45 protein-coding genes and 2 other annotated features are annotated in these 45,078 nt (G+C 29.7%); of the genes, 30 read left to right on the top strand and 15 right to left on the bottom strand.

Translation table 11 applies throughout. From position 1 onward, the window contains the following. Window positions 1-265: undecaprenyl-diphosphate phosphatase (locus KM800_RS11075; protein ID WP_303396676.1), on the top strand; the 265-nt coding region annotated here is incomplete at its 5' end. A gap of 214 nt (window positions 266-479) precedes the next feature. Here the strand turns inward: KM800_RS11075 and KM800_RS11070 are convergent. Together KM800_RS11070 and KM800_RS11065 are read right to left on the bottom strand one after the other, a co-directional pair. After that, on the bottom strand, window positions 480-1,247 hold the full coding sequence (locus KM800_RS11070; RefSeq protein WP_217813124.1) for an ABC transporter permease: 768 nt from the start codon (window positions 1,245-1,247) through the stop codon (window positions 480-482). Beyond that, window positions 1,244-1,900, bottom strand: coding sequence for an ABC transporter ATP-binding protein (locus KM800_RS11065; RefSeq protein ID WP_217813123.1), 657 nt, complete (start codon window positions 1,898-1,900; stop codon window positions 1,244-1,246). Before KM800_RS11065 ends, KM800_RS11070 begins: the two co-directional genes overlap by 4 nt. Before the next feature lie 321 nt (window positions 1,901-2,221). On the opposite strand from KM800_RS11065, the gene KM800_RS11060 reads away from it, so the two are divergent. The 6 genes from KM800_RS11060 to KM800_RS15530 all read left to right on the top strand — a co-directional run bounded on the left by KM800_RS11060 (window position 2,222) and on the right by KM800_RS15530 (window position 6,746). After that, a complete protein-coding gene (locus KM800_RS11060; protein WP_217813122.1) occupies window positions 2,222-3,091 on the top strand; it encodes a LysR family transcriptional regulator in 870 nt (289 codons plus the stop codon). A 30-nt stretch (window positions 3,092-3,121) separates the two neighbouring features. Further along, a complete protein-coding gene (locus KM800_RS11055; protein WP_217813121.1) occupies window positions 3,122-4,294 on the top strand; it encodes a pyridoxal phosphate-dependent aminotransferase in 1,173 nt (390 codons plus the stop codon). 11 nt (window positions 4,295-4,305) lie between these two features. Continuing rightward, the gene (locus tag KM800_RS11050) at window positions 4,306-4,845 is read left to right on the top strand and encodes an AAA family ATPase (protein ID WP_217813120.1); all 540 of its coding nucleotides are present in this window, start codon (window positions 4,306-4,308) and stop codon (window positions 4,843-4,845) included. A gap of 2 nt (window positions 4,846-4,847) precedes the next feature. Beyond that, window positions 4,848-5,282, top strand: coding sequence for a hypothetical protein (locus tag KM800_RS11045; RefSeq protein ID WP_217813119.1), 435 nt, complete (start codon window positions 4,848-4,850; stop codon window positions 5,280-5,282). A 20-nt stretch (window positions 5,283-5,302) separates the two neighbouring features. Further along, the gene (locus KM800_RS11040) at window positions 5,303-6,073 is read left to right on the top strand and encodes a DUF1648 domain-containing protein (protein WP_217813118.1); all 771 of its coding nucleotides are present in this window, start codon (window positions 5,303-5,305) and stop codon (window positions 6,071-6,073) included. Between the two features lie 79 nt (window positions 6,074-6,152). After that, entirely contained in the window at window positions 6,153-6,746 is a 594-nt protein-coding gene (locus tag KM800_RS15530; RefSeq protein ID WP_254906540.1) for a TOBE domain-containing protein, read from the top strand. A 76-nt stretch (window positions 6,747-6,822) separates the two neighbouring features. On the opposite strand, the gene KM800_RS11025 is transcribed toward KM800_RS15530, so the two are convergent. After that, complete coding sequence (locus KM800_RS11025; RefSeq protein ID WP_217813117.1) at window positions 6,823-7,029, bottom strand: TOBE domain-containing protein; 207 nt, start codon at window positions 7,027-7,029, stop codon at window positions 6,823-6,825. A gap of 564 nt (window positions 7,030-7,593) precedes the next feature. On the opposite strand from KM800_RS11025, the gene modA reads away from it, so the two are divergent. The 6 genes from modA (at window position 7,594) to KM800_RS10995 (ending at window position 12,427) form a co-directional block, all read left to right on the top strand. Next, complete coding sequence (gene modA, locus KM800_RS11020) at window positions 7,594-8,415, top strand: molybdate ABC transporter substrate-binding protein (RefSeq protein ID WP_217813116.1); 822 nt, start codon at window positions 7,594-7,596, stop codon at window positions 8,413-8,415. Between the two features lie 39 nt (window positions 8,416-8,454). Further along, window positions 8,455-9,141: a molybdate ABC transporter permease subunit gene (gene modB / locus KM800_RS11015; RefSeq protein ID WP_217813115.1), complete on the top strand. Its 687-nt coding sequence runs from the start codon at window positions 8,455-8,457 to the stop codon at window positions 9,139-9,141. 1 nt (window position 9,142) lies between these two features. After that, window positions 9,143-10,207 (top strand): sulfate/molybdate ABC transporter ATP-binding protein, encoded by a 1,065-nt coding sequence (locus KM800_RS11010; RefSeq protein ID WP_217813114.1) that lies wholly within the window; start codon window positions 9,143-9,145, stop codon window positions 10,205-10,207. 147 nt (window positions 10,208-10,354) lie between these two features. Beyond that, window positions 10,355-11,323, top strand: a complete 969-nt coding sequence (locus KM800_RS11005; RefSeq protein WP_217813113.1) for a hypothetical protein — start codon at window positions 10,355-10,357, stop codon at window positions 11,321-11,323. A gap of 179 nt (window positions 11,324-11,502) precedes the next feature. Next, on the top strand, window positions 11,503-11,706 hold the full coding sequence (locus KM800_RS11000; protein WP_217813112.1) for a cold-shock protein: 204 nt from the start codon (window positions 11,503-11,505) through the stop codon (window positions 11,704-11,706). A 151-nt stretch (window positions 11,707-11,857) separates the two neighbouring features. Further along, window positions 11,858-12,427 (top strand): hypothetical protein, encoded by a 570-nt coding sequence (locus tag KM800_RS10995; RefSeq protein WP_217813111.1) that lies wholly within the window; start codon window positions 11,858-11,860, stop codon window positions 12,425-12,427. 133 nt (window positions 12,428-12,560) lie between these two features. Here KM800_RS10995 and KM800_RS10990 read toward each other — a convergent pair whose 3' ends face one another. Further along, a complete protein-coding gene (locus KM800_RS10990) occupies window positions 12,561-13,883 on the bottom strand; it encodes a hemolysin family protein (protein ID WP_217813110.1) in 1,323 nt (440 codons plus the stop codon). Between the two features lie 267 nt (window positions 13,884-14,150). Here KM800_RS10990 and cbiM point away from each other — a divergent pair, with 267 nt between their 5' ends. Next, window positions 14,151-15,116, top strand: a complete 966-nt coding sequence (gene cbiM / locus KM800_RS10985; protein ID WP_217813109.1) for a cobalt transporter CbiM — start codon at window positions 14,151-14,153, stop codon at window positions 15,114-15,116. Between the two features lie 38 nt (window positions 15,117-15,154). Here cbiM and KM800_RS10980 read toward each other — a convergent pair whose 3' ends face one another. Continuing rightward, the gene (locus tag KM800_RS10980; RefSeq protein WP_217813108.1) at window positions 15,155-16,306 is read right to left on the bottom strand and encodes an aminotransferase class V-fold PLP-dependent enzyme; all 1,152 of its coding nucleotides are present in this window, start codon (window positions 16,304-16,306) and stop codon (window positions 15,155-15,157) included. Between the two features lie 169 nt (window positions 16,307-16,475). Between KM800_RS10980 and thrC the strand changes: the two genes are divergently transcribed. From thrC to pepT, 4 genes are all read left to right on the top strand, one after another. Then, a complete protein-coding gene (gene thrC, locus KM800_RS10975; RefSeq protein WP_419195470.1) occupies window positions 16,476-17,969 on the top strand; it encodes a threonine synthase in 1,494 nt (497 codons plus the stop codon). 294 nt (window positions 17,970-18,263) lie between these two features. Continuing rightward, window positions 18,264-19,325, top strand: coding sequence for a sensor domain-containing diguanylate cyclase (locus KM800_RS10970; protein WP_217813107.1), 1,062 nt, complete (start codon window positions 18,264-18,266; stop codon window positions 19,323-19,325). Window positions 19,326-19,344: 19 nt separating this feature from the next. Further along, window positions 19,345-23,010: a helicase-exonuclease AddAB subunit AddA gene (gene addA / locus KM800_RS10965; RefSeq protein WP_217813106.1), complete on the top strand. Its 3,666-nt coding sequence runs from the start codon at window positions 19,345-19,347 to the stop codon at window positions 23,008-23,010. 30 nt (window positions 23,011-23,040) lie between these two features. Continuing rightward, window positions 23,041-24,270 (top strand): peptidase T, encoded by a 1,230-nt coding sequence (pepT, locus tag KM800_RS10960; protein WP_217813105.1) that lies wholly within the window; start codon window positions 23,041-23,043, stop codon window positions 24,268-24,270. A 284-nt stretch (window positions 24,271-24,554) separates the two neighbouring features. On the opposite strand, the gene KM800_RS10955 is transcribed toward pepT, so the two are convergent. The 5 genes from KM800_RS10955 to thiD form a co-directional block, all read right to left on the bottom strand. Continuing rightward, window positions 24,555-25,193 carry an amino acid ABC transporter permease gene (locus KM800_RS10955; protein WP_217813104.1) on the bottom strand — a complete coding sequence of 213 codons (639 nt, stop codon included), beginning with the start codon at window positions 25,191-25,193 and terminating at the stop codon, window positions 24,555-24,557. A 39-nt stretch (window positions 25,194-25,232) separates the two neighbouring features. Beyond that, window positions 25,233-26,039: an amino acid ABC transporter substrate-binding protein gene (locus tag KM800_RS10950; RefSeq protein ID WP_217813103.1), complete on the bottom strand. Its 807-nt coding sequence runs from the start codon at window positions 26,037-26,039 to the stop codon at window positions 25,233-25,235. 139 nt (window positions 26,040-26,178) lie between these two features. Next, the gene (gene thiE / locus KM800_RS10945) at window positions 26,179-26,793 is read right to left on the bottom strand and encodes a thiamine phosphate synthase (protein WP_217813102.1); all 615 of its coding nucleotides are present in this window, start codon (window positions 26,791-26,793) and stop codon (window positions 26,179-26,181) included. Beyond that, window positions 26,784-27,593, bottom strand: a complete 810-nt coding sequence (thiM, locus tag KM800_RS10940; RefSeq protein ID WP_217813101.1) for a hydroxyethylthiazole kinase — start codon at window positions 27,591-27,593, stop codon at window positions 26,784-26,786. Before thiM ends, thiE begins: the two co-directional genes overlap by 10 nt. A gap of 20 nt (window positions 27,594-27,613) precedes the next feature. Further along, on the bottom strand, window positions 27,614-28,420 hold the full coding sequence (gene thiD, locus KM800_RS10935) for a bifunctional hydroxymethylpyrimidine kinase/phosphomethylpyrimidine kinase (RefSeq protein WP_217813100.1): 807 nt from the start codon (window positions 28,418-28,420) through the stop codon (window positions 27,614-27,616). Between the two features lie 265 nt (window positions 28,421-28,685). On the opposite strand from thiD, the gene KM800_RS10930 reads away from it, so the two are divergent. The 11 genes from KM800_RS10930 (at window position 28,686) to KM800_RS10880 (ending at window position 39,341) form a co-directional block, all read left to right on the top strand. Continuing rightward, window positions 28,686-29,723, top strand: a complete 1,038-nt coding sequence (locus KM800_RS10930; RefSeq protein ID WP_217813099.1) for an ATP-binding cassette domain-containing protein — start codon at window positions 28,686-28,688, stop codon at window positions 29,721-29,723. A gap of 19 nt (window positions 29,724-29,742) precedes the next feature. Next, window positions 29,743-30,426, top strand: a complete 684-nt coding sequence (locus KM800_RS10925; RefSeq protein ID WP_217813098.1) for a GTP-binding protein — start codon at window positions 29,743-29,745, stop codon at window positions 30,424-30,426. 48 nt (window positions 30,427-30,474) lie between these two features. Further along, window positions 30,475-30,618 (top strand) — a sequence feature (ribosomal protein L20 leader region). Window positions 30,619-30,644: 26 nt separating this feature from the next. Then, window positions 30,645-31,163 carry a translation initiation factor IF-3 gene (gene infC, locus KM800_RS10920; RefSeq protein WP_217813097.1) on the top strand — a complete coding sequence of 173 codons (519 nt, stop codon included), beginning with the start codon at window positions 30,645-30,647 and terminating at the stop codon, window positions 31,161-31,163. Window positions 31,164-31,189: 26 nt separating this feature from the next. Further along, entirely contained in the window at window positions 31,190-31,387 is a 198-nt protein-coding gene (rpmI, locus tag KM800_RS10915) for a 50S ribosomal protein L35 (protein WP_017753387.1), read from the top strand. A 28-nt stretch (window positions 31,388-31,415) separates the two neighbouring features. Further along, window positions 31,416-31,775: a 50S ribosomal protein L20 gene (gene rplT, locus KM800_RS10910; protein WP_017753388.1), complete on the top strand. Its 360-nt coding sequence runs from the start codon at window positions 31,416-31,418 to the stop codon at window positions 31,773-31,775. Window positions 31,776-31,862: 87 nt separating this feature from the next. Further along, a complete protein-coding gene (locus tag KM800_RS10905; RefSeq protein ID WP_217813096.1) occupies window positions 31,863-32,651 on the top strand; it encodes a TrmH family RNA methyltransferase in 789 nt (262 codons plus the stop codon). Between the two features lie 59 nt (window positions 32,652-32,710). Continuing rightward, window positions 32,711-32,932, top strand: a binding site (T-box leader). Window positions 32,933-33,004: 72 nt separating this feature from the next. Next, the gene (gene pheS / locus KM800_RS10900; protein WP_023625477.1) at window positions 33,005-34,024 is read left to right on the top strand and encodes a phenylalanine--tRNA ligase subunit alpha; all 1,020 of its coding nucleotides are present in this window, start codon (window positions 33,005-33,007) and stop codon (window positions 34,022-34,024) included. A 42-nt stretch (window positions 34,025-34,066) separates the two neighbouring features. Further along, window positions 34,067-36,445 (top strand): phenylalanine--tRNA ligase subunit beta, encoded by a 2,379-nt coding sequence (gene pheT / locus KM800_RS10895; RefSeq protein ID WP_217813095.1) that lies wholly within the window; start codon window positions 34,067-34,069, stop codon window positions 36,443-36,445. Between the two features lie 205 nt (window positions 36,446-36,650). Further along, window positions 36,651-37,229, top strand: coding sequence for a cell division protein ZapA (gene zapA, locus KM800_RS10890; RefSeq protein ID WP_217813094.1), 579 nt, complete (start codon window positions 36,651-36,653; stop codon window positions 37,227-37,229). A gap of 115 nt (window positions 37,230-37,344) precedes the next feature. Next, window positions 37,345-38,334, top strand: coding sequence for a glycosyltransferase family 4 protein (locus KM800_RS10885; RefSeq protein WP_217813093.1), 990 nt, complete (start codon window positions 37,345-37,347; stop codon window positions 38,332-38,334). A gap of 17 nt (window positions 38,335-38,351) precedes the next feature. Beyond that, on the top strand, window positions 38,352-39,341 hold the full coding sequence (locus KM800_RS10880; protein WP_217813092.1) for a glycosyltransferase: 990 nt from the start codon (window positions 38,352-38,354) through the stop codon (window positions 39,339-39,341). A gap of 56 nt (window positions 39,342-39,397) precedes the next feature. Here the strand turns inward: KM800_RS10880 and KM800_RS10875 are convergent, their stop codons facing one another. From KM800_RS10875 to KM800_RS10865, 3 genes are all read right to left on the bottom strand, one after another. Continuing rightward, a complete protein-coding gene (locus KM800_RS10875; RefSeq protein WP_217813125.1) occupies window positions 39,398-40,450 on the bottom strand; it encodes a glycosyltransferase family 2 protein in 1,053 nt (350 codons plus the stop codon). A gap of 102 nt (window positions 40,451-40,552) precedes the next feature. Continuing rightward, window positions 40,553-41,062 (bottom strand): DUF4489 domain-containing protein, encoded by a 510-nt coding sequence (locus KM800_RS10870; RefSeq protein ID WP_217813091.1) that lies wholly within the window; start codon window positions 41,060-41,062, stop codon window positions 40,553-40,555. 136 nt (window positions 41,063-41,198) lie between these two features. After that, window positions 41,199-41,972 carry a hypothetical protein gene (locus KM800_RS10865; protein WP_217813090.1) on the bottom strand — a complete coding sequence of 258 codons (774 nt, stop codon included), beginning with the start codon at window positions 41,970-41,972 and terminating at the stop codon, window positions 41,199-41,201. A 140-nt stretch (window positions 41,973-42,112) separates the two neighbouring features. Between KM800_RS10865 and KM800_RS10860 the strand changes: the two genes are divergently transcribed. Continuing rightward, window positions 42,113-43,582, top strand: a complete 1,470-nt coding sequence (locus tag KM800_RS10860) for a hypothetical protein (RefSeq protein WP_217813089.1) — start codon at window positions 42,113-42,115, stop codon at window positions 43,580-43,582. Window positions 43,583-43,634: 52 nt separating this feature from the next. On the opposite strand, the gene KM800_RS10855 is transcribed toward KM800_RS10860, so the two are convergent. Together KM800_RS10855 and KM800_RS10850 are read right to left on the bottom strand one after the other, a co-directional pair. After that, window positions 43,635-44,456: a hypothetical protein gene (locus tag KM800_RS10855; RefSeq protein WP_217813088.1), complete on the bottom strand. Its 822-nt coding sequence runs from the start codon at window positions 44,454-44,456 to the stop codon at window positions 43,635-43,637. A 169-nt stretch (window positions 44,457-44,625) separates the two neighbouring features. Then, window positions 44,626-45,078, bottom strand: a 453-nt coding sequence (locus KM800_RS10850) for a BclA C-terminal domain-containing protein (protein ID WP_217813087.1), incomplete at its 5' end; no start/stop codon positions are given.

Genomic DNA, 45,078 nt, shown 5'->3' with positions numbered 1-45,078 from the left:
CCTTGCAATTCCAACTATGATAGCAGCAACAGGATATTCATTGGAAAAGGCAATTTTCAAATCAAAAATAAGTATGACTTCTCCAGAGATAATAGCACTGGTAGTAGGATTTGTAGTTTCATTTATAGTTGCATTAGTTGTCGTTGACAAATTTATAAGTTTTTTAAAGCGAAAGCCTATGAAGGTTTTCGCTATATATAGAATATTTATAGGAGTACTAGTATTGATATTAGTATATGCAAATATTATAAATGTTACAAGATGAATACTATTGAAAGTAATCTTTTTACCTGTAGATTTGTACTCTAATATTTCTTAAAAAGCATACGTCAAAAAGGGGGAAGATAAACGTATATGTTACTTCTCCAAATTTGATAAAAGAGACCTATAAAGAATATAAGTCTCAACAATGTAATACTACAATAAAAGATTTTGGATTTAATTATAATAACTATAACGAAAAATTTTAAATAAAATTGTTATTTGTTAATTAGTTGTTTTCTATCATTGAAAAACTTTTTATAACTTAAATAACCAGCTGTAAAGGAAGTTATAGAAGTAGCAGAAAGCATCATAAAAGTAACTATTATCTGATATTTTACAGCGCTAACAGGTGAAGTACCTGCTAAAATAAGTCCAGTCATCATACCTGGAAGTGCTACTACTCCAAGGGTTTTGGCTGAATCAATAGTAGGAACCATACCAACTTTAATAGAATCTTTTACTATATTTGAACATGACTGATAAATGGTTGCTCCAAGGGCGAGTTTTGTTTCAATTTCATCTCTTTTATCTTTGAAGTTTAGTTTTATTTGTTTAAAAGTTAATCCTAAGCTGATCATAGAATTACTTATTATCATTCCTCCAATAGGTATTATTTGATATGGCTCATATTTTATTATTCCTGAAAATATGAGAATGATTAAAGTAACTAATGTTCCCAAGGTTATTGATAAAAAGGATATAACAAAAACATTTTTGATTTTACCACCTCTTTTAGCTGCATTATATGAGGCATTTAATATCATGAATATTAATAAAAATGTAGTAAAGAATACATTTTTCAATCCAAATATATAATTTAATATATATCCTACTATAATTAACTGTACTAAAGCCCTTGCCATGCTTATAAGTATATCCTTTTCGAGACCCAATTTCTGCCAATAGGAGAAAGCAAGAGAAATTAAAACAAGGATTAAAGAAAAAATAATAGAATAAATGCCAATATCTGCAGTTCCGTTCATTTTATAACCTCCAAAGATTTCAATTTTCCATTTTCAATTGATAAAATCTTGTTTGCATATCTTTTGCTTTGTTCCGAATTATGGGTTATCCATAAAATAGTAATACCTTCTTCATTTAAAGATTTTATTATATTTTCTACAATAAAAGTATTTTTTTCATCAAGTGCTGATGTAACTTCATCTAACAAGAGAATTTTTGGAGGAAAAATCAGAGTTCTGATTAATGAAATTCTTTGGCTTTCTCCACCTGAAAGATTATTTATGCTTCTGGGTAAATATTCAGAATCCATTTTGAAATCTTCCAATAGTTTTTTAATTATTGTTGAATCTACTCTTTTATTTCTTATAGAAAATGGAAATTTTAGATTGTCCATAACAGTGCTTTCAAAAAGAGAAGGAATTTGAAAGCAATAGGCTACTTGTCTCCTCAATTCTATAGGATCAAATTCAGTATAAGGTATTTCTTTATAAAATATATTTCCATTAGAAGGACTTATAAGTTGACAGCATAATCTAAAAAGTGTACTTTTTCCACTACCTGAAGGTCCCACTACAGATATGAAATCACCGCAGTCAATTCCTACAGAGATATCTTTTAATATAGATTTATTATTGCTGATATATGATACATTTTTGAATTCCAATAAAGACATAGAAAAATCTCCTTAAGTATAGGTATATTTATTATAATATACAATTAATATTAAAATTAGATTAAATTGAAAAACCCATTTAGAAAAGGATATAATTTATTATATTATAGTCCACTGCCATTCACTGGTTGTTAATAGAAATTTTAATAACATTAGTGACAAAATACAAATACTCTATATTGAATAAATTTTGTATTTCAAGTATTATTATAGCGAGGATATTTATATATTAAATATATTAAATATATTAAATATATTAAACCTATGTTAATGATATATAAAAATTACATATGTTTGCATAAACTTGATGAGGTGAAATATATGGATATTAAGCAGCTTAAATACTTTCTTACTATAGCAGAAGAGGGAAAAATAACAAGGGCGGCTAAAAAGCTGAATATAGCACAACCCCCTTTAAGTTATCACCTAAAACTGCTTGAAGAAGAATTGGGAATAAAACTTATGGATAGGGGAAATAGAAAAATTCATTTAACAGATGCAGGGAAAATACTTAAAAATAGGGCTGAACAAATACTTGAACTGGTGAATTCTACCGTTAAAGAACTAAAAGATTTTAATGAAGGAATCAGGGGAACGTTGTCAATTGGTACTGTGTCTTCTTCAGGGGCCACTCTTTTTCCTAAAATAATAGAAAACTTTCACTGCAAGTATCCAAATGTAAATTTTGAAGTAAGAGAAAGCAATACTTATAGAATAATGGAAATATTAAATAGTGGAGTTATAGAAATTGGTATAGTTAGGACTCCTTTTAACGAAGATGGATTGAATGCTGTATTTAGACCTAAAGAGCCAATGATAGCAGTATTTAGAGATGATATGAAAAGTTTTGATAGAAATATACCGATAGAATTAAATGAGTTGATTGATAAACCAATTATTGTATACAGAAGATTTGAAAAAATTATAATAGAAGCTTGTCAAAAATACGGATTTGTTCCAAATATAATTTGCAAGGACGATGATGCAAGAACTACTCTCTTATGGGCGGAATCCGGCATTGGAATTGCGATAGTTCCCAAATCAGCCATAGATATTATGCAAATATATAATCTTGACTATACTCTGATTAAAGAACCAAGTTTGGAAACAAGTATAGCGGCAATATGTGTAAAGGAAAGATATATGTCTTCTGTAGCTAAAAATTTTTTAGAGGTGTTTTCTACAATATAATATTGAATATTTTGAAAGGATGTGTTTTTATTGCCTGATTTAAGTAGAAAAATGAATAATTTTACTGATTCAGTTATAAGAAGAATGACAAGAATATCAAATAAATATGGAGCGGTTAATTTATCTCAGGGTTTTCCAGATTTTGATCCACCAAAAGAGATAAGAGATGCTCTTAAAATTGCGGCTGACAAGGGCCCTCATCAATATGCAATTACATGGGGAGCACCTAATTTTAGAGAAGCTTTGGCCGAAAAACAGTCTAAATTTATGGGGATAAATATTGATCCTGAAACTCAAATAGCAGTTACTTGTGGAAGTACAGAAGCAATGATGGCAGCAGTTATGACAGTGTGTAATCCAGGTGATAAAGTAATAGTATTTTCTCCTTTTTACGAAAATTATGCAGCAGATGCCATACTAAGTGGAGCTGAGCCTATTTATGTAGCTCTTAAGCCACCTGAATTTTCTTTTGACAGGGAAGAACTTGAGAATGCTTTTAAGCAGAATCCTAAAGCGCTTGTATTGTGCAATCCATCAAATCCTACAGGAAAAGTTTTTACACTTGAAGAATTAAAATATATTGCAGAATTAGCCGAAAAATATGATACATTCGTTATAACCGATGAAGTATATGAACATATTGTAATGGATCCTTATAAACATATTTATTTTGCTTCTCTTCCAGGTATGTTTGACAGAACTATAAGCTGTAGTTCTCTATCAAAGACATATTCTATAACAGGATGGAGATTGGGTTATGTCATAGCTAATGAAAGAATAATAGATAATGTAAGAAAAGTCCATGATTTTCTAACTGTAGGTGCAGCCGCTCCACTTCAGGAAGCAGCAGTAGCAGGGCTTAAATTACCAAATCAATATTATATTGAATTAAAAAATCTTTATACTAAAAAAAGAACTCTATTTCTTAAAGGATTGGATGAAGCGGGATTAAAATATTATAAACCCAATGGAGCTTATTATGTTATAGTAGATGTATCTGAATTTAATGTAAAAAATGATTTGAAATTTTGTGAATGGCTTGCGAAAGAAGTTGGAGTTGGAGCTGTACCAGGTTCAAGCTTTTTTAAGGAAGATATAAATTATCTTATAAGACTTCATTTTGCTAAGAAGGATGAAACCCTTATTAAAGCCATTGATAGATTGAAAACACTTAAGGATAAGGCTAAATTTTATACAGAATAGAGTGCTGTGTTATGAGTAAAATAATATGTATTTCAGGTGAAAGTGGAAGTGGAAAAACTACTATTGCGGAATTACTTGAAAAAAAAGGATACAATTATATAGAAAGCTATACTACACGACCTATGAGATTTGAAAATGAAGAAGGACATATATTTGTAGATATAGACAAATATAATGAAGACAAAAAAAGTGGAAATATGGTTGCAGAGACTTTTTTTAATGGCAATTACTATTGGACATTAAGAGAACAGTATGAATCAGGAGAAAAATCTGTTTGTGTACTGGATGCAAGAGGTTCAAGGGAGTTAAAGCAGAATAAATTAAATTGTATTTGTATATTTTTAAAATGTGATGAAAAAACCAGAAAAAACAGAATGTATCTTAGAAAATATGGATATAAAATTAACAACATATTGGATTTCGAAATAGAAAATAGAATAGAACATGATAGGGATAAATTTAAAATAGTGAGATGTGACTATATAGTGGACAGTAATAGAAGCATAGATGAAGTTTTTAGATGTATAAAAACTATTATAGGAGAATTTTAAATATGATATTGGAAAATAAAAATTTAAATTTTAGTTTAAAATTGGTCTGCTTTTCTGCACTGGTAATTGCATCTTATTTCTTTATAGAAAAGCTATCTTATATTACAATTATACCTGTTATTATGTGTATATATGATGGATTTAAAATATTTAAATGTATGAAGAATAGAGATGGATTAAAGATAGTTTCGTTTCTGGCAACGATTCTGGTGCTGATCTTAATATTACATTTAATAGTCGTAAGTGGAATTGGAAATCCTGTTCCAGTACTCTTGTTGTTTATAATTACAAATTTATTTTTTATATACAATATAATTATATATATATACAATAGATGCAGGAAACTTACATTACTGCTTCATATAATACTGTGGATATTATGTGACAGCATTCCAATTTTGATGATATTTATATTGTCTGCAGGACTTACATCATAATTTTAAGGTAGGTGAAATTTATGAAAAATAATGATTCAAAAATCAAAGAACAATATGTAAATGGGCGGGTATCTCCGTGGCTTTTCATAATTCCTATATTTATAATTATTATAAATATAGTTTTAGGATATGTATATTATAATTCACTACCAAATAGAGTTGCTACACATTGGGATTTCTCAGGAAACATAACGGGATTTCAACCGAAGTCCATGATTTTAATATGGGAGATGCCATTGGCACAAATAGTTATTACTGTTGTATTTTTTTTGATATATAAGGCTATAGGACGTCCCAAAAATAATACAAGTTACTCAAATTCAAAATTTGATCTGCAAAGAAATAATATATTTACAAGAACCTGGTCCATATACATGATAGTTTTCTGTTCTTTAATTAATCTTGTACTTACCATGGGAACTATACAGATATTAAATGTATTTAATATAAGTGAAAAGTTTTCTTCCATTGTAATCGGTATATTTTTGCTGATAACACTTTTAAGTGTTATTCTCCTTTCTGTAAAATTAGGACAGGGAGGCTCCAATATAAAGTTTGAAGCTGAAACTAAGGGAAACAAAATCTCTAAAACACATAGAGATGATCGAAAATATTGGAAGTTTGGCAATATTATTTACTATAATCCAGATGATCCATCTTTATTTGTTGAGAAAAAGTTTGGAATAGGTTGGGCAATAAATGCTGGAAAACCTGCTGGAATGGCAATATATATAGGCTTAATAATACTAATTGTGATTATAACTGCTCTAGCTAGACGTGCAGGTAAATGATTTGTAATTTAATAGCTGTAACTAATTTTTATTTATTGTATAGAATAATTCTGTAAACATATATTTATGGAGGATGTATATGATTAATAAAAATAATATGAAATACTGTTTTTATCCATATCCAACTGGTTGTTATCCTTTTAGATATGGATATCCACAAGGACAACCACAAACGGTACCTCAACAGGCACAGCCCCAAGGGCAATCTCCTGTATTAAGTGCTAGAAATCAGTTTAGAGGCAGAGTTGTTTCCATAAATAATGGAGATGTGGTAGGACAGGTAATTGTAGATACAGGGTGTGGTAATGTAATTTCATCTGTAATTACAAATGCATCCATAAGGCAGCTTGGTTTAAGAGTTGGATCACAAGTTGTAGCTATTATAAAGTCAACTTCTGTGATGATAATGTCCGATAAATCTTCAAACAGTAAATCATGTGAAGAATGTGATACTATGTTAAGTGCTAGAAATCAGTTCGGAGGCAGAATAGTTGAATTGAATGAAGGAGACGTAGTTGGAAGGGTAACTGTAGATATAGGTTGCAGAAATATTGCATCATCTGTTATAACATCTGCATCTATAAGCCAACTTGGACTTAAAGTTGGCTCAACAGTTAAAGTCGTAATTAAGTCAACAGATGTTATGCTCATGACACCTCAGGGACTTGCCTGATTTTATGAATTAAAAAATAGCTGAATATCTTATTCAAAAGATATTCAGCTATTTAATATTTTAAACAATATTAAAATTAAGCCATTACCATTACATTTGATGCTTTGATTACTGCGGTAGCTTCTGATCCTACCTTAAGACCAAGGCTCTTTATTGCATCCAATGTTATAATAGAACATACTTTTTTTCCGTCTCCTAAATCTATTACAACTTCTCCATTAACAGAACCTTCCTTAATTTCAACTACCTTACCTTTTAATTGATTTCTTGCACTTATTTTCATAATTGCTTCCTCCTGTATGTTAAAATTTATATTATTATAATTTACTTTACGTAATATTATTATACAAAAAATTCATTGAAAATCAAATTTTAGTTAAAATGATATTATGTGTAATATCATTTATTTATATATCGCTATATTATGTATTGATATATAAATAAGCTTATATAATAGTATAAATCTGTTTAAATATTAATAAAAAGCATATAAAAAAATTATTTTGTAATGTTATATGTATTTAAAAAATTATTTTTATATTGAAATCATGCATATATTTCTTAAAAACAATATCGCCATTAAGCAATTTACTAATTGATACTATATATTTGACAATTGTATAATAATATACCTCTAAAATTATAAAATTAATAAAAAACACTTGATTGTTTATTTTATAGAATATATAATGTATAACATAGAATTGTAAAACTTAAGTGTATAATAAGTATATTATACGTTTTATCATGTTACATTAAGTTTGGCAGTAATTAAGTTTTGTATGCTGTTATAACGTTTTCACAATAAATTTTATATAAATTTAAAAAAACTTTGGGAGGGCTATTAATGAAAAGATCTAAAAAATTTTTATCTCTAATTTTATTTGTATTTATTACCATTGTATCAGTTGGATGTGGAAATACTGTACAGAAATCTGAAACCAATGATTCCAACAGTACAAAAGAGCAGGCTAAACCTGTAACTTTGACTGTATCTGCAGCAGCTAGTTTAAAGGATTCCATGAATGAAATAAAACAGCTGTACACAAAACAATATCCTAATGTAACCATTAATTATAATTTTGGAGGTTCAGGAACACTTCAAAAGCAAATTGAACAGGGTGCTCCGGCAGATTTATTTATTTCTGCTGCAACAAAGCAGATGGATGCACTGAAAAAGGAAAATTTACTTGTAAATGATACTATTAAAAACTTGTTGAAAAATGATGTAGTACTCGTAGTTCCCAAAGATTCAAGCAATGTTAAAACTTTTAATGATTTGACAGGAACTGATGTTAAAAAACTTGCACTTGGAGAACCTAAAAGTGTACCGGCAGGACAATATGCTCAGGAAATATTTACAAGCATGAAATTAACAGATAAAGTACAGTCAAAAGTTGTATATGCAAAAGATGTAAAGGAAGTTCTAACATGGGTTGAAACTGGAAATGCTGATGCCGGGATTGTGTATAAGACGGATGCACTTGTATCAAACAAGGTTAAGATTGTGGCTACTGCACCTGAAGATTCCCATAAAGCTGTTGTATATCCTGCAGCTGTAGTGAAGGCAACTAAAAATTCAAATGAAGCTAAAAATTTTCTCAAATATTTGTCAGGAAATGATGCAAAAAAAATATTCGAAAAATATGGGTTCAAATTTGGAGCTTAGCTAGAATAACAGATTGATGTAATAGGGGGAGATGCAATTATGGGATTTGATATTTCACCAGGATTGATTTCTATAAAAACTGTATCATTAGCTACAATAATAACATTTTTTATTGGAATTGCAGTTGCTTACTGGATGACAAATTATAATGGAAAATTTAGAAATATTTTGGATACCATATTTACACTACCACTCGTACTTCCACCAACAGTAGTCGGATTCTTTCTACTTCTTATATTTGGGAAAAACGGTCCTGCAGGAAAATTACTTTTAAAATTGGGTACTACTTTGATCTTTTCATGGCCTGCTACAGTTGTAGCAGCTACTATTGTTGCTTTTCCTCTTATGTATAGAACAACCAAAGGAGCTTTTGAACAGATAGACAATAATGTAGTAAATGCTGCCAGGACTCTTGGAGTGTCTGACTGGAAAATATTTTGGAGAGTTATGATTCCAATGGCATGGCCAGGAATTGCAGCAGCTGCAGTTCTATCATTTGCAAGAGCTCTTGGAGAGTTTGGAGCTACTCTCATGGTAGCAGGAAATATACCGAACAAGACTCAAACGATTCCTGTAGCTATTTATTTTGCAGCTGAGAATGGGGAAATGGGAACAGCATTTATATGGGTCATGCTGATTGTTTTGATTTCAACTATAGTAATTTTTTTTATGAATTATTGGAATGAACATCAGCAGAAGAATATGTATGGAGTTAGGAGAAAGTAGTATGGGACTTTATGTTGACGTTGAAAAAAAGTTTCCAGAATTTAATTTAAAAGTCAAATTTGAATCTAAAGATGGTGTCCTAGGTTTACTTGGAGCTTCAGGTTCAGGAAAAAGCATGACTTTAAAATGTATTGCCGGTCTTGAAACACCAAGTAGAGGAAAGATAGTGTTAAATGAAAAAATACTATATGATTCAGAAAAAAATATAAATATACCAATTAAAAAAAGAAAGATAGGATTTTTATTTCAAAATTATGCACTATTTCCAAATATGACTGTAAGTCAGAATATAGGTTTTGCACTGAATAATATTTCCAAAAGTGAAAAGAGCGAAATAATTAGAGAAAAAATAAATATGATGAATCTTACGGGTCTGTCAGAAAGATTTCCAAGCCAACTTTCAGGAGGACAACAGCAAAGAGTTGCAATTGCAAGAGCCCTTGCAATTAATCCTGAAATATTACTATTAGATGAACCATTTTCAGCTTTAGACAGCCATTTGAGAAGTAAAATGGAGAAAGAAATTGTAGGTATATTGTCAACTTACAGTGGAAGTGCAGTCTTTGTATCCCATAATAGAGATGAAATATATCGTATTTGTAAAAATATTGTAGTAATTGATAATGGAGTTGTTGATGCATATGGAGAAAGGGAAGAAATTTTTTCCAATCCGCCTACTCTGTCTTGTGCTAAACTTACAGGATGCAAAAATATATCAAAAATTAAAATAATAGATGAAAACACAGTAGAAGCGATGGATTGGGGATGTACTCTTAAAGTTAAAGACAAGATACAGGGATATCCAAAATATATAGGGTTAAGAGCACATTATATTGAATATACAGATGATGAATATGGGGAAAATACTTTTAGCTGTATTCTTGATTCTATAAGTGAAAGCCCATTTACAGTTATGATTAATCTATATATATTAGAAAAAAAATCACCTGAAAAGTTGAAATGTATACAATGGGAAGTGAACAAAGAATTTTGGTATAAAATCAAGAATATTAAACAACCCTGGAATATATATATCAATCAACAAAAGGTTTTTATGATCAAATAAAATTTAATATATTATTAAATATATTCTTGTTTTTTTAAATAAGAATATATTTTTTATACAAATATATATTAAATTGCAAATAAACTAATGAAATTTTCTGAACTTTATGCTATAGTAATGTAAAATATGTAATCGGGGAGAAATACTATGAATGATATAGATACCAAGTATGGAAAATTAAAAGGAATATCACGAGTTGAATTTTATGAGAAGGGTGTTGTGAAAGAATGTACATTAAATGACATAAATGAATTGAAAACAGTTTATGGCATTTTAACTCCACAATACAAGGAAGATGGACTAAGAAGCAAGCATATAGGTTCACTTTCTTTTTATGATAATGGTGGTTTGAAAAGCATATATCTTCAAAATCCCACTGAAATAAAGTCTCCTATAGGATTAATTCAGGCAGAATTTATTACGTTTTATGAAGATGGAAATATAAAAAGAATTTTTCCATTGAATGGAAAAATAACTGCTTATTGGACTGAAGAAGATGAATATAAACTTTCAAAAGAAATAGAAATAAGTCTTTCAATAGGTGATTTAAAGAGAAAGGTTGTTGCTGTTCATTTTTATAAAAATGGTGTTGTAAATAGTATTACATTTTGGCGTAAAGATAAAATAAAAATAAAGTCACCTTTAGGACAGGTCGTAGCCCGTATAGGTGTATCATTTTATCCAGATGGAAAGCTTAAATCTTTTGAACCGGGCAACCCTGTAGATGCAAATACTGAAATAGGTGTTATAAAAGCATATAATACTCAGGTCATAGGTATACATGGGGATTCAAATTCTTTGAAATTTTCAGAATGCGGTAAAGTAAAATCACTTATAACTTGTACAGATAGGATAGAGGCAGTTAATAGGACAAGTGGAGAAAAAGAGATGTACAGGCCACTGCTTAGGAAAAGTATAGTTAATGAAAATACAATGGAAGTTATACCTTTAAATATAGAATTTCAAGATAATAAGGTTATTTTCAGTAATGGAATGATGCATAAATTTCAGAGCGAATTGAATATTGATGAATTCAACTTTAATGTAAGCAATTTGAATTTTAATCTCAAATCACCGTGCTCATCCTGCAGCGAATGTTCAGATTGTAATGATTAAAAAAACTTTACTTCTGTATTCAATTTATTGTATAATATATAATATAAGGTAACAAAATGAGTTAAATGGCAATTAGGTTTGTTAATTTTATCTTTTTGTGTTATACTAGTATAATTAGAAACACCGATATACAAATAAATATATCAATTTTAAGTGTTTTATCTTTAGGAGGATAATAAATGAAAATAGGTACAGTAAAATGGTTTAATTCAGAGAAAGGCTTTGGATTCATAGAAGTTGAAGGCGAAGATGATGTTTTCGTACATTTCACTGCTATACAGAGCGATGAATCAAGAAAAAATCTAGAAGAAGGCCAAAAAGTTCAATTTGATGTAGAAGAAGGACCAAAAGGACTTCAAGCTGCTAATGTTGTTAAACTTTAATAAGTTTTGATATTATTGAATTTAGCATTCATATAAACATTAAATGTTTTACCACCTTTTTACAAGGTGGTTTTTTATATAAAACTGCATTCAACTCTTATTTAAAAACTAGAATTTAAAACAAACTAATTATGTAAAGGAGTCTGTTATAGTGAGAAAAAATTATAGAATGAAGAAGACAATATCAGTAAAAATGTTTATTTCAGAATTAGGAGAGAACTTTTCTGAACATGTAAAAGACAGATTGATGGATTTAGATATTAGATGTGTACTTGGTAGAAAAGATAAGAATTATATAGTTGATGTAAAACATGTTGAGCATATTAAATATGCTTGTGATGAAGGTGACAACTCAAAGCCAACTGAAAAAGAATATGTATATGGAGAGTTCATAGCTATACAAGGCATATTGTATTTTTCAAGAGAATTCATAAAAACTCCATACGTTATGCAATCTGATGTGGCAAATAAGATATATGATTCGCTAACAAGTGAGGAGTTTGTATTCAATACAAACACTGAAGAAGATGACGATGAAAATGAAAATAAATCTGAAGACATTATATTGAAAAAAGTTGATGATACAAATGTAGATTTTATAATTGACAGTATATTAGAAGCATGTCCCAATGTATCACAAAAATATCTTGATATTGTAAAAGAAATGACTTCCCATGCTGAAATTAAGAAAAATAATACATTTCATGTTAGCACTTATTAATAAAGTCTATTTATAGTTTTTCTATACTCTATATGATTTCTGTATAAAAGTTTTATTGATGTTTATTTAAATTATTTATAAAAAACTGATATAGTTTTTTATGGCTATATCAGTTTTTGCACAATTAAGACAATTACTCCTTAGAATCCAACAATATTTCCAATTTATCTATTCGTTTCTCTTTAACACTTTCTATTTTAAAAGTTATATTGCCATATTTAAGAGTCTTGTACTCATTGTGTTTTGGAATATGACCCAAGAGGTCTATTACAAAACCACCTATTGTATCAAATGTATCATAAGGAAGATTTATATTTAATTCTTCATTTATATCGTCTATTGGTACGAGACCATCAACTATATATGTGTTGGAGTTTATTCTCTTTATTGGATCTGAATCATCATCACATTTATCATGTTCATCTGGAATGTTTCCCATTACCTCTTCTATTAAATCATCTATAGTTACAATACCTGTAAAATTGCCATATTCATCTATCAAAATTGACATATGATTGTTTGTAATCTGCATTTCCTCAAATAACTCATCTATATTTTTAGTCTCGGGAACAAAATAAGCAGACCTTATGAGATCCCTTACTGATTTATTATTTAAAGTTCCACCATGAAATGATATAAATAAATCTTTCATATACAGTATGCCGATTATATTGTCTATTGAATCCTCATATACAGGTATTCTTGAATATTGCTGTTTAGCAACTTCACTTAAAATCTCTTCTATAGGTGTATCTACATTGATAACAAATACATTGACTTTTGGAGTCATTATATTTTTGGCAAGAGTATCATCAAACTTGAATACTCCATTTATCATTTCTTTTTCCGTCTCATTTATTATACCTGTTTCTTCTCCAGCATCTATCATAAGTTGTATTTCCTCTATAGAAATATTATCCTTTTTACCTGTAATATTGGTCTTGGTTATTTTACCCAGCATATTTACTGATAAAGTTAGTATTTTATCAAAAGGAAAAGTTACTTTTGATGTCCATAAAAGCGGTTTTACTACAAATAATGCTACTTTTTCAGAATTTTGCAAAGCCAATTTTTTTGGAAAAAGTTCACCAAAGACCAATGTAAAATAAGATAATATTAATGTTCCAAGTATTATTGATATTTCATTACTTGAAGGCATATTGAATTTTTCAAGTAATTTAGCTAAAGGCGCTGAAAGCCATGTAGCTGAAAGTGCACTGGCGAGAAATCCTGCCAGAGTTATTACGTCCTGAATAGTTGCTAAAAATCTATTCGGTTCCTTCATGAGATCAAGCAGCAATTGAGCTTTTTTATTACCTTTATCCGCCATGATTTTTATTTTGGATTTATTTACAGATACTATTGCAATTTCTGCTGCTGAAAAAAAAGCGTTTAATAAGATTAATATAAAGATAAAAAAAACATCAAATAAAACGCTACTCGGACCACTGTCCATACAAAAATTCCCCCTTGTTAATATAGAAATTGAATATATTATAACATATTATAGCACATATTCAATTCTGTTAAGTTAATAAAGCTATAATTTTATTATATTAATTTAAAATTTTAAAGGTTTCAATGTGAGATTTAAGTTATAAATAATATCAAAATGATACTAAATAGTATCATTTTGATATTAAGAAGTTTAAATGCTAGAATAAACTGACCTTTCTAAAGTGGCACAAGTATTGCTAGTACATAATATAAGGGGGGATTTTATATGCATATTCCAGATAATTATTTAAGTCCATCTACTTGTGCAGTCATGGGTGCAATCATGATTCCGGTATGGATGAGAGCTTCTAAAAAAGTAAAACAAGAAGTTAGTAGGAAAAAGCTTCCTATACTTGGAGTCTGTGCGGCTTTTTCATTTTTAATAATGATGTTCAATATTCCTATACCTGGAGGTACTACTGGCCATGCAGTAGGAGCAACATTGGCAGCTATTTTGCTGGGACCTTATGCTGCTGTTATTTCCGTTACAGTTGCCCTCCTCATACAGGCACTATTTTTTGGAGATGGAGGTATACTTGCATTTGGAGCCAATACATTTAATATGGCGTTTATAATGCCTATAGTAGGGTATACCATTTACAGAATAATAAAATCAAAAGCTAAAAGTGAAAAGGGAGAATACATAGCAGCTTTTATTGGATCATATGCAGGAATAGTTGCGGCGGCTTTTTGTGCTTCCATAGAATTTGGAATACAGCCTTTATTATTTAAAGATGCAAGTGGGGCTGCACTATATTGCCCTTATGGATTGAAAATAGCCATACCTGCTATGATTTTACCTCATCTTTTAATAGGACTTATCGAGGGAGGTGTTACTGCTGCAGTACTTGCATATGTTAAAAAAGTATCACCTGAAATAGTTTATAAACATGACTATACAAGTAAAAAACCATTATATGGACTATTGATATTACTTATAATATTATGTCCTATAGGATTATTGGCAGCAGGAACTGCATGGGGAGAATGGGATATGAATCAGATAAAACATCTTGTAGGTTATGTTCCATCCGCTTTTCAAAATGGATTTAAATTCAATTCTATAGCCTCTGATTATTCCATATCAGGAACAAATGATATAATAGGATATATTATATCGGCTGTAGCGGGAGTTGCTATTATACTTATAATTTTTAAATTGATTTCATCTGGAAGGAAAGAATCAAATTAATAGTAAAACAATAGGCTGAAACATCTGTCTATTGTTTTTTATATTGGAGTTTTTGACAATTCAGTAAGGGATTCGGCTAGAATATCTATATCGCTTTTTGTGTTAAAATATCCTATTCCTATTCTCACACATCCTGTATTATAAGTACCAATAATCCTGTGGGCCGTAGGAGCACAATGAAATCCAACTCTTACCATTATATTGTATGTTTTATCAAGCTGAAAGCCTACTTCATCGCATGGAATGCCTTTAATATTAAATGAAATTACACCTACTATTTTATCAGCAGATTTTGGACCGTATATTATTATGTTTGGAATTTCTTTAAGTGTTTTCAATGCATACTCTGTTAAAATATGCTCTTTTTCCCTTATTGAAGATATACTTATATTATTTATATAATTTACACCTTCTGAAAGACCGACTATTCCAACTACATTTAGTGTCCCAGACTCAAATTTATTTGGAAGATATTCTGGTTGATAGGGATACTTTGAGTCAACTCCAGTGCCCCCAGCTTTTAACGTTTTTATGTCTGAATTACAGTTTATTATGAGTCCTCCAGTTCCAGTAGGACCAAGAAGACTTTTATGTCCTGTAAAAGCCAAAAGATCTATATTGTATTCTTTTACGTCTATAGGATAGGATCCTGCGGTTTGGGCACTGTCTACTAAAAACAATATATTGTGTTTTCTTGCTATTTCACCGATTTGTTTTATAGGTTGAATGGTGCCAATTACATTTGAAGCATGAGTAAATATTATCAATTTTGTATTTTGTTCTATTAGGTTCTCTATATCATTCGGATTTGTAAGTCCATATGCATTGCATGGAACTTTGGATATTTGTATGTTTTTTGTTTTTTCAAGAATGTTCAAGGGCCTTGTAACGGAATTATGCTCTAAACTACTTGTAATTACATGATCGCCATCTTCTAAAATACCATTTATAGCTAAATTCAATGCTTCCGTAATATTATATGTAAATACAACATTTGAAGGTTTATCAAAATTAAAAAGCTTGCATAGATTATTCCTACAATTATATACTAATCTATCGGATTCTATTTCAGATTTATAAGCTCCTCTACCTGCAGTGGCACCTATATTTTTCATGAAATAGTACATTTTATCCATAACTATATCTGGTTTGGGATATGATGTTGCTGCATTATCTAAGTATATTGCCAAATTTTTCACCTCTAATAATAAAATCTAAAAAATTTCTATGAAACCTAGTTTACTACTATTTTTAATTATATACTAGAAGTATTAAATTTTATTTTCAAGTTCTATATTCCTATGTTATTATATACTTAGATAAAACAAGGATTCTAATATTCTATAAGGAGTGATATACGTGGAAAAAATTTGTTACAACAGTACAAGAGGGATAAAGGAAAATTTACCTGCATCTTGTGCGATATTAAATGGTATAGCTAAAGATGGAGGTCTTTTTGTACCTGATACTATACCTTTTATAGGTGATAAATTGGAAGATTGTAAAGATATGAGCTATAAGAAGCTGGCTTCTTTTATTATAGGTAAATTTTTTACAGATATACGAAAAGAAGAACTTGATAGATGCTTGGATTTGGCATATGATAATAAATTTGATTCTGAAGATATAGTTCCACTTAAAAAGACCAAAAAGGCATTTTATCTAGAACTATACCATGGTCCTACTCTTGCATTTAAAGATATGGCATTATGTCTGCTGCCTCAACTTATGAAAGTTTCTGCTAAAAAGCAAAATTTGAAAAAGGATATAGTAATACTTACAGCTACTTCTGGGGATACTGGTAAGGCAGCTCTTGAAGGTTTTGCAGATGTAGAAGGAACAAAAATAGTAGTATTTTTCCCAAAAGACGGTGTAAGTGAAATACAGAGAAGACAAATGACAACACAGACTGGGGCAAATACAAAGGTTATTGGAATAGACGGAAATTTTGATGATGCACAAAGCGAAGTAAAGAAAATTTTCAACGATGTAGATTTAAAAAGTGAATTAGATAAAAAGGGCTATGTATTTTCATCTGCAAATTCTATAAATATAGGAAGACTTGTACCACAAATAGTATATTATTTCTATGGTTATATGGAACTTGTTAGAACAGGTGAAATAAAACTTGGAGAAGAGATAAATTTTGATGTTCCAACAGGAAACTTTGGAAATATATTAGCTGCATATTATGCAAAAAAAATGGGATTGCCAATAAAGAAACTCATATGTGCATCTAATGACAACAAAGTTTTATTTGATTTCTTAAGTACCGGTACATATGATAAAATGAGAGATTTTATCGTAACTATATCACCTTCTATGGATATACTTGTATCAAGTAATCTTGAAAGACTAATATATGATATAAGTTCAAGAAATTCTGATTTGGTAAATAAACTTATGAACAACTTGAATGAAGATGGGAAATATACGATTACAGAAGATATGAAGAAGGAGTTAAATTCATTTTATGGGGGATTTGCAAGTGAACAGGAGACTTTGGATGCAATAAATTATAATTTTGAAAATTATAATTATCTGATGGATACCCATACTGCAGTAGCACATGCTGTATATAAGAAATATGTTGATTCTACTGGAGATAATACTAAGACCATTATAGTTTCAACAGCTAGTCCATTCAAGTTTACAAAATCTGTTATGAGTGCACTTGACAGTAAATATACTAAATATAATGATATGGAACTTGTAGATATAATGAGTAAAATATCAGGTTTAAAAATTCCAAAGGGTGTAGAGCAATTAAAGAAAAATAATGTGATACACAAAACTACCTGTGAAAAAAATGAAATGAAGGATCAAATTTTGCAGTTTCTTTTAAATAAGTAAATCTTATTCACCTCTATCTATTTTTAGAGGTGAATTTACTTAATCTCACAAATAAAGTTGTTGATTTTATAGAAAAGATATTTGTAACAATTAATGAAAATATGGATACAATAAATAAACTTTCAGGTGAGTTAAACGATTTTTCAGAGGAGTTAAATAATAGGTTTTGACTTTAGTTTACAATACTTTATTGTATATTTTTACCATATGATTGTAGAAAATATAATATACTTATGGTATTCTATATTTATAAATTTAAATGTGAAGTAGTTCTTTTTATTAGGGGAGAAATTAATGTCATTATTGGAACAGTATAATAGATTAAAAAAAGAATATGAAGGCTATCAAAAAATGGCTGAATATACTATGCAGCAGCAGAATAAAAAAATTATTACACAAGATAAAAAATTAGATATGCTATCTTTAATAGTAGAGATAAGTCAATATATAAATAAATATCTTAGAAATGGCGAAATAGCATCTACCATTAATGACATAATGATTGGAATTTTAGGAGTAACATATTCAAGTGTATATTTAATTGAAAATAGAAAGTTGAAATTAAAAGTATCAAATCTAAAAAACATCCTTCATCATAACAGTATATATGCATTCAATGATGGAAGTATAAATAAATTAAGTACTTCCTTGATAAATTCACCAGATAATATATATGAGGGAAATGATAATATATCCATACATTCTGCCATACTTATGCCAATATATTTAAAGGAAGATCTTCTAGGTGTCATTGTAGTTGAACATAAAATATATAAATATTTAAGTGATGAACATATAAAGCTTTTAACTGCAATAAGCAATCAAATTGCTATGTGTATAGAAAATAACAGACTTTATAACAAGATAAAAGAAAATTCACAAAGAGATTTTCTAACCGGGCTTTTTAATAGAAGTTATTTTTTTACAGTTATATATGAGAAAATAAAAGATTGTGGTTCTGGATTTGCCATTGTTATGATAGATATAGATGATTTTAAAAAATGCAATGATACTTATGGACATCAATATGGTGACAGGGTTTTAAGACAGGTAAGCAATATAATTAAAAATAATTTGAGAAAAGAAGATATTGTATCAAGATATGGTGGAGAAGAAATTATAGTGTATATGTACAATATAAAGTCCATATATGACGTTTACACAAGAATGTGTAAAATAAAAGACAAGATAAAAACTTCACCAATCGATTATAGAAATATCAAGTCATATATAACCGTTTCCATAGGTATAAGTATGTGCAGGGATGGCAATAAAAATGTAGAAGAGTTGATAAGAAAAGCGGATATGAATTTATATAGAGCAAAGGATTCCGGAAAAGATAATGTAATTTATTAAAAAGAATTAGGTGATAACTATGGTTGCAAATTGGACAGATGAACAAAGAAAAGCTATATTTACAGAAAAATCCAATGTATTGGTGGCTGCAGGAGCTGGTGCAGGAAAAACCGCAGTTCTTGTAGAGAGAATAATTCGTAAGATAACAGATCCGGATTTGGATATTGACATAGATAAATTACTTGTAGTTACATATACAAATGCAGCTGCAGCTGAAATGAAAGAGAGAATTGGAGATGCACTTCAAAAATTATTGGAAGATAATTTTGAATCGAGAAGACTTCAAAGACAACTAACGCTCTTAAATCAATCCAATATAATGACCATGCACTCTTTTTGTCTCAAAATAATCAAGAATAATTTTCAATTGGTAGATTTGGATCCCAATTTTAGAGTTTCAGACAATGAAGAGAGTATACTCTTAAAAAGAGATTCTGTATTTGAACTATTTGAAGAAAAATATGATTCAAATGACAGTAGTTTTTTAAATCTGATAGATTCTTATGGTGACAAAAATGATACTAAAGTTCAGGATATTGTAATATCACTCTATGAATTCGTTCAAAGCGTTCCATGGCCTGAAAAATGGCTTGATAAGGCATCAGAGCAATTTAATTTATCTGATGATTTTGAATTTGCAACATCCCTTTGGTCAGAAATAATAATATCAGATCTAAAAGTTGAAATAAAAAGTCTTAGAGATAGACTTAAAAGAGCACTTGAGTTGATACTTGAAAATCATGGACTTGAAGGGTATGAGCTTATTTTTAAAAATGAAGTCAGTGAATTTGACTATTTGTTAAAGTTAAAATCCTGGAATGAGATTGATAATTATATTCAAGAACTTAAATTTCAAAGGCTTCCCAAATTAAAAAGAGAAAGCTATAATGAAGATATCAAGATAAAAGTAACTAAGACGAGAGATAATGCAAAGAAAAAGTTAAAACATATAATGGAAAATATATTAGACTATGGAGATAATGTAGACAGCAGTATAAAAGATATGTACCCTGTTATGAAATGTCTTACTGATCTTGTAATAGACTTTGCTAATAAATATTCTGATAAAAAAAGAGAAAGAAATATACTTGATTTTAGTGATATAGAACATTTTTGTTTAAATATACTAACGTGTGAAGATGAAAATGGAAATGTAATTCCTTCAGATACGGCTTCTTATTATAGAAAATATTTTGCAGAAATACTTGTAGATGAATATCAAGATAGCAATGGAGTTCAAGAAGTAATAATAAATATGATAAATAGAGATGATGAAACTTCAAATCTGTTTATGGTAGGAGATGTAAAGCAGAGCATATATAGATTCAGACAGGCAAAACCAGAATTGTTTCTTGAAAAATATAGCAAATATTCTGAAGAAGAGAATTCTAAGAATAGAAAAATAAAATTATTTAAAAATTTCAGGAGCAGACATGAAATAATAGACGGAGTAAATTATTTGTTCAGTCAGATAATGTGTAAAAAAATAGGAGAACTTGATTATATATCAGGAGAACAACTTGAAAGTGCAGCAAACTATCCGGATACAACTGATATTACTTTTAGCGGAGATGCTATAGAAGTTAATCTAATAGATAAAGTAAAGAGTGAAGATGAACAGGAAGATCTAAGTAATATTCAAGTAGAAGCAAGATTAATAGCAAAAAAAATAAAAGACATTGTAAATCCTGAAGATAAGCGATATTTTAAAGTTTATGATAAAGATATAAAATCATATAGAAATTTAATGTATAAAGACATAGTAATATTGATGAGAGCTACTAAGAATTGGGCTCCAACTATTATGGAGGAATTGAACAATGCCAATATACCGGTTTTTGCAGATACATCTACAGGTTATTTTGAAACTATAGAAATAAAGACTATTATGAGTTTGCTGCAAATAATAGATAATCCTATACAAGATATACCTCTTATATCTGTACTGCGTTCACCAATAGCATCTTTTTCCCCGGAAGAATTGATTGACATAAGGATTGTAGATAAAGAGGTAACTTTTTATGAAGCATTGAATATTTGCTGTAATGAGGAATATGTAACAGAAGATTTACAAGAAAAAATCGGTGGATTTTTGGATCGTATGGATAAATGGAGAAAAAAAATAGTATATATGCCTATAGACGAATTTTTGTGGTATTTGTATAGTGATACTGGCTATTATGGATTTGTAGGTGCTATGACTGGAGGAGCTCAGAGACAGGCAAATTTGAGAATGCTTTTTGAAAAAGCAGAACAATACGAAAAGAGCAGTTATAAAGGACTGTTTAACTTTATAAACTTTATAAATAAGTTGAGAAACAGTAGTGGAGATATGGGAAGTGCAAAAATATTAGGTGAAAATGAAAATGTAGTTAGGATAATGAGCATACATAAGAGTAAAGGACTTGAGTTTCCAGTAGTAATACTTGCAGGAGCAGGTAAAAATTTTAATTTTATGGATGCCAACAATCCTGTAATTTTTAATGAAGAATTGGGACTTGGTCCTGAGTATGTAGACATCGAAAGACGGATACACTATCCTACTATTATAAAACATATACTTAGAACTAAACTTAAAAATGGGACTCTGTCTGAAGAAATGAGAATATTATACGTAGCATTTACAAGGGCAAAGGAAAAATTAATTATAACTGGAATGATAAATAACGTAGAAGATACATTTGAAAAATGGTGTGACGATTCTCTTGTAGAGGGAAATAAAGTTCCTGAGTATGCTTTGGAAAATGCAAAAAATTATTTAGAATGGATAGGTATGGCAGTTGCAAGGCATAAGGATGGAAAAATCATAAGAGAAGGAGCGAAATATGAAAATTATAAATTTTCGCCTGTAGAACATATTTCAAACTGGAAAATCAATATCTATTCAAGGGAAGATTTCTCAAAAAACTCTCAAGTAGATAATGAAATAGATATAATAGAACATATCAAAAATATATTGCTGAATAAAGATGAAAGTGAATATTTTCAAGAAATAAATAGAAGGCTAAATTGGAAATATAAATATGAAGAGGCATCAAAGATACCTGCTAAATTTTCCGTATCTGAATTAAAGAGAAGATTTGCATTGATTGATATGGAAGATAGTTCACAGCTGGTTGAGGATGTAAATCTTAAAAAGCCTAATTTCATTAAAGAAAACACAGAATTGTCAGGAGCCCAAAGAGGTACTTTGATGCATCTTGCAATGCAGCATATTGATATAAATAATACAGATTCCAAATCAAGTATAGATACTCAAATAGAAAATCTTGTACTTGGACAATTTATTACAGATGATGAAAAAAAGGCTATTTCATCTTATAAAATATTGAAATTCTTTAATTCGAATCTTGGAATTAGAATGAGAAGTTCAAAGAAGGTATACAGGGAAGTACCATTTTATATACAGGAAAGCAGTTCTGATATATATAAAGATTTGCCAAAGGATATATACAAAGATGAGAAGATACTCATCCAGGGAATAATAGATTGCTATTTTGAAGAAGATGATGGATTGGTGCTTATAGATTACAAAACCGATTATGTTGAAAGAACTGAAGAACTCATAGACAAATATAAAATTCAGATTTACTATTACTCGAAAGCACTTGAAAATATGACTGGTATAAATGTGAAAGAAAGATATATTTATTCATTTCACAAAGATGATATTATTCAAGTATAGTACATATTTTTAATTTGGGGAGGAAATCTCATGGAAAGTGTAACAGATAAATTTTTAAGATATGTTGTTGTTGATACCAGGTCCAGCGAGGAATCAGATACTGTTCCAACAACTAAAAAGCAGCTGAATTTAGGGAAAAAACTTGTACAAGAATTAAAGCAAATGGGTGTTCAAAATGCCAATTTGGATGAACATGGATATGTTATGGCGTTTTTAGCTGGAAATATTGATAAAAAAGTGTCTGCAGTTGGATTCATATCCCATATGGATACAAGTCCTGAAATTTCAGGCGAAAATGTTAAACCAAATATAGTTAGAAATTATGATGGATCAGATATTGTTTTGAATAAAGATAAAAATATAGTTCTTAGCACAAAGAATTTTCCGGAAATAAAGAATTATATGGGAGAAACACTTATAACTACAGATGGAAATACACTTCTTGGAGCTGATGATAAAGCTGGAGTAGCTGAAATAATGACGGCTGTAGAATACCTTGTAAATCATCCTGAAATAAAACATGGGGATATTAAAATAGGTTTTACACCTGATGAAGAAGTTGGAAAAGGCCCCGATTATTTTGATGTAAAAAAATTCAATGCTGAATTTGCATATACAATAGATGGAGGACAAATCGGGGAGCTTGAATTTGAAAATTTTAATGCAGCCTCAGCTAAAGTTAAAATTAAAGGAAGAAATGTTCATCCAGGATATGCAAAGGATAAAATGATAAATTCCATGTTTATAGCTGCAGAGCTTATTGGAATGCTTCCCAAGAATGAGGTACCTGAAGCAACAGAGGGATATGAAGGATTTTATCATCTTGTTTCTATAAATGGTGGGGTAGAGGAAACTGAACTTTATTATATAATTAGAGATTTTGACAAAGATAATTTTGAAAAAAGAAAAAAATTCATGCTGGATAATATGAAACTACTTAATAAAAAGTATGGTAGTGGAGTTGTAAGTATTGCTGTAAAAGACCAGTATAGAAATATGAAGGAAAAGATAGAACCTGTTAAGCATATAGTAGATATTGCATATGAAGCAATAAAGCAGTCATCTGTTGAGCCTGAAATTGTTCCAATAAGAGGTGGAACAGACGGAGCAAGACTTTCATTTATGGGACTTCCAACACCAAACATATTTACAGGAGGACATAATTTTCATGGAAGATATGAGTATATTCCTGTATTTGCTATGGAAAGGGCAGTTGAAGTTATAATAAACATAGTAAAATTAGTATCAAAATGTAGCTAAAAACGTTCACATTTGCTTCCTTGATGAATATATATATAAATATAATAATTTTGAATTCAGAGAATAATTGTTTATGAAAATGCATATTTATATTAAATATGGTCAAAATAATTATCTCAATTATTACAAGGAGGAATAGCAAATGGAAAATGATTTTATAATAACCAAAGAAGTAATAGAGGAATGTCTTGAAGAATGTTTTGATGAGTCGAGTCATAAGAATAATAAAAAAGAAAAGATAGATTCTATCAGTAATAAATAATAGAATTTATCTTTAGTAGATGTCACACCATAGAAAATCTGGCTTCCAGTCGTTTAAATATAAAAACTAATATGGAACTTATTATTAAATACATTACTCCAGCTATTATAAAGGGGTAGACTGTAAAGTCACTTGTTACAATTTCTTTTGCTGCTCTTAAAAGATCACCAATACCTATGGAAGCCACCAAGGAAGTATCTTTTATTAAATTTATACTTTCGTTGCAAAGCGAAGGAAGTATAACAGGGACAGCTTGAGGAATTATAATTCTCTTCATTATCTGAGGATAATTCATTCCAAGAGCTTTTGCAGCTTCATATTGTCCTATATCTACAGAATTAATACCCGATCTAAAAAGTTCAGTAAGGTATGCCGTATAATTTATAATAAACGCTATACAGGCTGCTACCAGAGGATCCAATTTTATATTAAGGACAGGTAGTCCAAAATATATAAAAAATAATTGAAGTAGAAGAGGAGTTCCCCTAAATGCCCAGGTATAAAATCCAAGCACTGATCTCAATATTTTTATTTTTGACATTTTACCTAGTGCACATATCATACCTAAAGGTATTGAAAAAACTATTACGATTAAAAATAATTTTATGGATATTATACTTCCCTTTAGTATAAATCCTGTAATATCCATAATATCAGGCAAATGAATCAACTCCTAACTTGAGTTCTAATATATTTTTAACTAATGGGGAATTATATCTTCTCCAAACCATTTTTTAGATATTTTATCTTCAGTTCCATCTTTTTTCATTGAATTTAAAGTCTCATTTAATTTATTCTTGAAACTTGTATCTGTTTTTCTTATACCTACACCATAGTCTTCTTTTCCAAAATTGTCATTTAATACTTTGTATATACCAGGTTTTTTGGAAATATAGTATCTTCCTACAACTTCATCTACTATTACAGCTGATACACGACCATTTTTAAGATCAAGCAGGGCTTCTGTATTATTTGAATATTTTTTTATATCTTTTAATGAATTTTTGGTAGAAGCATCTGAATTAAGTGCGGTTTCACTACTGCTGCCAAGTTGAAGTCCAATTACTTTTAAAGCCAAATCTTTTTTACTTTTAATAGGTGAATCTTTTGCTGTTACTATTATCTGTTTGTTTTGAAGATATACATTTGAGAAGTCAATCTGCTGCTTTCTCTTGTCTGTAATTGTAAGCCCATTCCATATAAGATCTATATCCTTGTTCTTTAAACTCAATATAATACCATCCCATTGAACTGGTTTAAATACAACTTTGACTCCCATTCTCTTTGCGGCTTCTTTAGCCATATCTATATCGAATCCAATTATTTGGCCGCTGTCATTTCTGAATCCCATAGGTGGAAAACTGTCATCCAAACCTACTACAAATTGACCTTTTTGTTTTATTTCATTCCATGAATTATCTGTTCCGGATTTGGATTGTCCACATCCTGTAAATATTGTGCCCATCAAAAATACCAGGGCAGTTAAAAGTATAATCTTTTTTTTCATAAAAAAGTAACCTCCCATAAAATAAATATTTTATATTCCCACATGATATTATACTTTAGCATGATAAAATTGTAAATCAACATATTAAAAAAGTCAGTCCAAATAAAATATAAATTCATTCAGACTAACTTTAAGTATATTATTTTATTTTTAGCTGTTTTGCAGCAGAGGTTATATCCTTACTGCGAAGAATAGCAGTAACAACCGCTATTCCATCTACACCTGTAGACAGTATATCTTTAAAATTCTCATGATTAATTCCACCTATGGCAACGGCAGGTATATTTACGCTGTCATATACTTTTTTAAGACCAGCTACCCCTAGAGGATTATCTGTATCTTTTTTGGTTCCCGTATTGAATATTGTGCCGATACCTATATAATCTGCACACCCACTTTCCGCCTCTAATGCTTCTTCTATAGTACCTGTAGATATACCTATTATTTTTTTATCGCCAAGTATTTTTCTTGCAATGGAAAGGGGCATATCACTTTGACCAAGGTGTACACCATCTGCATCTATAGCCTGAGCTATATCAATTCTGTCATTTATTATAATCGGTACATTATAATGGTCTGTAACTTGTTTTACTTCTAGAGCTACATTGTAAAATTCTCTTGTAGAAGCTGATTTTTCACGGATTTGAACTAAAGTAACTCCACCAATTATAGCTTCTTCTACGGCTTTTTTTAGAGGTTTTCCTCCTATAAATCTTCTATCTGTTACTAAATATAGACTGTAATCTACTGCCATATTATTTTTCCACCCTTCCTTAGCTTATCCTCAGTTAAATCATATATGTAATCTATTAATTTTATTCTAAAGCTTCCAGGAGCCTTTGATTCTTTGAAAGCTCCTTCTGCTGCTATATTCATTGAAAGTATAGCAGCTGTAGTTGCAATGAATTTATCTTCAGAGCATCCTGCTGTTGCACCACATAAGGCACCAAGCATACATCCTGCACCAGTTATTTTAGTCAGCATAGGTGTGTTGTTATTAATTATTGCACTGGACTTACCATCTGTTATAAAATCATTTTCTCCAGTGGCGGCTACGGTGCAATTATATTTTTGAGCAAGGATTTTACAACTATCCAGGGCTCCTTCTGAATTATCTAGAGAATCAACGCCTTTTACATTTGAAGATTTACCTGCCAAAAAATTTATTTCTCCTATATTTCCCTTTATAACATCAACTTTTCCAACTTGAAAAATTCTATTTATAACATTGATTTTTCTTGGAATTGCAGCACAGGCTACAGGATCAAGAATTACAGGTATGTTATGTATTTTTGCAGATTCTGCTGCAAGTATTACTGAAGCTTCCTGTTCTTTGTTAAGGGTACCAAGGTTTATATAGAGTGCCTGGGCTATCTTTACAAAGTCAAATACTTCATCATATGCCTCGCACATGGCAGGTGAAGCACCATAGGCAAGCAGTATATTTGCACAGTCATTAATAGTAACATGATTTGTAATGCATTGAACAAGTGGAACTTTTTTTCTAACCTCTGTTAATACACTGCATAGTTTATTCATATTGTTATTAGTCATTTTATTGCCTCCAAGATTTATTAATCGTATGAAATTCCAGCTTTTTTATACAACTCTATAAAATGCCCTACAGGACCAACTCCATGTCCAATAGGAAAAGAGTTTTCTATGGCTTTTGTTATATATTTTTTTGAAAGGGAAACAGATTTTTCTATACTATAACCTTTTGCAATATGAGAAGCTATAGCTGAAGACAGTGTACAACCAGTACCATGGGTGTTTTTAGTATATATTCTAGTACCTTCTAAATCCAATATTTTGTTATTATTGTACAACAATATGTCATTTGCATCATTGCATCTGTGTCCACCTTTTACAAGTACATTTTTAGCACCTAATTTTTGTATTTCAAAAGCAGCCTTTATCATGTCATCTCGATTTTCTATCTTTAAATCAGTTAAGACTTCTGCTTCAGGAATATTTGGAGTGACTATGTCTACTATACTTATGAGATCTTTTATAGCAGATTGAGCTTCTTTTTTTAGTAGAAAATATCCACTTTTTGAAACCATTACAGGATCTAGAATTATATTATTAACATCATATTGTTTCAATAACTTTTTTATTATAGAAATGGTTTTGCTGTTTGAAACCATACCTATTTTTACCGCATCTACATTTATATCATCAAATATAGACCTTATCTGAGCTTCTACAATTTCTGGAGTTACATCCATTACTTCTTGTACACCTATTGTATTTTGGGCTGTAACTGCTGTTATTATGCTCATTCCAAATACACCTAAAGCACTCATGGTTTTCAGATCTGCCTGTATTCCAGCACCTCCTGAGCTGTCAGAGCCTGCAATAGTTAGTACTTTTTTCATTTAAAACACCTCGTTATTTATAATAAATTTGCTATAACATAAATATAATAATATTTTATAAAATTATATGAAAAAACAACTACTTTATAAACTATATTATAGATAATATAGTTGTGATTAACAAGCCAGCTGGATTATATATAAAAATATTGAAATTATACTATAAAAGCATGATATTTTTTATAAAATATAAAGTTTACACTTTGATTTTTAACATATTAATATTATAATTGAATATATTATTTGATTGTAAGGTGGAGATTCTATGAAAAATTTTATCGGAGAAAATAATGAAGCTGATATTGCAATAGAAAGTCTGTATAAAGAGTATCCTAATATAAACGACTTTTTTAGATCCATTGGAATTAGAGATTTTGACAAATCAATGAATGCAAAGCAGATTATATCAACACTAGATATAGAGTATCTGGAAGAATCAGGTTCTAGTAAAAAACAAATTTTACATGAATTTTTATCTTTTATAGAGAAAATGAGGGAAATAAAAAATACTGATCGATATACCATAAAATCTATAACTGTTGTTGGAGGACATGACAAATCAGGAATAGAGGAAGATGTAAAAATTACATTTAAACCCGGAGAAATAATCTGTATAGTTGGAAGAACTGGTTCGGGGAAAAGTAGATTACTGGAAGATATAGAATGTCTGGCCCAAAAAGATACGCCTACAGGAAGGCAGATACTTGTAAACGGAAGTGTACCAGAAGAAAATGAACGTTTTTCAATGGATAATAAATTGGTGGCACAGCTGTCCCAAAACATGAATTTTGTAATGGATGTAACTGTAGAGGAATTTATAACCATGCATGCTGAAAGTCGCATGGTTGACAATGTTGAAGAAATAGTTGAATCCATAATAAAACGTGCCAATGATCTGGCAGGAGAAAAATTTCTAAAAGATGTTCCGGTAACTCAGCTAAGTGGTGGTCAATCAAGGGCGCTTATGATTGCAGATACAGCTCTCTTAAGCAAGTCTCCTATTGTATTGATTGATGAAATAGAAAATGCAGGTATTGATAGAAAAATGGCCATTGAAGTATTGATGAAAGAAGAAAAGATAATATTGATGTCCACTCATGATCCTATACTTGCTCTTATAGGTAATAAAAGGATGGTTATAAAAAATGGTGGTATTAAAAAGATAATAGAGACTAACAGCAAGGAACGAAGCAATGTTGATATACTGGAAAAATTTGATGCTAAACTTGTTGGAATAAGAAACAAATTAAGAGAAGGAGAAACTATAGATTTTGACATAAAGAAATATTTTAAAATAGACTAAAACAGAAGGGGATGAGTATATGAAATTAATAACTGTAGCTGGTCCGCCATCTTCAGGGAAGACATCTGTTATTTTGAAGACTGTAAAAAATCTTAAGGATAGTAATTATAGGATAGGAGTTATAAAATTTGACTGTCTCTCCACATATGATGATGAATTGTATAAAAAAGCAGGAGTGGATGTAAAAGTTGGTCTTTCAGGAGGTCTTTGTCCTGATCACTTTTATGTAAGCAATATAGAAGATTGTGTCAAATGGGGAATAGAAAATGAATTTGATTATTTGATAACTGAAAGCGCAGGTTTGTGCAATAGATGCTCGCCTCATATTAGAGGAGTTCTTTCTGTATGTGTAATAGACTGTCTTTCTGGAGTAAATACTCCTAAAAAAATAGGCCCCATGTTAAAATTTGCAGATATTGTAGTAATAACAAAGGGTGACATTGTATCTCAGGCCGAAAGAGAGGTATTTTCATTTCATGTAAAACAGTCAAATCCCAAGACCAGAATTTTGTTTGTAAATGGAATAACTGGACAGGGAGCTTTTCAACTTGAAATGAATTTTAAAAACGCAGATGGAGTTGAAGATTTTGACGGCAAGAAACTTAGATTTACTATGCCATCAGCTATATGTTCCTATTGCCTTGGTGAAACAAAAATAGGAGCACATTTTCAAATGGGCAGTGTAAAAAAAATGAAATTTTAAAATTATTTTATTGACAATGTGAAATATTGATAGTATAATAAGGGCATTGAGTTAAAGAAGAAACTAGCCGTTTCTCACCTTACAGCGCGTAATGCTGCTGGTATGGTTATCAAGGATTTGAATATAAATCCTTTATTATACTTTTACTATTGGAGTTTAAGAGACGGCGTGTGCCGTCTCTTTTTTATATGTGCTGTTTAGGTAATTTTACTTGGGAGGTGAAAACTATTAGCAAAGGCTTTCTTGTAAATGAAAATATAAGAGAAAAAGAAGTAAGGATTATTGGAAATGATGGAAGTCAATTGGGAATAATATCTTCAAAAGAAGCTCTTGGAATTGCAGAGGAAAATGAATTGGATTTGGTAATGATATCACCAAATGCAAAACCACCGGTTTGTAAAATTATGGACTATGGTAAATTCATTTACGAGCAAACTAAAAAAGAGAAAGAGGCTAAGAAAAATCAAAGAGTTATAAATATTAAAGAGATTAGATTTAGCCCTACTATTGAGGAACATGATATCTCCATCAAGGCCGATCATGCGAGAAAATTTTTGAACGCAGGAGATAAAGTTAAAGTAACTGTTAGATTTAGAGGAAGACAGGCAGAATATTCATTTACTGGAAGAAAAATATTAGAAAATTTTTCTTCTAAGCTTGAAGATATTGGTGTAGTAGAAAAGAGACCAAAGCTTGAAGGAAGAAATATGATAATGGTTTTATCATCTAAAAAGTAATAATATATTGAGAGGAGGAATTTGTCATGCCAAAAATGAAAACTAACAGAGGCGCTGCAAAAAGATTTAAGGTTACAGGAACAGGAAAACTTAAGAGAGCAAAAGCTTTTAAAAGTCATAAATTATCAGGTAAAACTTCTAAGGTAAAGAGAAATCTTAGAAAAACAGGATATGTTTCACAGTCTCAAGAAAAAACTATGAAAAATTTATTACCTTATGTATAATTAGGAATTTCGAGAAGGAGGTTAAAAAATGGCAAGAGTAAAAAGAGCGGTAAATGCTCGTAAATATCATAAAAAAATATTAAAGTTAGCAAAAGGCTATTATGGTGGAAGAAGAAGATTATTTAAAACTGCAAATGAGTCCGTTATAAGAGCATTTAGAAATGCATATGTAGGAAGAAGATTAAAGAAGAGAGATTTCAGAAAACTTTGGATAGCAAGAATAAATGCTGCAGCAAGATTAAATGGTCTTTCATATTCAAAATTTATTAATGGTATAAAAACTGCAGGTGTAGATTTAAATAGAAAAATGCTTTCAGAAATAGCAATAAATGATCCAAAAGCATTTACTGAATTAGCTGATATAGCTAAGAAACAATTAAGTGCATAGTATGTTTTTACATAGGAGTGTAGTTTTCTACACTCTTTTATAATTTATTCAGTATATTTTTAAATACAGGATGCAGGTGAAAGTTTAATGGATATAATAAGAAGTAAAAATAATCTGCAGATTAAAGAAGCTAAGAAATTAAAAGAGAGAAAATATAGAAGTGAAAAAGGCAAGTTCTTAATAGAAGGATTTAGATTTGTAGAAGAGGCTTTAAAATCACAATTCAATGTTTCAATAATTTTTATAAATGAGAATGCATTGGACAAATGGGAAAACTACAAATCTATGAAGAGTATATGTTATCAGAATAATAGTAAAATATATTATTTATCAGATGAAGCATTTAAAATTATAAGTGATACTGGGAATTCCCAGGGAATAATTGCTGTAGTTGATGATAAAAAGTTGGAAGTTGAAAATAAAATAGGATTCTATGTATTGGCAGACAGAGTTCAAGATCCTGGAAACATGGGTACTATAATAAGAAGTGCACATGCATCAGGAGCATTGGGGTTAATAATTACAAAAGGTACAGTGGATATATACAATAGTAAAACATTAAGATCTACCATGGGCTCCATTTTTCATGTTCCAATAATTGAAGATTGCAATCTTGACAAAGTTAAATTTTTAAGAGAAAATGGTTTTAAAATTGTAGCAAGTGTTCTTGATACTGAATTTAATTTTTACGATGTTTCATTAAATGATAAAATAATATTGGCAGTTGGCAATGAAGGAAATGGACTAAGCAGTGATATAATGAATATGTCTGATATTAAAGTAAAAATACCAATGCCGGGAGGAGCAGAATCTCTAAATGCCTCCGTCGCTGCTTCTATAATGATGTTTGAGATAGTAAGACAGAATTCGAATTAGTTTAATGTTGACAATATAATAAAATAATTGTAATATTAAAAACATGTAATATAAATTATATATTGACTTTGATGGAGAGAGTAGAAGTTTGATTGTTTCATAGAGAGAGAAAATTACAGCTGAAAATTTTCTTAAATTAATCGTGTTTTGAAGTTCACTCCGGAGTCCCAAGTGTGAACAAGAGTAGCAGTTGGCGTATTAGATCGTTAAATCTATTTAAGAGGATATTTAAAAAATATCAATTTGGGTGGTACCACGGATAGTTATAGTTCGTCCTATGTTAAGGATGGACTTTTTTATTTTGAAAATTTTATGAACTTGTCTATATATTAATGAAGGGAGCAAGCAATATGATAAAAGAAAAATTGGATGACATAAAGCAAAATGCTATTGATGAACTGAAAAACATTAAAGATGATATACAGGTAGAGGATATAAGAGTCAAGTATCTTGGAAAAAAAGGTGAGCTTACTAAAATACTTAGAGGAATGAAGGATCTTTCAAAAGAGGAAAGGCCGGTAATAGGAAAACTTGCCAATGAAATAAGAAATACTCTTGAAAGTGCTATAGAGGAGACTTCAAGCAAGATAAAGAAATTAAAACGTGAAAGTAAATTGGAAAGTGAAGTTATTGATATAACTATGCCTGGAAGAAAACAGGTTATAGGTAAAAGGCATCCTCTCGAGCAAACACTAGAGGAGATGAAGCAAATATTCATTTCAATGGGATTCTCTATAGAAGATGGACCTGAAGTTGAAAAGGACTATTATAATTTTGAGGCACTTAATATACCTAAAAATCATCCTGCAAGAGGAGAACAGGACACTTTCTATATAAATGACAATGTAGTTTTAAGGACTCAAACTTCTCCTACCCAGATAAGAACTATGGAGAAGCAAAAACCACCTATAAAGATGATATCACCAGGGAAGGTTTATCGTTCAGATGCAGTAGATGCTACGCATTCTCCTATATTCTATCAAATGGAAGGACTTGTAGTAGATAAAGGAATAACTTTTGCAAACTTGAAGGGAACTCTTGAATTATTTGCTAAAAAGATGTTTGGAAGTGAAATGAAGACCAAATTCAGACCTCATCATTTTCCTTTTACAGAGCCATCAGCAGAAATGGATGCAACCTGTTTTGTATGTAATGGAAAGGGATGTAAAGTGTGCAAGGGTGAAGGATGGATAGAACTTTTAGGATGCGGTATGGTTCATCCTCAAGTACTTAGAAACTGTGGAATAGATCCTGAAGTTTACAGCGGATTTGCTTTTGGAATGGGAGTAGACAGAATGGTTATGTTGAAATATGGAATAGATGATATAAGAAATATGTATGAAAGTGACATGAGATTTTTAAATCAATTTTAAACTTTATAACTAAAATCAATATGTATTTAAGGAGGAAATTTTATGAAGGTTCCAGTTAAATGGTTAAAAGATTATGTTAATATAGATATTCCAGCTAAAGAGTTAGGAGACAGACTGACTTTAAGTGGCTCAAAAGTAGAAGAAGTCGTTACTACAGGAGATGAAATAAAAAATGTAGTTACAGGAAAGATTATAAAAATAGAACCACATCCGGATGCAGATAAATTAGTTGTTTGTCAGGTAGATATAGGAAAAGAAGATCCAATTCAAATTGTAACTGCAGCTACGAATATGAAGGAACAGGATATAGTTCCAGTTGCGCTTCATGGTTCAACCCTTAATGGTGGAATGAAGATAAAGAAGGGAAAACTTAGAGGAATATTATCAAATGGAATGTTTTGCTCTGAGGAGGAACTTGGAATAGCAGGAGATAAACCAGTTTATGGACTTATGATACTTCCACAGGATACTCCAATTGGAAAAGATATAAAGCAGGTTTTGGAGATGGAGAGCAGTATCATAGATTTTGAAATAACATCAAACAGACCGGATTGTCTGAGTGTTATAGGAATAGCAAGGGAGACTGCAGCTACTTTGAATACAAAGTACAATATGCCAGATGTTACATATAGCGAGTCGGAAAGTGAAAAAACTGAAAATACATTAAAAGTTGATATAGAAGATGCACTTTGTAAAAGATACATAGCAAAAGAAATAAAAAATGTAAAAGTTGAGCAGTCACCTGTATGGATGCAGGAAAGACTTTTAGAGGCAGGAGTAAGACCTATAAACAATATAGTTGATATAACCAATTTTGTCATGTTGGAACTTGGTCAGCCAATGCATGCTTATGATATAAGACAGATAAAATCTAACAATATAGTTGTAAAAAGAGCTGAAAATGGTGAAAAATTCACTACATTGGATGGAGAGGAAAGAGAACTTGATGACAGTATACTTACTATTAGAGATGGAAGCACTTCAATAGGTATTGCAGGAATAATGGGTGGATTGGATTCAGAAGTCAAGAATGATACTACACATATAGTATTTGAATGTGCAAATTTTGATGGAACCAATATAAGAGTTTCCAGTCAAAAACTTGCTATAAGGACAGAAGCTTCATCAAGATTTGAAAAAGACATCGATCCAAGTCTCGCAAAACTTGCCATGGATAGAGCTTGTCACTTAATAGAGGAACTTAATGCAGGTGAGATAATTGGAGAAAATATTGATATTTATAATGAAAGAGTTGAACCTCATTATGTAGAGGTTGATTCTAAATGGATAAATAGTTTTTTAGGTACAGATATATCTAAAGAAGATATGGTAAATTACCTAGATAGACTTGAATTGAATACAGGGTTGAATGGAGATATATTAAAAATATACGTTCCAACCTTTAGAAGTGACATAAATATAAGAGAAGATGTAGCAGAGGAAGTAGCCAGAATATATGGGTACGGTAAAGTCCCTTCTACTATGATAGAAAGTGTAAGTACAAAAGGTGGAAAGAATCTAAAGCAGAAGATGGATGATAAACTTATAGATATTTTAATTGGAAGTGGATTGAATCAATCCATAAGTTATTCTTTCTACAGTAAAAAGGTTTTTGATAAAATATGTCTTCCAGAAGACAGCAGCTTGAGAAATGTAGTATCTATAAAAAATCCATTAGGTGAGGACTATAGTATAATGAGAACTACTACTATTCCTTCAATGATGGAGGCACTTAGCAGGAATTATTCTAGAAACAATAAATTCGTTAGATTATTTGAAATAGGAAAAACTTATATACCAGGTAAGGATTCAAACAAACTTCCAGTAGAAAATAATATAGTAAGCATAGGTATGTATGGGAAAGCTGATTATTTTGATTTGAAAGGTGTAGTTGAAAATATTTTGGATAATCTTAAAATAAATAATTTCTCATTTAAAAGAGAAAGTGAAAATCCAAGTTTTCATCCAGGTAAAACTGCAAGCTTGTTTATAAAGAAAGATTTGGTAGGAATAATTGGTGAAATACATCCAAGTGTAACGGATAATTATGGTATAGATGAAAGATGCTATTTGGCAGAGTTAAATTTAGATTTACTCTATAAATATGTTGACTCAGACATAAAGTATAAACCACTTCCAAAATTTCCTGCAGTATCAAGGGACATTGCAATATTGGTAGATAAGGATATTCTGGTTCAGGATATAGAAGAAATTATATTGAAAAAGGGTGGGAATATGGTTGAAAATATAAAGCTCTTTGATGTATATACTGGAAAGCAAGTAGAAGATGGTAAAAAATCTATTGCCTATTCCATATCCTATAGAGTGGAAAATAAGACATTGACAGATAAAGAAGTAAATAAAGTTCATGAAAAGATATTAGGATCTTTGGAAAATAAATTTGGTGCAAAATTAAGATAACTATATAGTAAAAACAATATACCGATAGTAGATTTTATCGGTATGTTGTTCTTAATGATTTATGCTAGAGAAAATTAAATGCATAATAATTATATAATTTACAAATTTTGAAATTTCAAACTAAATACTATTTGATATATATGTAATTTGTGATAAAATAGTCTTATATAATACTGAAAGCAGCTATATCTGAGAGGGTGTTCAAATGAACGTAGTAACAGTTATTATAAATGGCATTGAATATAACTTAAAAGGGGACGAGCAAGAGGAATATTTACATAGAATATCTACTTATGTAGATAAAAAAGTAAAAAATATATTGGAAAATAATAATAAATTAAGCACTTCCTCAGCAGCTATACTGTCAGCTGTAAATGTAGCAGACGATATGTTCAAAACCAAGGAACGTAATGAGAGACTTGAACAAGAAATACAAAAACTAAAAAAATTTCAAACAGCATATGAAAACAAGCTAAAACAGACACAGGAATTTAATACAAAACTTGAACAAAAATTAAATGATTATGAGGAAAATACACATCAAGAGGAATATGAAGACAAAATTAAAAAATTACAAAAAGAAATAGAAATGACTAAAAATGCAGCTGAGGACTATGTTAAGGAAAATACAAAATTAAAATTGGAAAATAAGGAAAATAAGTTTAAAATTCAGACATTGAAATATAAACTTATAGATCTTCAAAATAAACTGGAAGAAAACCAGATAAATTTAGCCAAAGAACGAAAAAGAAAGAATCCTCTTTTAAATGATAAAAAAAAATGAGATCCGAACTAATTGTAGATAATTAGTTCGGATCTTTTTGTTTTGAATATATAACTAAAATTTATAATATACATATAATAATATTAAGCGCTGATATACTGGGGGAAGTTATGGAGTGAAAGTGTTATTTTGCATGAGAAAGGACTATCTTGAAAATTTTGCAGGGGATTCAATGCAATGTATAAAGACATTAAAATATTTAAAGAAAAGACATGTTGAGATACACATAAATAAAGGATCAATAATAGATTACTCTAATTATGATATTGTACATTTATTTAATCTTACAAGAATGGGGGAAACATATAATTATTATAAAATAGCGAGATTTTACAAAAAAAACATAGTGTTGACTCCTATATATTGGAATCTGAAAAAATACTATAATTTTGTTAAGGATGAAGAAAGTATAAAATTATGGAATGAAAGTAATATATACAGGAAAGAAATACTTCAAGGATGCAGAATGATATATCCTAACAGTATATTGGAGGCAGAACAAATATGCGGTGATTTTAATATGGATGTTCCCTATACAGTCGTATACAATGGAATTGAACTAGAAGATAGAAATTATCCTAAATTTAATTTTAGAAAAAAATACAGTCTAAGAAAGTATATTTTATGTGCAGCTAGAATATGTAATAGAAAAAATCAACTTGTATTGAGTAGAATAGTAAAAGATTCCAATTATGATTTGGTACTTATTGGAGACATAAATGATGAACAATACTTTATGAAATGTATGAAGTATAGAAATGTCAAGTATTTGGGATTTATGGATAGATATAATTTGTACAATGCCTATAGATATGCTGATATACATATATTGCCAAGCTTTGTGGAAACACCAGGTTTATCATCTCTTGAAGCGGCCTCACTTGGATGTAAAATAATATCTACAGAAGAGGGCTGTTCTAGGGAGTATTTTAGGGATATGTGTATTTACTGTAATCCATATAATGAAGATAGTATAAAAAAATCTATTGAATATGCCATAAGGGATAGTAAAAACAGTAAATTAAAAAAGTATGTAAATTATAATTTCAATTGGGAAAAGTGTATAGATACGCTATATGACAGTTATATAAGTTTAATAAATTAAGTTATCGGAGGTTGAAAATGGCTACTTTTATTCAAATGCCTACAGTTCCATACAATAAAATGTATCAAAGGCCTCAGCAAATAATGAGAAAATTAAGTGAAAAAGGTCATACTGTATATTATATAGATAATATAAATGAAGATTATTTTATAAAAATAAACGAAAATTTATATGAAGTTGGAGTGAATTACAAAATAGATGTAAACAAATTAGCTAGACCAATAATATTGTGGTTTTCATCTCCGGAACAGATAACTAGAATAGACAGCATATATCATGATTATGTTATATATGATATCGTAGATGACTATTCACATGAATTTGCAGTTTGGAATTCATATGTGGAGGATATGTTAAACAAATCAAATATAGTATTTGTAACAGCAGATGCTCTTTATAGGAAGTTTTCAAAAAAACACAATAAAACCTACATTATAAAAAATGGGCTTGATATTGATAATTTCCCATTAACTAAAAATAAAATTCCACAGGATCTACCCAGAAAGCGGAAAATTGTAGGCTATGTTGGGGCTGTAGCTACATGGATAGACTGGGAATTGGTAAATTATATGATAAGCAGCAATTATGATTTTGTATTTGTCGGTCCTAAATATGGAGATGTGAATTTAAATTTTAATAAAGACAATATTTATTTTTTAGGTGAAAAAAGATATGAAGATCTTCCATATTATATTAGTAATTTTAGTTGTTGTATTATACCCTTTAAAGTAAATGAAATGACAAACAGCTGTAATCCCATAAAATTATATGAATATATGGCACTAGGCAAGCCAGTAGTAAGTACTGGGATATATGAGGTAGGAAAATTACAAGATATTTGCTATATATCAAAAGGTAAAAATGATTTCATGAAAAATATAGATATAGCAATTAATGGAGAAACTCAACAATTAATTAATTCTAGAAGAGAATTTGCATTAAATAATAGTTGGGAGAAAAGAGTATCCAATATAATTCAAGTATTGGAAGAAAATAAAATATTATAGAACTTAAATAATGGAGTTATATTAGTTATCTTAACTATATAACTCCATTATTGATATCAGCTTATTCCAATATCTGAAAAATATTTTTTGTTGAATAAGATTCTTTTATCATTTGGCCTGAATTTAGCTGCAATTTCATTGTGCTTATAGGCAATTTCATGTTTCCCTAATTTATCATAACATACGCAGAGTTGGAGATGGGGAAGCCATGTCCAATAAGAATCATTAAAAAATCCCAGGCTGTTTTGAGGTTTTTCTAATTTGGAAGCTGTTTCATACCAAAATATGGCCTGATGAAGCTTGTTTTCTTTTAGAAAGGAAAATCCAAGCCTACAGCACCCTTCAGCCCTTGGTGTGTCGTACTCAAAACTTTTAAATATATATGATCTTGCCTTATATTCTTGATTTATGGATTCAAAATAATCGCATATTTTGTTACAAACCCTTATATTGTCTTCAGACCATCCCTGATTTGAATCTAAAAATCTAGTATAGTATTTAAGGGCTTTCTTTAATCTATTGTGATCATACAGTTCATTGGCATAGTAGAGGATATCCCTCAAGGAAAAATTTACTCCTTCTTTTAATTTATTTTCGTATATTTCAATATTTCGTTTAGGTTTAAAGTCTATCTTTTTATGAGTTACTGAAACATCACTATTGATAACATTGCCATATACCTCCAAATACTCATGTACAAAGCCTATCCATTTAAAATTTTTAGAACGTTTAACTAATCTATTACGTCTGTAGCTTAAGGTTATATTCCCATACTCATCAAATCCAACATTGTATTTCATAGTTATAGAGTCAATACCAGTATCCAAACCTTCTTTTAATATCTCAAATTTTTTTATATCCTCAGGTAATATTACATCGTCAGCATCCAGCCATAATATATAATCGCCTGTTGCTTTGGAAAATGAGAAGTTTCTTGCAGCAGAAAAGTCATCTATCCATTTAAAATTATATATTTTATCAGTGAATTTTTTACATATATCTATAGTATTATCGGAAGAACCTGTGTCTACTATTATTATCTCATCTACAACATCTTTTATTGAAGATAAGCACCTTTCTATTACATTTTCTTCATCTTTTACTATCATACATAGACTAATTGTTATATGATGTACCAATACACCACCTCCGTTTATAAAGAAAACTCAAGGTGTATTACCTTGAGTTGTAATAGTTATTATATTTGATCATTAGCATGTAGGTCTTGATGTTGCTGTAGCGGCTAGTGTTGTATTAGTTAATGAAATGGAACCAGCTGTAATGGCAATTGCAGAAGTTATCTTTGCAGTATAAGTGCAGCACTTAGTATCACAATCATCATCACAATCGCAATCACAAACAAAGAATGAGAAAGTATCAGATCCTGCACCTATTGGTCCAAAAGTCCATGAAGGTCCTACAGGGACAGCTTCTCCGTAACCATCACAGTGTTTAAACAATTGAAATTTTAAGTTATCAGTAACTGTAACTCCAACAATGTCCAAATTAGTTACAAACTCTAATTTAACACATGGATTGTGTAGTTTAGAAGTGTTCAATCTGAGAGAAGCTATTGTAAAAGTTGATGCTAATGTAACGCCTGGAAGCTTAAAAGAACTAGGACAACTGCATTTTACAATAGACTGGCAGCCCTTTTCATCATTCTTATCTTTTTTACAAGGATCACAATCATCTTTATAATATTTTGACATTGAATTCATAAATAAAATCCTCCTTATTTGTATACATAAATTAAAAGTAAAAATTAGTTTATTGGCAATTTTGTCATCAGCTTCTACTATAATATATGAAAATTATGAGAAAAGGTGATAACATAAGCTACTTTAAATATATTATTTAGTCATTGTTATTTTCTTTATTTTCGTGGTCAGGAAATAGTGGCTTCAGGTGCTGCTCTGGATAGAATTTAGGAACAGGGGCTTTTTCAAATATTTCACATGGTTTTTCTTCAGGCTCTTCTTCACATGGTTCTTTTGGAACTGGACAGTAACTATAGGCCGGAATTAAAAGTTGTACAATAAGTTCACATTTTACAACAATATAGTAGCCTAGTGTAATATCAAGTACAGAAGACCCGTCGGAATTTTTGGTGAATTTACCTTCTAGTGCATCAGCAACCATTTCTAGTTTTATAATATTTGAATTTAATTGTTTGGAAGATGCATCGGGTGAAGAATTTGCAGAAGTTTCAGCTATTGAATCAGGACAATAGAATTTTCCTATTATATCGGTTCTATTAACTTCATAGAATTCAGTTTTATTTACACCGTTACAATCAATGAAGTCTGCGTAAAATGAAATAACATAAGAAATAATAATTTTTTTAAAGCCTTTTTTACTTTTAAGTGGAACCTCATCTACAGATAGTAGTTTTATATTAAAATCTCTACTTCCCGTATATACTTTAGGATCAGTGAGAGTATTACTTCTCAATTCACAATCTGTTTTCTTTGTATCAGGTCCTTTATCGTATACAAGACACCTTTTAATTAGGCATTGGTCAAATACTTTAGGTACTTCAACACAAACTAATTCAGAAGGATCTGGTAGACGTCCTTGTTTATTCACAAGGCCAGGACGTGGTACAAATTTATTGAAATTAATGGACATAAATTATCCTCCTTTTTAATATTATGATAAAGAAAACTTATACAATGGGTACAGTATAATAATATGCTTTATTGCTATAATTGTGATTTTTTGTAGTGCATTTTATGAAGATTAAAATGTAAATAAAGGAGCTGGTATATATGCAGAAAAGACACCCATGGCTATTTACCATTGATAATAATATGTGGAAAGTTTATTTAAATGATGCTTATGAATTAGTATATAAAATAATGTTTGAAGGGAAAAAATGGAGTGAAGAGAAAATCATTGACAGACAAGTAATGGAATTTACTATATCTATAGAAGATGAAATAATTCATATATTATATGTAAATAAAGATTATAAGATGCGATATTGCACCAGGAAGGATAATAAATGGTTTGGAGAGGAGCTTTATGATACAAGAATAGATAAATTTGAAATACAAGAGTTAAAGACTATAATATTGGAAGGTAAAATGCATTTATTTTATTTAATGGTTGCAGTAGATGGAACTCAACGTGGAATTTTGGAACATTGTATTTGGAATGGCAAAGGAATAAAATTAAATACTGTTCAGCATATAGTTTTGTCAGATAAAGTTGATAGATATTATGAACTACAAATTAAAAAGGAACATTGTATTGATATTTTTTTCCTTTCAAATAGAGGAGACGAATTGTCTTTTAGCTATTGTATGTATGATGGAGTTTCATGGACTGATACGAAAAGATTATACGGAATTCAGGGAGATAATGTAATGTTTAGATTACTAAATACTTCATATGAATTTAATATAATCAATAAAATCAAGGAAGGAAATATATATTCTATTGAATATGTAAGAATTGAAGATGATGTGACTATGAAAGAATATACAATTTACAGTGGAATTGAGGAACCTATTGAACCTATTATATTTTATATAGATAATAATCTATTTATTTCATGGTTTGAGCAAAATCATATATATTCTTCACGATATAAGCTTGGAAAGTGGGAAAAGGTAGTTAAGTTTAATAAGGAGGTGGAAACACCAATTGCAGCTTACAACTTTTTAAGTGTGGAAAAGAAAAATACAGTAGATATAATTTATGGTACTGAAGATGATGGCTTATATATATTTTATTTTGAAAATTTAGCTAAAAATAGTATTGATATGTCATCAAATAATAAATTAAATAATAATCTTGATATAAATAATGATGATGATAGTATAGAGGAAATAAAAGAAAAATTTAAAGGAATATGTTATGAAAATAGTGTACTTAAGGATAAAATTGATTCTTTTAGTATTCATATGAGGAATAGGAAACTTGTTGTTCAGGAATATGAAGATAAAATTGATAGAATGCTTCAAGAAAAGAAAAGATTAAAGGAAAACTGCAATTTTTTTATGGAGGTCAAACAAAAAATCCAAAAGGAATTGGATGAGGTAAAAAAGCAACTAAAAAAGCAAAGAATTTTTATAAATAATATGAAAAGTAGTTTGAATAAAAAGGATAAGGACAATAAAATGCTTGAAGAAGAAGTGAATTCTTTGATGGAAGAAAACAGTAAGCTTAAAGGAGAATTGGAATTTGAGAGAAATCAATCATTTATGTCAAAAATATTTAGGAAGAAGGAGTAATTTAATGTGCTCCTTCTTTTATAAATAATGATATATATTTACGACTTGTATATTAGTTATAGTCGTTGTCTACATCCTGTTCTTCGTATTCTTCATCATCTTCATATTCATCTGTTTTGGGTTTTGGTTTGGAATCAGAAAATAGAGGCTTTAAATTTTGTTCTGGATAAAATTTAGGTATAGGAGACTTATTAAATTTATCGCATACATTTTCTTCTGGTTCAGGTGGACAAGGTTCTTTAGGTATTGGACAATAATCATAAGTAGGTATTAAAAGTTGAACTGTTATTTCACACTTAACTACAATATAATATCCTAATGTAATATCAAGGTATTTTTTATTATTGCATTCAGTAATCACGCCCTGCAGTGCATCTGCTACCATTTCAAGTTTTATAATATTTTTATTACACTCATTCGATTTATTAGAGTTTATGTGATCATCTGATACCTGAGCTATTGAATCAGGACAATAAAATTTGCCAATTATATCTTGTCTATTAATTTCAAAAAACTCACATTTGTTTGCTGCATTGCAATCAATATAATCTGCATAAAATGATATTACATAGCAGAGTATTATTTTTTTAAAACCTTTTTTGCCAAGAATAGGAATTTGTTCTACAGATTTTAATGTTATTTTAAAACCTCTACAACCTACAAATATTTTTGGGTTATCCAGTGGATTGCTTCTTAATTCACAATCAGTGCTATCTGTATCGTGTCCTTCACAATATGAAAGGCATCTTTTTATTAAACACTGATCAAAAACTTTAGGTACCTCAACACAAACTAGTTCTGCGGGATCTGGTAAACGTCCCTGTTTATTTACAAGGCCAGGGCGTGGCACAAATTTGTCAAAATTTATGGACATAATTTTCCTCCTTCTGAGAAGTATACAGTATTTATACTATATAGTATGCTTTAAGCTTGGAGTTGTGATTTTTTTTATTGTAAATATTATAATTATTTATTATATATTGCAAGCTATATAATATCTATATTTAAGAGAGGATTGCTGTAGAGCAATCCTCTATATAAGCTTAGTCTAATTTTATAATTGTTATAGAAGCATTTTTAATATATGACATGCGACTACAAGAATTATCTTTTTTGAATAATTGCAGGCTAAGGGTATCACCGGCATTGAGTTTAATTATAAGATTTGATAATAAGTTGCAGTTATTGTTTTTTGTAGTTCTTTGGGATGCACTAACTGGTAATCTATTAATTAATAATCTAGAACTTATCTCAATATCTGTAATACAGTTTATATTATATTCTATAAAATAATGTCCTCCTTTTTTAATAGTAAATACGTTATTATCATTATTTAATTTAATATTTTTTAATTGTATATCATTTGGAAATGATAAAAGTGTCTTATTAGAACAAATGTTTATATTGTTAGTACATATATTAGTGCCAAATCCAAATGCAGAGCAGTTAGGACCGGGATCACCTTTAGGGCCGGTAGGACCAGGTTTACCTTGAGG

Origin of the sequence: Clostridium tyrobutyricum (genome assembly GCF_019144085.1) — a bacterium.
Taxonomy (GTDB): domain Bacteria; phylum Bacillota; class Clostridia; order Clostridiales; family Clostridiaceae; genus Clostridium_B; species Clostridium_B tyrobutyricum_A.
This window is presented reverse-complemented; position numbering and strand designations above follow the sequence as displayed.

Excerpts from the sequence above, each read along its gene's own strand:
- KM800_RS11070 (WP_217813124.1), bottom strand. The coding sequence starts at position 1,247 with ATGAACGGAACTGCAGATATTGGCATTTATTCTATTATTTTTTCTTTA.
- KM800_RS11065 (WP_217813123.1), bottom strand. The coding sequence starts at position 1,900 with ATGTCTTTATTGGAATTCAAAAATGTATCATATATCAGCAATAATAAA.
- KM800_RS11060 (WP_217813122.1), top strand. The coding sequence starts at position 2,222 with ATGGATATTAAGCAGCTTAAATACTTTCTTACTATAGCAGAAGAGGGA.
- KM800_RS11050 (WP_217813120.1), top strand. The coding sequence starts at position 4,306 with ATGAGTAAAATAATATGTATTTCAGGTGAAAGTGGAAGTGGAAAAACT.
- KM800_RS11045 (WP_217813119.1), top strand. The coding sequence starts at position 4,848 with ATGATATTGGAAAATAAAAATTTAAATTTTAGTTTAAAATTGGTCTGC.
- KM800_RS11040 (WP_217813118.1), top strand. The coding sequence starts at position 5,303 with ATGAAAAATAATGATTCAAAAATCAAAGAACAATATGTAAATGGGCGG.
- KM800_RS15530 (WP_254906540.1), top strand. The coding sequence starts at position 6,153 with ATGATTAATAAAAATAATATGAAATACTGTTTTTATCCATATCCAACT.
- KM800_RS11025 (WP_217813117.1), bottom strand. The coding sequence starts at position 7,029 with ATGAAAATAAGTGCAAGAAATCAATTAAAAGGTAAGGTAGTTGAAATT.
- modA (WP_217813116.1), top strand. The coding sequence starts at position 7,594 with ATGAAAAGATCTAAAAAATTTTTATCTCTAATTTTATTTGTATTTATT.
- modB (WP_217813115.1), top strand. The coding sequence starts at position 8,455 with ATGGGATTTGATATTTCACCAGGATTGATTTCTATAAAAACTGTATCA.
- KM800_RS11010 (WP_217813114.1), top strand. The coding sequence starts at position 9,143 with ATGGGACTTTATGTTGACGTTGAAAAAAAGTTTCCAGAATTTAATTTA.
- KM800_RS11005 (WP_217813113.1), top strand. The coding sequence starts at position 10,355 with ATGAATGATATAGATACCAAGTATGGAAAATTAAAAGGAATATCACGA.
- KM800_RS11000 (WP_217813112.1), top strand. The coding sequence starts at position 11,503 with ATGAAAATAGGTACAGTAAAATGGTTTAATTCAGAGAAAGGCTTTGGA.
- KM800_RS10990 (WP_217813110.1), bottom strand. The coding sequence starts at position 13,883 with ATGGACAGTGGTCCGAGTAGCGTTTTATTTGATGTTTTTTTTATCTTT.
- cbiM (WP_217813109.1), top strand. The coding sequence starts at position 14,151 with ATGCATATTCCAGATAATTATTTAAGTCCATCTACTTGTGCAGTCATG.
- KM800_RS10970 (WP_217813107.1), top strand. The coding sequence starts at position 18,264 with ATGTCATTATTGGAACAGTATAATAGATTAAAAAAAGAATATGAAGGC.
- addA (WP_217813106.1), top strand. The coding sequence starts at position 19,345 with ATGGTTGCAAATTGGACAGATGAACAAAGAAAAGCTATATTTACAGAA.
- pepT (WP_217813105.1), top strand. The coding sequence starts at position 23,041 with ATGGAAAGTGTAACAGATAAATTTTTAAGATATGTTGTTGTTGATACC.
- KM800_RS10950 (WP_217813103.1), bottom strand. The coding sequence starts at position 26,039 with ATGAAAAAAAAGATTATACTTTTAACTGCCCTGGTATTTTTGATGGGC.
- thiE (WP_217813102.1), bottom strand. The coding sequence starts at position 26,793 with ATGGCAGTAGATTACAGTCTATATTTAGTAACAGATAGAAGATTTATA.
- thiM (WP_217813101.1), bottom strand. The coding sequence starts at position 27,593 with ATGACTAATAACAATATGAATAAACTATGCAGTGTATTAACAGAGGTT.
- thiD (WP_217813100.1), bottom strand. The coding sequence starts at position 28,420 with ATGAAAAAAGTACTAACTATTGCAGGCTCTGACAGCTCAGGAGGTGCT.
- KM800_RS10930 (WP_217813099.1), top strand. The coding sequence starts at position 28,686 with ATGAAAAATTTTATCGGAGAAAATAATGAAGCTGATATTGCAATAGAA.
- KM800_RS10925 (WP_217813098.1), top strand. The coding sequence starts at position 29,743 with ATGAAATTAATAACTGTAGCTGGTCCGCCATCTTCAGGGAAGACATCT.
- rpmI (WP_017753387.1), top strand. The coding sequence starts at position 31,190 with ATGCCAAAAATGAAAACTAACAGAGGCGCTGCAAAAAGATTTAAGGTT.
- rplT (WP_017753388.1), top strand. The coding sequence starts at position 31,416 with ATGGCAAGAGTAAAAAGAGCGGTAAATGCTCGTAAATATCATAAAAAA.
- KM800_RS10905 (WP_217813096.1), top strand. The coding sequence starts at position 31,863 with ATGGATATAATAAGAAGTAAAAATAATCTGCAGATTAAAGAAGCTAAG.
- pheT (WP_217813095.1), top strand. The coding sequence starts at position 34,067 with ATGAAGGTTCCAGTTAAATGGTTAAAAGATTATGTTAATATAGATATT.
- zapA (WP_217813094.1), top strand. The coding sequence starts at position 36,651 with ATGAACGTAGTAACAGTTATTATAAATGGCATTGAATATAACTTAAAA.
- KM800_RS10880 (WP_217813092.1), top strand. The coding sequence starts at position 38,352 with ATGGCTACTTTTATTCAAATGCCTACAGTTCCATACAATAAAATGTAT.
- KM800_RS10875 (WP_217813125.1), bottom strand. The coding sequence starts at position 40,450 with ATGATAGTAAAAGATGAAGAAAATGTAATAGAAAGGTGCTTATCTTCA.
- KM800_RS10870 (WP_217813091.1), bottom strand. The coding sequence starts at position 41,062 with ATGAATTCAATGTCAAAATATTATAAAGATGATTGTGATCCTTGTAAA.
- KM800_RS10865 (WP_217813090.1), bottom strand. The coding sequence starts at position 41,972 with ATGTCCATTAATTTCAATAAATTTGTACCACGTCCTGGCCTTGTGAAT.
- KM800_RS10860 (WP_217813089.1), top strand. The coding sequence starts at position 42,113 with ATGCAGAAAAGACACCCATGGCTATTTACCATTGATAATAATATGTGG.
- KM800_RS10855 (WP_217813088.1), bottom strand. The coding sequence starts at position 44,456 with ATGTCCATAAATTTTGACAAATTTGTGCCACGCCCTGGCCTTGTAAAT.